This window comes from Herbaspirillum lusitanum (assembly GCF_046025995.1).
Taxonomy (GTDB): Bacteria; Pseudomonadota; Gammaproteobacteria; order Burkholderiales; family Burkholderiaceae_D; genus Herbaspirillum; species Herbaspirillum lusitanum_A.
This window is the reverse complement of sequence record NZ_JAQQFM010000011.1, coordinates 115,344-172,855: the sequence shown is the minus strand read 5'-3', so window position 1 is coordinate 172,855 and position 57,512 is coordinate 115,344. Positions and strand designations below refer to the sequence as shown.

The window sequence follows — 57,512 nt, the reverse complement described above, 5'->3', positions numbered from 1 at the left end:
GTGCGTGCCGTTGGATTGCCACCATTGCCAGTTCTTGCCCCAATCCCATTGCGCCGCAACGCGCGCCATTTGGGTGTTGTTGCCGGTGCCGTATTCCAGCGACATGCCGTCAACCGCGTAGCTGGAAGTCTGAAACGCCAAAACGCCAACGCCTGCCAATACCAGTTTTGCCGCCAGGCTCTTCAATTTAGTCATAGTTCGCTTTCGATTCGTGAAATGGATTTCTTGGTCTGTCTTTGAGTTACTGAATTTCTGCATGACACTTGCCTATCATGACTTGGCGAGTATTCTCTCACATTCGATGAAATTGCATATGCGATCCGTAAATTTACGAAAATGATTTACCTCGCCGTATTCCCGCATTCTGCATCAAAGTGCATTCTCTGATCTTCTGAGTTCATATGAAGTTGCATATGACTGCAGAACATTCATTTGGGACAAAATTAATCTTCATCGATTAACCAGCGTTGGGAGCGGCTGACTGCCTTATGCCACTTCGTCAGCAACTCCTTGCGCTGTTCATCGCTCCTACCCGGTTCAAAGCGGCGATCGGTTTGCCACAAAGCGACAATCTCCTGCTCCGACTCCCAGAACCCGACCGCCAGCCCCGCCAGATAGGCCGCGCCAAGCGCGGTGGTTTCAGTCACTTGCGGACGCACCACCGGCACGCCCAGCATATCCGCCTGGAATTGCATCAACAGATCATTACGCGATGCGCCGCCATCGACCCGCAATTCCTTGAGCGGTATGGACGCATCCTTCTGCATTGCGCTCAACACGTCGGCGGTCTGATACGCGATGCTTTCCAATGCGGCCCGCGCCAGATGCGCCTTGCTGGCGCCGCGCGTCAAACCGTGAATGCTGCCGCGTGCGTAAGGATCCCAATAAGGAGTGCCAAGTCCGGTAAACGCCGGGACGAAATAGACGCCGCCGTTGTCTTTGGCTTGTGCCGCAAGCGCTTCGATTTCATTGGAGTGCTGAATGATGCCGAGTCCGTCGCGCAGCCATTGCACCACGGCGCCGGCAACAAAGATGCTGCCCTCCAGCATGTAGCAGGTATGCCTTTCATCCTGCCGCTGCATGCTCCAGCCTATGGTGGTCAGCAATTTATTGTCAGAGACAAAGGCTTGCTCGCCGGTTTGCATCAGCATGAAGCAGCCGGTGCCATAAGTATTCTTGACCATGCCCTGCTGCAGGCAAGCCTGTCCGAAAGTCGCCGCCTGCTGGTCGCCGGCGATACCTGCAATCGGCAACGCTGCGCCAAACCAGCCGGCGTCGCATTGGGCTGCGATGCCGCTGCTGCACACCACCTCCGGCAGCAGCGCGGCGGGGATGTCGAGCAGCGCCAGCAATTCCGCATCCCATGTGCCTGCATGAATGTCGAACAGCAAACTGCGCGAAGCATTGCTGCTGTCGGTCACATGCGCGCCGCTGAGTTTGAAGATCAACCATGAGTCGACGGTGCCGAACGCCAGTTCGCCGCGTTCGGCTCGTGTGCGCGCATCCGGAATGTTGGTCAGAATCCAGTTCAGTTTGGTGCCGGAAAAATAGGCATCCAATACCAGCCCGGTCTTGCGGCGGAAGATGTCTTCCTTGCCCTCGGCGCGCAGGCGGTCGCATAACGCGGCAGTGCGGCGGTCTTGCCAGACGATGGCAGGGCAGATCGGTTCGCCGGTTTTTCGGTCCCAGACGACGGTGGTTTCGCGCTGGTTGGTGATGCCGACGGCGGCGATGTCGCCGGCCGTGATCGACTGCTTGCGCAAGAGCGTCTGAGCCACCTCAAGCTGCGATTGCCAGATGTCGTTGGCATCGTGTTCGACCCAGCCTGACTGCGGATAATGCTGGGGAAATTCCTTTTGCTCGATGCCGGCGATGCGGCCATTGCGGTCGAACAGGATCGCGCGTGAGCTGGTGGTCCCCTGATCGAGCGCAAGTATGAAACGGCTCATGCGCTATCTCCTGATGTGCTGATTCTTATGTTTTGGGTACTTCTGCTTTTGCTTTGCCGGACTTGGACCGGATCAATTAAGCATCAAGGGCGATAGGCATATTCATGCCGCCCAGCCACATCCACCTGTACCGACAGTACACAACCGGACAGCGGAAAGCGCGCCAGCTCATCCTCGCTGCGGCCGTTGCGGCCCGTGGTGATGAACAGCGTACGCAAATCGTCGCCGCCGAATGCGACCATGGTCGGGCACTTCGCCGGCAGTTTGATCTCACGCAGGATTTCACCCTCAGGCGACAGACGCAACACGCGGCCGCCTTCGAACATCGCGCACCAATAAGCGCCTTCGCTGTCGACTGCCGCGCCGTCGGGGCGGCCACCATAATCAGGCGCGCTCTTGTCAGCATCGAATTGTTTGAACAGGCGGCAATTGCTGGTCCCGCCCGTCGCCAGATCGTAGTCGTAGAGATTGATGCGATGGGCCGGCGTATTGGAGTGATACATGCGACGCTGATCCGGACTGAACGCGACGCCGTTGGAGGTCGTCACAGCGTGATGGGCGTCGCGCAAGGCATTGCGCTCGAAGCAATACAGCGTGCCCGACTCACGGTCGCGCGGCTCGTAAATGGTGCCGCACCAGAAGCGGCCCGAGGCATCGCAACGGCCGTCGTTGAAGCGAATGCGGCTGATGTCGTAAGGTGCTTCCAGCATCGGCGTCAGCGCGCCGTTTTGGGTATTCAGATGTGCCATGCCGGTCCGCAATGCGACTACCAGGCCGCCTTGCGCGTGGCGTACGATGGCGCCCGGTTCTTGCGGCATATTCCATGACTGATGCTGCTGGCTGGCCGGGTGCAGGCGATGCACCGCCTTGCCGGGAATATCGATCCAGTACAGCGCCGCTTCTTCGGCATGCCACAAAGGCGATTCACCCAGCAACATGGCTTGATCGAGGGCGGCGGTAACTTGTGTGAGGGGAGTGGAATCGGACATGGCGGCAAATGCTTGACTTGAAGAAATGCCATTATGCGCCGATGAACGAGTTTGACAAGTTGCTCACGGATGGCGGCCCTTGGCATCGTCATCGAACAACTGCGCACAATCGAAAAGCAAAACGGCATGCTCAACTACGCATGCCGTTCTTTGGAGGCCGCATCACCGATGCCGCCTCCGCCTGGTAAGATCAGACCGATCAGTTCGACCAGCCGCCGTCGATCATGTGGATGGAGCCGGTGGTGAAGTTCGATTCATCCGACGCCAGATACAGCGCCAGTGCGGCTACTTCTTCCGCCTTGCCGACGCGGCCCATGGGCTGACGTGCGACGAAGGCTGCGCGCACTTCGGCTTCGCTCTTGCCGGATTCCTTGGCTTGCGTCGAGATACGCTGGTTCAGCGAAGGCGACTCGATGGTGCCCGGGCAGATCGCATTGCAGCGTACGCCTTGCGCCACGAAGTCCGCCGCGACTGACTTGGTCAGGCCGACCACCGCCGCCTTGCTGGCGCCGTAGGCGAAACGGTTGGCCACGCCCTTGACGCTTGATGCTGCCGAAGCGATGTTGACGATGGAGCCGGACTTCTTCGCCAGCATGCCCGGCAGCACCGCGCGGATGGTGTGGAACATGGCCTTGGCGTTCAGGTTGAAGGAAAAGTCCCAGGACTTGTCGTCGCATTCCAGAATATTGCCGGCGGCGACGTAGCCCGCGCAGTTGAACAGCACATCGATGGTGCCGATTTCAGCCACCAGCTTCTTGATCGCAGCGTCATCGGTGACGTCGAGGATATGGGTTTCCACACCCTTGAGTTCATCCAGATGCTGTTTGCTGATATCGGTGGCGATCACGCGAGCGCCTTCCTTGGCGAACAGCTCGACCGACGCGCGGCCGATGCCCTGCGCCGCAGCGGTGATCAGAACGGTTTTGCCGGCGAGGCGGCCAGTTGCAGATGCCATGAGAATTCCTTTAGATGAGTTGTCGTTTTGCCAGATTCTTGAACAGCGCGGTCAGGCCGAAAGTCCATGGCGCCACCTTGTCGCTGAAGTTCACCGTGTTGACCAGCGCGCCCAGTTTCGGCGTCGAGATCGTCACGATGTCGGCGGCCTGGTGGGTGAAGCCCTGGCCCGGGCCGAAGCGATCCTGGGTCGGCGCGAACATGGTGCCGAGGAACAGCACCAGACCGTCGGGGTACTGGTGATTCGGGCCGATGGCGTGTTCCACCAGATTCAGCGGGTCGCGGCTGATCATCGACATCGAACTGCTGCCCTTGAGCGTGAAGCCTTCGGTACCGTCCACCCGCATTGTAAGTTCGGCGCGCCGTACATCGTCAATTGAAAAGTTTGCGTCGAACAGACGAATAAAAGGACCGACTGCGGACGAGGCGTTGTTGTCCTTGGCCTTGCCCAGCAGCAGCGCGCTGCGGCCTTCGAAGTCGCGCAGGTTGACATCGTTGCCGAGCGTGGCGCCGACCACTTTGCCGCGGCTGTTCACGGCCAGCACGATTTCCGGCTCGGGATTGTTCCACACCGATTTAGGATGAATGCCGACTTCGTCGCCCAGGCCGACTGATGACAGCGGCTGCGCCTTGGTAAAGATTTCCGCATCGGGACCGATGCCGACTTCCAGATATTGCGACCACACGCCTTGCGCCAGCAGCACGTCCTTCAGCTTGGCGGCCTCCGGCGAGCCCGGCACCACGCTCGACAGGTTGTCGCCGATGACGGCGGTGATCGCCTTGCGCACCTGCTCGGCCTTGCCCGCATCGCCGCGCGCCTGCTCTTCGATCACGCGCTCCAGCATGCTGGCGACGAAGGTCACGCCGCTGGCTTTTACCGCTTGCAGATCGATAGGCGCCAGCAGCCAGGGCTTGGTAGTGTCGCGCCCGGCGGCGTCGGCATTGGCCAGCAGATCGGCCAGGCTGGCCAGACGCGGCGCCTCGGCCTTGCGCACGGCGGCAGCCGGATCGTCCAGCTCCAGCAACTGGCTGGATGTGGCGGCGATGTTGCTCAGATCGTAGACGCCATCGGCATCGACCCTGACCAGCACCGGTCCGATGTTCGGCTGCCAGATGCGACCGACCAAAGTCGCCTGGGCATGGTCTTCAGGCAGATGTGTCTGAATCGTGAAAGCTTGTGCCATATTCTTACTCCATTATTGTGGGGCGGGACTGCATGCAGCAGACAATTCACAAAACGCCTGCCGCCGGATCAGGAAGGGCTTCGCTATCGTAATGAAAATCCGGATGGCGCGCTTTGTGGTGCGGCAGATCGGCAGCGTGTCAGGCAAAAAACGATTGCCGGTGATGCGAGTCGGCAAGCGCATGAACTTCGCCATTGCAAGGAAAAACTGCCGCTAGCATCGCAGACGCTAACGGCAGTGTTCAGACAAAACAGCGATCAGGTGTAGACGCCGATATGCCAGGGGACAAACTCATCCTGGCCGTAACCGTGCAGCTCACTCTTGGTCTTCTTGCCGGATGCCGTGTCCAGAATCATCTGGAAGAAGCGCGCGCCTATCTCTTGCGGCGTTGCCAGACCGTCGGCGATTTCCCCGCAGTTGATGTCCATGTCTTCTTCCTGACGCTGCCACAGCGCAGTGTTGGTCGCCAGCTTGAGCGAAGGCGAGGGTGCGCAGCCATAGGCCGAACCGCGGCCGGTGGTGAAGCAGATCATGTTGGCGCCGCCGGCCACCTGCCCGGTAGCGGAGATCGGATCGTAGCCCGGGGTATCCATGAACACGAAGCCCTTGGCCGTGACCGTCTCGGCATATTTGTAGACGTCCACCAGATTGGTGGTGCCGCCCTTGGCCACTGCGCCGAGCGACTTTTCGAGAATCGTGGTCAGTCCGCCCGCCTTGTTGCCGGCGGAAGGATTGTTGTTCATCTCGGCATCGTTCTTGGCGCAATACTCTTCCCACCAGGCGATGCGCGCCAGCAGCTTCTCGCCGACTTCCGGCGACACGGCGCGCCGCGTCAGCAAGTGTTCCGCGCCATAGATTTCCGGCGTTTCGGACAGGATCGCAGTGCCGCCATGGCGCACCAGCATATCGACCGCCGCACCGAGTGCAGGGTTGGCGGTAATGCCCGAGTAACCGTCCGAGCCGCCGCATTGCAGGCCCAGTGTCAGATGCTTGGCGGGTACCGGTTCGCGTACTACGGCATTCGCCGCAGGCAGCATCTTCTTGATCTTTTCAATGCCCAGCGCCACGGTCTTGGCGGTGCCGCCGGTGCTTTGAATGGTAAAGGTGTGGAAGTATTCGCCTTCCTTCAGATCGTGCGCTTCCATCAGGCCGGAAATCTGATTGGTCTCGCAACCCAGACCGACCACCAGCACCGCCGCAAAGTTGGGGTGCTTGGCGTAGCCGGCCAGCGTGCGGCGCAGCATCTGCAGCGGCTCGCCCAGCGAGTCCACCGCGCAGCCGAGGCCGTGCGTCAGCGCGACGATGCCGTCGACGTTGGGGAAGTCGGCCAGCGCTTCCGGATGGATGTCGCGGCGGAAGTAATCGGCAATGGCGCGTGCGGCAGTGGCCGAGCAGTTCACCGAGGTCAGCACGCCGATGTAATTGCGGGTCGCCACGCGGCCGTCCGGGCGCACGATGCCCATGAAGGTGGCCGGCGATTCGACGTAATCGACCGGTTTGAAGTCGGCGCCGAAGGTATGCGCGCGCGAAAATTCTGCCATCGCCAGATTGTGCGTATGCACGTGCTGACCTGGCTCAATGGCTTGGCTGGCGGTGCCGATGATCTGGCCATAGCGCTTCACCGGCTCGCCGGCTGCAATGGCGCGGGTCGCCATCTTGTGGCCGGCAGGAATCAGGCCGACGACCTTGAGGCCGCCTTCCTCTTCCAGCACGGTGCCGGAAATCAGCTGCCGGCGCGCAATGACGACATCATCGACAGGATTCAATCGAATGATGGGAGAAATAGGTTTCATGATGATCTCGGTAAGAACGTTGGATAACGATCAAAGGTGCTGCGAGTGATGTGGCAAGTGATAAGTGATGCGTCCCGGCCGCGCCGTGCTCTGTGGCTTTACTGTTTTCATGATCGGCAGATTGCACGTCAAGCATAGTGCGAATCTGAAGATCGTGTGCAAGCTGCATGAAAACTGCATCGACGCCACAGCGGCCGGGCTGCTTCTGCATTGCTGCAGTGAAGCGAAATTACTTGGGAGCAAACTGCGCCAGATCCGGCATCGGGCTGCCGACCCATTGCTGATAGATGTTGGCCAGACGGCCGTTCTTCAGGTTGGTGGCAATCCAGCCGTTCAGCCATTTTTGCAGTTCAGGTTCGTTCTGGCGGATGCCGATCGCGTAAGGGATGTCCTTGATCACGAACTTGGTTTCGATACCCTTGGCCGGATTTTGCTTCGATACGGCGGCCGCCAGCGAATTCGGTGTGCAGAAGGCATCGACCTGGCCCGACACGATGGCGGCAGTCACGGTGGCGTCGTCGTCAAAGCGAACGATGGTGGCGCCCTTGGGCGCCAGCGGCGTCAGCAGAGAATCCTGCATGTTGCCGCGCACCACCGCCACGCGCTTGCCGACCAGATCGTTCAGGCTTTTGATGTTTTCGCCCTTGGCCGCAGCAACCACGAATTGCGAAGCGCCGTAGGGGTTGGTGAAGGTCACCACCTTGGCGCGTTCCGGCGTGATGCTGAACGATGCGATCACCATGTCGGCCTTGCCGGTCATCAGGAACGGGATGCGGTTGGGGCCGGTGACTTGCACGATTTCCAGTTCAACGCCCAGATCCTTGGCCAGTGCACGCGCGGTTTCCACGTCCGAGCCTTGCGGTTCCAGCTTGGCGCTGGTCATGCCGAACGGCGGCGCGCCGAGGTCGATCGCCACCAGCACTTTTTTGCGGGCCTTGATGTCGGCCAGCGCATCTGCATGCGCGACTTGCGCGAAGCAGGCCAGACCGAGCACCACGGCAGCGGCTTTTTTGGTGATGTTCAAAAATTGGTTCATGTTGTCTCCTGAGGTCAATGAGTGTTGCTGAGTTGAACTTGGTTGTCGCCTGCTGCAAACATGCGGCCTGCAGCAGCGGCGCTTCTTTTTAAGGTTGCAATTGTGGCTTGAAATTACAGTTCGCTGCTGACGAACTTGGCCAGCTCGGCGGTCTTGGGATTGCTGAACAATTCATCCGGCGGGCCGACTTCCCATACCTTGCCCTGATGCATGAACACCAGCACGTCGGCCAGCTTGCGGGCAAACGCCATCTCATGCGTCACCAGCACCATGGTCATGCCTTGCTTGGCCAGATCTTCCATCACCTTCAGCACTTCCGAGGTCAGCTCCGGATCAAGCGCCGAGGTCACTTCGTCGAACAGCATCAGTTCCGGCGACATCGCCAGCGAGCGGGCAATCGCCACGCGCTGCTGCTGACCGCCTGAAAGCTGTTCCGGATAGGCTTCCTTCTTGTTTTCCAGGCCGACCAGTTGCAGCACGTTCTGAGCGATCTTCCTGGCTTCGTCGGACGACAACTTCTTGATGGTCGTCAGCGCCAGCGTGATGTTGCGTTCCACCGTCAGATGCGGAAACAGGTTGTAGCTCTGGAACACGATGCCGACCTGCTTGCGCAGCTCGCGCAGGTTGAGCTTGTCGGGATGATGGATGTCATGGCCGCAGACATTGATGTTGCCGGCATCCACTTTTTCCAGGCCGTTGAGGCAGCGCAGCAAGGTGCTCTTGCCGGAACCGCTGCGGCCGATGATGGCGACCATCTGGCCTTGCTGCACGTCGAGCGAGACGCCGTTGAGCACCTTGTTAGTGCCGAAGCTCTTGTGCAGATCCTTGATCTTAACGATTGCTGACATTCAATTTCCTTTCAAAGTGCTTGCTCAGCGCCGACAGCGGATAGCAGATGCAAAAATAGATGAGCGCGACGCAGCCGAACACGGTGAACGGCTGGAAGGTCGAGTTGTTGATGATCTGGCCGGCGCGCGACAGGTCGACGAAGCCGATGACCGATGCCAGCGAAGTGTTCTTCACGATCTGCACCATGAAGCCGACGGTCGGCGGCGTCGCGATCTTGACCGCCTGCGGCAGGATCACCTTGGTCAATTGTTCGAAACGATTGAAGCCCAGGCATTCCGACGCTTCCCACTGCGTCTTCGGCACCGCCTGAATGCAACCGCGCCAGATTTCACCGAGGAAGGCCGCGCAATAGATTGCGAACGAAATGCCGGCGGCCACCAGCGGCGACAGCTTGAAGCCGGCAATCGCCAGGCCGAAATAAGCCACGAACAGAATCACCAGCAGCGGAATCCCTTGCACGATCTGGATGTACCAGCTGGCGATGCCGCTCAGGATCTTGTTGGGCGACACGCGCCAAAGCGCGATGATGATGCCGGCCACGCCGCCGAACACAAAGGCCACCAGCGACAGGGTGATGGTCCAGAGCGCTGCCTGCAGCAGATACTCGAAATGTAAAAAACTGAATGAACTCACGCTGTCTCCTTACAGATTGGTGCCGAGCTTGCGCTTGCGCACAAACGCCGCCTTGCTGATCAGCCAGAACGCGCCGCGGAACAGGAAGGACAGCGCCAGATAGGCGACCGCGATCACTGCATACACCTCGAAGCTGCGGAAGGTTTCCGACTGCACCAGATTGGCGGTGGCGGTCAGTTCTTCCGCCGAGATCTGCGAGGTGATCGAGGAGGCCAGCATCAGCAGAATGAACTGGCTGGTCAGCGAGGGATAAACCCGTTCCACCGCCGGCAGCAGCACCACGTGCCAGTACACGTGCAGCTTGGACATGCCCAGGCATTCGGCGGCTTCGATCTGGCCCGGATGGATGGAGTTGATGCCGGCGCGCATGATTTCGGTGGTGTAGGCGCCGACGTTGACGGTCAGTGCGATCACCGCCGCCATTTCTGCGGTCAGCTTCCAGCCGATGCTGGCGAGGCCGAAGAACACCAGAAACACCTGCACCAGCAGCGGCGTGTTGCGGATCACCTCGACGTAGATCTTGATTACTGCATGCAGGAACATGTTATTGCTCTTGTAGCCGATGGCGCACAGCGTGCCGACCACGAAGCCGAGCACGATGGAGAGTGCCGAGAGTTGTACCGTCAACCAGGCGCCGACCAGCAGGCGATCCCAATTGGCGAACACACTCATGAAATCAAATGTGTAATTCATGAAGGCTCCGGCTCAGTGAAACGGCTGCGCGTGAATGCGGGAGGGGCGTGCGCCGGCCCGGAAACCGACGTTCGCGCCAGCGTTGCCGGTGCGCCGGTCATGCCCGGCATTCAGCCATGGATGGCTGAAGTTGCAGAAGAGTGTTGAGGTGAATAAATGGTCTTGCATGTGTTGCGTCTCCTTTCGTGTTGCCTGAAGGCTGCTGCTTCAGGATTGCATGCGGCGGCTGGAAAGGATCCGGCTGCCGGTGCAAGGCCTCTTTTCGGGCTTGTTGCCTGGTGGCTTTTTTAATCGGCGGCGACGGCATGGATGCACGTCGGTGGATGTCGCCCTGGTTTTTGCTGCTGTTGCGTTTGTTGCTGTTTCCTTGCATTCTGCGTGCCGGTCTGTTGCCGCCGCTGCAGATATTCTTCAAAGCATTTTCACGCCGCCTATGCCCACGCGCGACTGCGCCGCGCTGATGCCGTTGACCAGCGGCTCGCCGAATTCCGGCACGCTGATTTCAAAGCTGTCGCCGACGCGGGTGCGCACGCTGTAGGCGAACGACAAGTTGGCCGCGCCGAGGAAATACACGTGCACATCGCCCGGGCGCAAGAAGCGGTCGTACTTGAAGTGGTGGTATTCGAGATTCTCGATCTGGTGCGACATATTGTCCTGGCCGGACAGAAATTCCTGTTCCCAGATCACCCGGCCTTCGCGCCGGATGCGGCTCATGCCGACCAGATGCGAGGGCAGCGGGCCGATCAGCAGTTCCGGGCCGAAAGAGCAAGGGCGCAATTTGGAATGCGCCTGATACAGGTAATTCTTGCGCTCCATGACATGGTCGGAAAATTCGTTGCCGAGCGCGAAGCCGAGCCGATGCGGCACGCCGTCGTCGGCGATCACGTACAGACCTGCCAGCTCAGGTTCCTCGCCGCCGTCTTCGGCGAAATCGGGGGAGGGAAAAGCTTGCCCCGGCGCCACCACGCAGTCGCCGTCGCCCTTGTAGAACCATTCCGACTGCACGCCGACCTGGCCCGGACCCGGCCGGCCGCGGTCCAGACCCCACTGGAACAGATGCATGGTGTCGGTGCGCGCGCTCTCGCCGTTTTCCAGTTTCTGATGCATCTTGTCGCGTGTCGACGCGGCGCTCAGATGTGTCAGGCCGGCGCCGGCCACCAGGCAGTGCGCAGGATCCTCATGATCCAGCGGCGCCAGAATGCGTTGTTCTTTCAGGATGGCGGCGTAGTCTTCGCGTTGTTTGCCGTTCAGCAGCTGCGCCTGGCGCTCCAGCGAATTGCCCGAGCGGATCGCCAGCAAGGCCAGTTCGCGCATGCGCGACACTTGCTCCAGCACTTCGGCCTGCGCGCCATTTACAATAGCGACCTTGCGCGCGCCTTCACGATCTGTGAATTGAATCAGTCTCACTTTGTCTCCGTCTTCCAGCGTTCGAGTTCTTGCCCGAGGCGTTTTATGTGAGCTGTTGCGAAATGAATCTGATGGCCCTTTCTGAATGCGTCGCTGTTGCGGTGCACATGACGCGCAATCGAAACGAGGCCGCGCGGGCGTGAGCGAAATATCAGAGCGGCGATGGCGGCCTCATGAAAATGCTGCATTGCCAGATACTCAGATCCATTTCGCAAAAGTCTCCTGCTTTATTTCACATCTTCCGGGCTCTGTGAGCAGAGCTCCGAAAATAGATGCGTTAGCATTGTGGTTTTTGCAGAACCGAATATAAGAGGCTTCCCAAGCGATGTCTAATGACCTTAATTCATCGGGTGATAACCAACTCAAAAATGCGGGCACCGAGCTGCCGTCGGTGGGCTCCATTGTCAGCCGGCTGCGCTTTCGCCAGGTGGCTTTGCTGACCGCATTGGATGAGCAGGGCTCGCTGCATAAGGCCGCCGAAGTGATGCACATGACGCAGCCGGCCGCCACCAAGGCCCTGCATGAAATGGAAGATGCGCTGGGCGTGACGCTGTTCGACCGCTCGCCGCGCGGCATCGAAGCGACCGAACTGGGCCGCTGCGTGATCCGTTATGCGCGTCTGATCCAGAACGACATCGGCAATCTGCGCGACGAGCTGCAAGGCATGCTCAATGGCCAGGGCGGGCGTTTGTCCATCGGCGCCATCATGGGCGCGGCGCCGCTGGTCACGCGGGCGCTGACGCGGCTGCGCGAGATGCAGCCGGAAGTCTCGGTCGAAATCACCGAAGACACCAGCGCGCGCCAGTTGCTGTTGCTCGATCAGGGCCGCATCGATCTGATGATCGGTCGTTCCTCGGTCAGCTCGCAGCCCAATCTATACAACTATGAAATGCTGCGCGGCGAGCCGATGTGCATCGTCTGCGGCATCGATCATCCGCTGGCGACTGCGCAAAAGGTGCGTTTGCCTGAGCTCAGTACAGCTTCATGGATCCTGTATTCCAGCAACATGCCCATGCGCATCTGGATCGAGCATGAGTTCAAGCTGGAAGGCATGAAGGTGCCGGGTAATGTGATCGAAACCGCCTCGCCCTTTGTTACCGTGACGTTGCTGGCGCAATCCGACATGGTGGCCGTGATGCCGCTGGACATCGCGCATTTCTTCGCCGCCAAGCAAATGCTGGGCATCTTGCCGGTGGCGCTGAAGACCCGTATCGAGCACTACGGCATCGTGACCCGCAAGAACTCCACGCTGTCGTCCATCGCCAAGATGTTCATCCAGATCCTGCGCCAGCAGAATTGATTTGCCGTCGTTTTCCTGTCTTGTTCCGGGCTATTGAGGGTTGCCGGGCGTGCTCTGATGCATACTCCGGTTTCATTTCCACTTCGCTCGGCCCAGCCCGCACTTCATGAAATTTCGTCCTGCTGCGCAATTCATGCGCTTTGCTCATGCTTCAACTCCGTCCGGTTTTGCCGGCCTGCTGGTTTTTTGTGCGCTGGCGTTGACTGGATGCGCCGGGCAGGCGCCGACCGCGGCGCTGGCCGTCAAGGCGGAAAATCAGGCGAAACAGGCCAGACTGGATCAGGCGCTGGCCTTGTTCTCGACCAACGCGGCCGGCGGCTTACCGGCGCAATGGGCGCCGCTGGCGCTGACGCGCAAGAAGAAGCCGACTGAATACCGGTTGGTCGAGGATGCCGGCAAGGTCGTGCTGCGCGCGTATGCCGATCAGGCTTCCTCGGGTTTGCGCCATGAAGTGAATATCGACGTCGCCAAAAAGCCCTGGCTGAGCTGGCGCTGGAAGACATCTTCGCTGATCGCCGGCGCCGACAACACGCGCCGCGAGACCGAAGATTCGCCGGTGCGCATCGTGTTGGCTTTCGACGGCGATCACGACAAGCTGTCGCTGATGGACACCATTCTGTTCGATACCGCCAAGTTGCTGACTGGCTATGAACTGCCGTATGCCACCCTGATGTATGTGTGGGAAAACCAGGCGCCGGTCGGCACCGTGATCGCCAATACACGCACCGGCCGGATTCAGATGATCGTGGCCGAAAGCGGCGGCGCAAATGTCGGAAAATGGATGGAGTACAAGCGCAATATTGCGCTTGATTACGAAAAGGCCTTCGGCGAAAAACCGGGCCGCCTGCTGGCGGTGGGCGTGCTGAGCGACACCGACAACACCGGCGAAAAGGTCGAAGCCTGGTATGGCGATATCCGCTTGCTGCGCCAGGAAAACGAGCTGCTGAGCAGCGCCAGCGATTGATTCGCCGCCAGCGCTGTGCGTGTCAGAACAGATTTATCCCAGGCTCAGCAGCACCAGCAAGGTAATCAGCGCCGGCAGGCCCTGAATCACCAATATCGATTTCTTGGCGGTGAGACCGCCGTAGATGCCGGCGATCAGCACGCAGACCACGAAGAACAACTGAACCGGCCGTTCGCCGGACAGCGCGCCCCAGGCCAGGCCGGCCGCCAGAAACCCGTTGTACAAGCCCTGATTGGCGGCCAGCACGCGCGAAGCTTCGGCGGCTTCGCGCGACTGACGGAAAGTCTTGAGGCCTAGCGGTTTGGTCCACAGGAACATTTCCAGCACCAGAATCCAGACATGTTCGAGGGCCATCAGAATCAGCAGAGCAGTGGCGAGCAAGGTCAAGGCGGTTCTCCGTTTATTGGTGTTATGGGTATAAATGCTGCAGCCGGCCGATGATGCCCGAAAGCCGGCCGCAAGCCAATGGGGGATTCTTGAGGCGACTCAGTTGTCATTCATGCAGCATGTCGTGCGGATGCCGCAGCTTGCTTGGCAAAATGCAGCGCATGCGTTTAGAATTCGCGACGGGCGCGGCAGGGCGCCCGCTCTCGCGAAAGCCGATGCACCTGCCGTCAGTCCGAAGCCTTCACGAAGTCTTCACTTCAACATTACCCTGACGTTTAACCTTGATGCCGCAGCGAGAACGGCGCATGAAAGGAACGTTATGTGGTCTACCCGTTTTCCCTCCAGCCCCAATATCGACAGCAGTTTCGCACCGGGACTCGCCCACGGCGATTTTCTGCGACGCTACGCCCGTCGTCTGCTGCGTCAGGTGCGCTCCAGCCAAAGCAGTGCGGCCTTGCCGGTGCTCAGGCGCATGGTTGCCATGCGCATCACGCCGGAAATCAGTGTGGCCGAATTGTTCCCGCTGCGCGCCAGCCTGCAGCTCAAGCATGTGCTGCACATGCTGGCGCGCGAGCTGGACTACCCGGCCTGGGAAGTGTGCGCCCGTGAAATCGATGCACGTGATTCCGCGCTGCTGGACCGCTATCGTCTGGAGCTAGGCATGTTCCGCGACTTCCAGACCAACTGGTTTGCCGACATGGCGAGCGCACGCAACTGGCAGCGCGGCCACGGCGGTTATCTGGTGGCTTACGGCAAGCAGGCGGTAGCGATTCTGGCCGATTAGCCTGGGCAGTGGCATGACAAAAAACGGCGGCGAAGCCTCAAGCTTCGCCGCCGTTTTTTCATGCGGGCTGACTGGATGGATTACTTTGTGATCACTGGGCAGACAGGAATTTTTCCGCCAGCCTTACCCAATAGGTGGCGCCGATGGGCAGCAGATCGTCATTGAAATCGTAGCTGGGATTATGCAGATTGCAGGGCCCCAGGCCATGGCCGTGATCGCGATGACCGCCTTCGCCGTTGCCGAGGAAGACGTAGCAGCCGGGTTTGGCCAGCAGCATGAAGGCGAAATCTTCTGCGCCCATGGTCGGCTCCGTATGGGCATCGACGCCGTCCTGGCCGAACTGCTCCCGCAGCACTTCGACCGCGAATGCGGTTTCCTTTTCGTGATTGATCAGCGGCGGATAATTGCGCTGGAAGCTGAAATCGACGCTGGCGTCGAAAGCGGCCGCAGTATGTTGCGCGATCTCTTGCATGCGGCGTTCGATCAGGTCCAGCACCGGCACGCTGAAGGTGCGCACGGTGCCGATCAGCGTCGCGGTATCGGGGATCACGTTGGTGGCGCTGCCGGCGTGAATCTGGGTGATCGAGAGCACCGCCGAGTCGTTGGGATTGGCATTGCGCGAGACGATGGTCTGCCAGCTCTGCGCAATCTGCACCGCAGTCATGACCGGATCGATCGCCTTGTGCGGTTGCGCTGCGTGCGAACCCTTGCCCTTGACGGTGACCTCGAACTCGTTGCTGGAAGCCATCATCGGGCCCGCCGTGACGCCGAAGCGGCCGGTCGGGATGCCCGGCCAGTTGTGCATGCCGAACACCGCGTCCATGGGGTATTTCTCGAACAGGCCATCCTGAATCATGCGCTCGGCGCCGCGGCCGCCTTCTTCCGCCGGCTGGAAAATGACATACACCGTGCCATCGAAATCGCGGTGCTGCGACAGATAATGCGCCGCGCCGAGCAGCATGGTGGTGTGGCCGTCATGGCCGCAGGCATGCATCTTCCCTTCGTGCCTGGAGGCGTGCGGGAAGGTGTTGAGCTCAGGCATCGGCAGCGCATCCATGTCGGCGCGCAAGCCGATGGCGCGCGGGCTGCTGCCATTCTTGATGATGCCGACCACGCCGGTGACGCCGAGCCCGCGCACTACCGGAATACCCCATTCAGTCAGTTTCTGCGCGACCACGTCGGAGGTGCGCTGTTCTTCGTAGCTCAGTTCGGGATGGGCGTGAATGTCGCGGCGGATTTTTTGCAGTTCCGAATGGAATTGCACGATAGGTTCGATCAGGTTCATGGCATGTAATCTGGCTGTGATGCGGTTGTATGCGGGGGCATATCAAACCGAAGCGGCTGAAGAAAAGCCCTATCTTACCGCCGAAGCCTGCATCGCGCCTTGCTGCCGTGAGGTGGCGGATCCGCAATTTTCTTCAATACAGCCCGCGCAGCAGCGCCTAGCATGAGCGCCTTTCTGATCTGAGGTGAGGCGATGTCATTGTTCGATGGGATGCACGCGAACGAATTTCTGCTGCTGGCCGGCGCCCATTTTCTGGCCTTGCTCAGCCCCGGCCCGGATTTCCTGCTGCTGGTGCGCAATGCGCTGCGGTATGGTCGCTGGAACGGCATCGGCGTCAGCGCCGGCATCGCCAGCGCCAATGGCGCCTATATTCTCGCCGCCATTGCCGGTTTCAGTCTGGTCCAGCAGGGCGGGCTGCTGTTGAACGTGCTCAAGTGGCTGGCTTGCCTGTATCTGGCGTACATCGGCTGGTGCTTTCTGCAATCGGCGCGTACGCCGTTGCCGGAATTGTGTGGCGATCGGGTTGCGCGAGCGAACGGTCGCAGCGTCGAGCCCGCCCAGGGTTTCATGCCCGGCTTCGCTGCAGGTTTTCTGTCCGGCGGATTGAATCCGAAAAACGGCATCTTTTATTTCGGCCTGTTCACGCTGATGGTCGGCGCCGATACCGGCCCTTTGCTCAAGTCGCTTTACGGGGTGTGGATGTTCGGCGCGGTGCTGCTGTGGGATGCCGCCTTGGTGCTGGCGGTCTCGCATGCGCGCGTGGTGCGCTGGATGGCGCGTTATCTGCCGGCGGTCGAGCGCAGCGCCGGCATCTTGCTATTGGGCGCTGCCGCAGCGGGCGCCTGGATGTTGCTGCCCTGGTAGCGCCGGAGCATCGTGCGAAAACTCAGGCCGCGGTGCGATATTGCGCCGGTGTGGCCGCCACGCGTGACTTGAAGGCGCGATGAAAATGGCTCTGATCGGCGAAGCCGGTGCAATGCGCCACCTCGGCCGGCGGCAAGCCTTGCTGCAGCAGTGTGCGGGCGCGATGAATGCGCCAGTCCAGTTGCAGCGCGTGCGGCGTCAGGCCGAAATGGCGGCTGAACTGGCGAATCAACTGATACGGGCCGAGGCCGGCCAGTTGCGCCAGCGTATCAATCGTCACGCGTTCGCAGCAATGGTGCTGCAGATGTTCACGCGCACGCAGCAGGCCGCCTATCTTTGCGGCGGGCGGTGCGTTGGCGCTGTCGGCCTGATGCTCAGCTTGCTCTGCTTGGCGTCTTGCCGGCGCAGCATGTGTCAGGCAGATTTCCACCAAGCGATGCAGGCAGGCGATGATTTCGCTTTCCTTTTGCAAGGGCTCGCAGTCGGCGTCCAGCGTCGCAGTCAGGCGGTCCAGCACATCAGCCGCAGCCGGTAGCCGCAGCACCTGGGAGCGCAGGCGCACCGGCTTCGACTGATCCGCGCCGGAAAATTCTGCGGCAAGCCCCTGCATCCATGCCTGCTCGAGATGAAACATCCGGTAGCTCCAGCTCTGCAGTTCCTGCGGATTGCAGCTATGCACCTCGCCCGCGTCGACCAGCACCACGTCGCCCGGCTGCAACGAGATGGTTTGCTGGGACTGTCCCTTGCCAAACGAAAACACGCTGTGGCCGGCATCGACGATACCGATCGAGAAGGTCGGATGGGTATGCGGCGCATAGCAGCTGAGGCTGCCGGTGGCACGCCGGCCCTCGAAAAACGGCAGGGCCGGATCGCGCCAGAAATGAACGATGCCGTCCGCCGCTTGGCTTGTTGGGAGGCTTGAGTCGCGGATGGCGGCTTGGCGCATGGCGGGCGAGGTTCGAAAAGTGGTTTTGAGGCAAGCAATTGAGCGAGACAGTCGCGACGCATTGCATGAATCGTGTTGCGCGCCTGAGCTGAGGCCGTGCGACGATTTCGGAGACGCCATTTTAAGATAAAGTAGTGTCTTTGCTGCGAGCGGCCTGGCACGTTCAGTCGGGCTCGGGCGCAAGCCCGCGTCGCGGTCTGATGTTTCCGCCAGCCAGCCTTTATTTCCGTTCAAGATTTCATTCATGTCAACTACCGTTGTCCGCGCCGCCTGCCCCCACGATTGCCCCGATACCTGCGCCCTGCTGGTGACCGTCAAGGACGGCGTCGCCACCGAAGTGCGCGGCGACCCGGATCATCCGCCGACCTCGGGCGTGCTGTGTACCAAGGTTGCCCGCTATCCGGAGCGGACCTATCACAAGGACCGGCTGCTGTATCCGATGCGTCGCGTCGGCAAGAAGGGCGAAGGCAAGTTCGAGCGCATCAGCTGGGATGAAGCCATCAATACCATCGCCGAGCGGCTGGCCGCCATTGCGCTGCGCGACCCGCAGGCGATTCTGCCGTACAGCTTTGCCGGCACCATGGGGCTGGTGCAGGGCGAGTCGATGTCGATGCGTTTCTTCAATCGCATCGGCGCCTCGCAGCTGGAGCGCACCATCTGTTCCTCGGCCGGTTCGGTCGGTTATCGCTATACTGTGGGCGCGCGCATCGGCACCGATCTGGAGCAGGTGCAAAATGCCAAACTGATCGTGATCTGGGGCGGCAATCCGATTGCCTCCAATCTGCATCTGTGGACGCGCGTGCAGGCGGCCAAACGGAATGGCGCGCGCTTGATCGTGATCGACCCCTATCGTTCGCTGACGGCGGAAAAGAGCAATCAGCACATCGCCTTGCTGCCCGGCACCGATGCCGCGCTGGCGCTGGGCCTGATGCATGTACTGATCAACGAGAACCTGCTGGATCACGATTACATCGAAAAATACACACTGGGTTTTGCGCAATTGCGCGAAGCGGTGCAAGCCTGGACGCCCGAGCGCGTGGCGCAGGAATGCGGCATCAGCGCCGAAGAGGTGGTGCAACTGGCGCGCGATTACGGCACGGCGGCGCTGGCCGGCGAGCCGGTCATGATCCGCGCCAATTACGGTCTGCAACGCTCGCGCAGCGGCGGCATGGCCGTGCGCAATATCGCTTGCCTGCCGGCGCTGGTCGGCGCCTGGCGCCATGCTGCAGGCGGCATGCAGATTTCGGTGTCGGATTCCTTCCCCAAGAACATGGCGGCCTTGCAGCATCCGGAATTGCAGAAGCGCCATGGTGCAGCTGCGCGCGTGATCAACATGAGCACCATCGGCGACGATCTGTTGCGCCCGGCGTCGGCCGGGTTCGGGCCGAAGATCGAGGCCATGATCGTGTACAACGCCAATCCGGTCGCGGTGGCGCCGGAGTCGGCCAAGGTGGTCAAAGGCTTCCAGCGCGAAGATCTGTTCACGGTGGTGCTGGAGCATTTCCAGACCGATAGCGCCGACTACGCCGACATTCTGCTGCCGGCCACCACGCAGCTGGAGCACGTCGATGTGCATCCGTCCTACGGCCACGTCTACATGATGGCCAACAACGCCGCCATCACGCCCATGGGCGAGGCCAAGCCGAATACGGAAATCTTCCGTCTGCTGGCGGCGCGCATGGGCTTCGGCGAAGACTGTTTCGGCGAAAGCGATGACCAGATCGCGGCGCAGGCTTTCCGCCGCGATCATCCGCGCAGCGCGCATTACGACTGGGAAGAGGCCAAGGCCAAGGGCTGGCAGCGCCTGCAGATGCCGGTCGCGCCGCTGGCCGAAGGCGGCTTTGAAACACCCTCCGGCAAGTGCGAATTTTATTCCGAGGCCATGCTCAAGGCCGGGCTCGATCCGCTGCCCTCCTATACGCGCCCGTATGAATCGGTGCTCAGCGATCCGCAACTGGCGAGCCGCTATCCGCTGGCGATGATTTCGCCGCCGGCGCGCAACTTCCTCAACTCTTCTTTCGTCAACGTGCAGAGCCTGCGCGACACGGAAGGCGAACCGCATCTGGACATGCATCCGGACGACGCCGCCACGCGCAACATCGCCAGCGGCGACATGGTGCGCATCTTCAATGACCGCGGCAGCATGCAAGCCAAAGTCCGCGTGACCAGCAAGGCGCGCACCGGCCTGGTGGTGGGTTTGTCGATCTGGTGGAAGAAGTTTGCCGCCGACGGCAAGAACGCCAATGAAGTCACCAGCCAGCGCCTGACCGACATGGGCAACGCGCCGACTTTCTATGACGTGCTGGTGGAAGTCGAGAAGCTCGCGCTAACGGCAGATGTGGCGCCGGTCGCCGGTTGAACCAAGGCGCGCTGCCGGCGCTCATACAGAGGCTGCCATCATTTTCAACCCCTGGCGATGGCGTCGCGACGGAGCACAAGCATGATCGATTCGATTCAAGTCAGCGCTGCAGACAATGCCTCCCGCTTTCTGCAGCGCGGCCGCCGGCAGCTCAGGCTGGCGGCTTTGTCGCTGATGCTGCCGCTGGCCGCATTGCTGTCCGGCTGCACTTCCGTGGCGTATTACGCGCAGGCCGCGCACGGCCAGTTTTCGCTGCTGGCGCAGGCCCGGCCCATCGACGACTGGCTGGCCGATCCCGAGGCCAGGCCGGCCATCAAGGCCAAGCTGGAAACAGTGCGCCAGATACGCCGCTTCGCCGTCAGCGAACTGGGTCTGCCCGATAACGGCAGCTACAAAACCTACGCCCAGTTGTCGCGGCCCTTCGTGCTGTGGAATGTGGTGGCGGCGCCCGAGCTGTCGCTCAAGGCGCGTCAATGGTGTTTCCCGATTGCCGGTTGCGTCGACTATCGCGGCTACTACAGCCAGCAGGACGCGCAGGAGTACGGCGAGCAGATGCGCAAGCAAGGCTACGACGTGCAGGTGCTGGGCGTGCCGGCCTATTCGACGCTGGGCTGGTTCAACGATCCGGTGATCTCCACCTTTATCAACTATCCCGACGGCGAACTGGCGCGCCTGATTTTCCATGAACTGGCGCATCAGACCGTTTATGCGCGCGACGATACGCCGTTCAACGAAGGCTTCGCCACGGCGGTCGAGGAAATCGGGGTGGATCGCTGGCTGGCGGCGCAGCACAATGAAAAGATGACGCAGGCTTATCGCGAATACACGGCGCGCAAGAAAGACTTTCTGGCGCTGCTGGATCGCTGCCGCGACAAGCTGGAAGCGAATTACGACAGTGATGCCAGCGACGCCGACAAGCTGCAAGGCAAGCAAAGGATCTTTGCCGAACTGCGCAGCGAATACGAACAGACGAAGCAACAGCGCTGGGGCGGTTATGCCGGTTATGACCGCTGGTTTGCGATGCCGCTGTCGAATGCCCATCTGGCGCTGATCGGCGCGTATCACGATCTGGTGCCGGCGTTCAAGGCGCTGTTCGATCGCAGCAGGGACTTTGCCGATTTCTACCGGCAGGTGCAGCGCCTGGCCAATGAGGACAAGGCGGCGCGTCACATCGAACTCGGCGATCCGCTGCCCGACAATGGCGCCGGGCCGAAGACCAAGAAGGATCGCAAGTCCGAACGGGCGCCGGCGATCTGAGTTTGAGATTGGCCGCAGCAGTTACCAGAAATCCCGATTGCGGCACTGCAGCGCCGCGAACGCGGCGCGCGCGGTATCATGTCCCGCCGGCAATGTTGTTCAATCGTTTGCGGCATTTTTACGCAAAAATTACCGCAAAACGCTTGCCCAAGTTTCGAATGCTGGATAGCATCCGTACTAAATAAAAAAACACTCGTGCTTTTTTCTGTGCGTGCCAAAGCAATGACATAAGATCAACGCTCAGCCCAGCGCTAGTTCTGACCGGAGACAAAGGTAAACAACATGGATAAATTCTGGCTTGCTTCTTATCCCGCAGGCGTTCCCGCCGACATCGATCCGAACCGCTATGGTTCGCTGGTAGAGATGATCGACGAAGCCTTCGCCAAATATGCCGACCGCAAGGCCTATGTCTGCATGGGCAAATACATGACTTACGCCGAACTGGATCGCCAGTCCGCGACACTGGGCGCCTATCTGCAAGGCATCGGCCTGCAGAAGGGCGCGCGCGTGGCGATCATGATGCCGAATGTGCTGCAGTACCCGATTGCGATTGCCGCGATCCTGCGCGCCGGCTTTACGGTGGTCAACGTCAATCCGCTCTACACGCCGCGCGAGCTGGAACATCAGTTGAAGGATTCCGGCGCGGAAGCCATCTTCGTGCTGGAGAATTTCGCCTGCACGCTGCAGAAGGTGATCGCCCAGACCAGGGTCAAGCACGTCGTGGTGGCCAGCATGGGTGAGATGCTGGGCACGCTCAAGGGCGCCATCGTCAATCTGGTGGTGCGCCACGTGAAGAAACTGGTGCCGGCGTTTTCGCTGCCGGGCTCGGTGAGCTTCCGTCAGGCGTTGCAGCAGGGCGCGAACAAAAGCCTCAAGCGCGTGCAACTCGGCCATGATGACGTCGCCTTCCTGCAATACACCGGCGGCACCACCGGCGTCGCCAAGGGCGCGGTGCTGACGCATCGCAATCTGGTCGCCAATGTGTTGCAGGCCGAAGAATGGCTGGCGGCCGGTCTGAACGAGGGGCCGAAGATCGATCAGTTGGTGTTCGTCTGTGCGCTGCCGCTGTATCACATCTTCGCGCTGACGGTGTGCAACATGCTGGGCACTCGCAAGGGGGCGCTCAACCTGCTGATTCCGAATCCGCGCGACATCCCCGGTTTTATCAAGGAGCTGGCAAAGTACAAGGTCAATACTTTCCCCGCAGTCAATACGCTGTACAACGCGCTGCTCAACAATGCCGAATTCGCCAAGCTGGATTTCTCCGGCTACCGCTGCTGCGTGGGCGGCGGCATGGCCGTCCAGAAGGCGGTGGCCGAGAAGTGGAAGAAGCTGACCGGTTGCCCTATCATCGAAGGCTATGGCCTCTCGGAGACCTCGCCCATCGCCAGCGCCAATTCTTGCACTGCACCTGAATTCACCGGCACCATCGGTCTGCCGCTGCCGTCCACCGACATCGCCATCCTCGACGATGACGGCAAGCCGGTGGCGCTGGGCCAGCCGGGTGAAATCGCCATTCGCGGACCGCAGGTGATGGCCGGCTACTGGCAGCGTCCGGATGAAACCGCCAAGGTCATGACTGCCGACGGTTTCTTCAAGACCGGCGACATCGGCGTGATGGACGAACGTGGCTACACCAAGATCGTCGATCGCAAGAAGGACATGATTCTGGTGTCGGGCTTCAACGTCTATCCGAACGAAATCGAAGGCGTGGTGGCGCAGCATCCCGGCGTGCTGGAGTGCGCCTGTGTCGGCATTCCGGACGAGCACACCGGCGAAGCGGTCAAGCTGTTCGTGGTGCGCAAGGACAAGTCGCTGACTGCCGAGCAACTGATGGCGTATTGCAAGGAGCAGTTCACCGGCTACAAGAAGCCGAAGCAGATCGAGTTCCGCGATGAATTGCCGAAGACCAATGTCGGCAAGATTCTGCGTCGCGAATTGCGTGATGAAAAGAAGCCGGAAGCGGCTGAAAAGAAAGCCGCCTGAGGCCGCTGGCTTGGCATGCGATGAGGCTCTTGCTCCATCGCGCTGCATACAGCGAACAGTAAAAAAAGGAGCCGCAAGGCTCCTTTTTCGTTGCAGCGGGGGAGGGCGGGCTATTGCTCCGCGTAGCAGCTCTTCAGCCCGGATTCACCGCATTCAGCGCCGCCACAAACGCACGCGCATTCGCACCCACCTGTTCGGCGCTCATGCCGGGTTTGTACAAGGCCGAGCCGAGACCAAACGCCGAGGCGCCTGCCTTGGCAAACGCCGCGATGCTGTCCGGCGTGATGCCGCCGACCGGCACCAGCATCACGCTGGCGGGCACCACCGCGCGCCAGGCTTTGACCACCACCGGACCCAATTGCTCGGCCGGGAACATCTTCAGGATGTCGGCGCCCGCCGCCAGTGCCGCGAAGGCTTCCGTCACGGTGGCGACGCCGGGTGCGCTGGCCAGACCGGCTGCGGTGGCGGCGCGGATCAGTTCAGGATCGCTGTGCGGCATCACGATCAGTTCGCCGCCGGCATCCTTCACCTGCTGCACCTGCGCCGGCGTCATGACGGTGCCGGCGCCTATCATGCAGTTGGCGGGCAGGGCGCTGCGCAGGAGACGGATGCTCTGCAACGGTTCAGGGGAGTTCAGCGGCACTTCGATGATACGAAATCCGGCGTCATACAGCGCCTTGCCGATGGCCTCCACTTCGTCGGGACGCACGCCGCGCAGGATCGCGATCAGTCCGCATTGTTTCAGGGCTTCTTTCAACATGGGGTTTCCAATTCAATTTCTTTCGGGGGCAGGGCGGTCAGGTCAGCAGACCCGCCTGCTGCGCAATCTTCCACAGGCCGCGTTCGGTGGCTTGGGCCGCGATCACGGCATTGTCCAGTCCCTGCAATTCCAGCGCCTGACGATAGCGTGCGCACAGACTTTCATCGCCGATCAGCACGATGCGCGGATTCGGCGCCAGGCCCTGTTGCGCGCGGCTGGCGCGCAGTGCGGCAATCTCGTGGCCGATCAGCAGGCCGGACAGATAGTCGGCTTGCGCCGCACCGTCCAGCTCGCCGGTCAGGCCCAGCGTGCGGCTGCTGAAGATGGTCGACAGCGGCCCATTGATGCCCGCGCTGCTGAGCGCGACACCGGCGCCGCGCGCAAAAGACTCTGCATTGAACGGGGCGCCGCGCTGCATGGTGCGGCCCAGTATGGTGTGTGCCGACAGCGCGGCATACACTTCGCCGGTCATGAAGGTATCGAAATGGGCGATGCGGTTTTGCTGCACGCGCACCCATTTGCTGTGGGTGCCGGGCAGACCGATCAGTACATCGTCGGCATCCCTTGCACTCATGCCGGCCAGCGCGCCGACCACCTGCGTTTCTTCACCGCGCATCACATTCGGCAGGCCGGCGCGTTGCAGCAGACCCGGCACGATGTGCAGTGTGGCCCCGCTTCTGGTGGCGATGGTGGCCAGACCCTGGCCGATGCCGGCAACCGGCAAAGGCACTTCCAGATAGGCCGCCTCACGCCAGCCTTGCGCGCTGCCGACCATGCCGGCGGCGATGACGGGCAGCGGCGTGGAGCCGGCTGCTGCCAGCCAGTCGCCGCAGGCTTCCTTGAAGGCTTGTTCAAAACCGTAGGAGCGATCGCCAGCTGCGATTTCCGGCAGATTCATGATGCCCCAGGGCAGCTGGCGCTTGTCGAGTACCGCGCCGGCTTCGCCGAGCAGGTAGGCGCGCAGCGAAGAGGTACCCCAGTCGAGCGCGATCAGGCGGGCTGAATTTTGCATGACGGTCTCAGGGCTCAGCACTTATTGCGGCACCGGCGTCAGCACCGGCTTGCCGCTGAAATGCGCTTGCAGATTGTTGAAGGCCAGGTCCGCCATCGCGGTGCGTGTGATCAGCGTGCCGCTGGCCATGTGCGGCGTCAGCACCACGTTGTCCAGCGCGGCCAGTTCTGCCGGAATATGGGGTTCATGCTCGAACACGTCGAGGCCGGCGCCGGCGATCTTGCCTTGCTGCAGCGCTGAAATCAGCGCTGCTTCATCGACCACGCTGCCGCGCGCGACATTGATCAGAAAGCTCTTTGGTCCCAGCGCTTCCAGCACTTCTTCGCCGATCAGCGCCTTGGTGTTGGCGCCGCCGGGCGTGGCCAGCACCAGGAAGTCGACTTCCGTCGCCAGCGTCTTCAGATCCGCCACATAGCGATAGGAAACGTCGCTGCGCGGCGAGCGGTTGTGATACGAAATGTCCATGTCGAAACCGGCGGCGCGCTGCGCAATTGCCTTACCGATACGGCCGAGACCGACGATGCCGATTTTCGAGCCGCTGACCTTGGTGGTGAACGGGAAGGGGCCGCTTTTCCATTCGCCGCTGCGCGCGAAGCGATCTGCGCGCACCACATTGCGCGCGGTGGCGAACAGAAGGGTCATGGCGAAATCGGCGACGTCGTCGGTCAGCACGTCCGGCGTATGCGTGACATGTATGCCGCGCTCGCGTGCAGCGGCCACATCCACACCGTCGTAGCCGACGCCGAACACCGAGATCACTTCCAGCGCCGGGAAGCGTGCGATGAAGTCGCGCGGCACCTTGGATTCGCCGTTGGCGGAGATGGCGCGAATCTTCGGCGCCAGCTCAGTCAGTTGCTGTTCGGTCAGTCCGTCCGGCAGACTGTGGCAGGTGAAATTCTTGTGCAGCAGATCATTGAGATGCTGCGGCAGGCGGGCAACGATCAATACGTCAGGGCGGTTTGAAGCGGTCATGGAGTCTCGGTTGATGTAGTTATTCGAAGGTGAAGGCGAAAATGAAGGCGCGTCTGCAGTCAATCAGACGGCGTGCCAGCCGCCGCCCAGTTCCTGCAGATTGCTCAGTGCCTCGACCTGATCTTCCGGTGCCAGCGGCGGCAGCGCGCGCGGTTTGCGGCTGTCGTCGGTGGCGACGTAGGTCAGCGTGGCTTCGGTGACTTTGACGATCTCGGTCTGCAGCCGGTTGCGCTCGGCATAGACCTCGACGTTGACGGTGATCGAGGTATTGCCGACCTTGACGATGTCGGCGTAGAAGGACAGCAGATCGCCGACGAACACCGGATGCTTGAACAGAAACGAATTGACGGCGATGGTGGCGACACGGCCGTTGGCGCGGCGCGTGGCCGGCAGCGAACCGGCGATGTCGACCTGGGCCATGATCCAGCCGCCGAACACGTCGCCGTGAATATTGGCGTCGGCCGGCATCGGCATCACCCGCAGTTGCGGGAACTTGCCCGGAGGCAGTTGGGCATTGTTGGATTGCGGCATTACTTCTCCCTGTTGAAAGCATGAAGTCCTGCGGACTCTTATAATTCGGGGCTGCGCGTGAGGCAGTGTTCGCTTGACGGCCGGCAGCGCCGTTCAGGCGATTGCCGTCTCCGGTGGCTGAAACGGATTTGCCGGTCGCCCTGCACTGTTCTGCAGGCTTGCAAGTCCGGCAACATTTTCCCGGAAAACGTCTGCGCCGACGCTGCAGTGCAAGCAGCTAGTTTATCGGATGTTGCCTTGCTTGCGTTTGCCGCGCCGGATTCTGAAGACCGGCTTGCGCCACGCCGCACCGCTCATGCCGGAAACGCTCATACTGTGGCGTTTTGCAGAGCCGTCGCAGCGGTTCATGTTCTGCCAGCCCTGCATTCCGGATTTCACGATTGCCGTTTTTTTACCGTTTCGATTTTTACTGTCCCGTTCCGATGCGTCGATATCCAAGCAATTCCCAAGTGCCGCAGTCCGGCCAAACTCAGCCGGTCAAGGGCGACTGGGCGACCGTACTGACCCTGCTGCCTTATCTGTGGACCTACAAATGGCGCGTGATGCTGGCGCTGGGGTTTCTGATCGGCGCCAAGGTGGCCAACATCGGCGTGCCCATGCTGCTCAAGAAACTGGTGGATGAAATGACCATCAGCGCCGGCCATCCGCAGGCGCTGCTGGTGCTGCCGCTGGGTTTGCTGGTAGCTTACGGCGCGCTGCGGCTGGCCAATACCGCTTTCACCGAACTGCGCGAATTCGTGTTCGTGCGCGTCACCCAGCGCGCGGTGCGCACCATCGCGCTCAAGGTGTTCCGCCATCTGCATGCGCTGTCGCTGCGCTTTCATCTGAATCGCCAGACCGGCGGCATGACGCGCGATATCGAACGCGGCACGCGCGGTGTATCCACGCTGGTGTCGTACACCCTGTTCAGCATCTTGCCGACCTTCATCGAGATCCTGCTGGTGCTGGTGTATCTGGCGCTGCATTACGACATCTGGTTCACCATCATCACCGGCGGGGCGCTGCTGCTGTATGTGGTGTTCACGATCGTGGTGACCGAGTGGCGCACGCATTTCCGGCGCACCATGAACGATCTGGATTCGCGCGCCAACACCAAGGCCATCGATTCATTGCTGAATTACGAGACCGTCAAATACTTCGGCAATGAAGACTTCGAAGCGCAGCGCTACGACGAAGGCTTGCAGCGCTACGAGCAGGCGGCGGTGAAGTCGCAGAGCTCGCTGTCGCTGCTCAACACCGGGCAGTCGGCCATCATCGCGGTGGCGGTGACGCTGATTCTGTGGCGCGCCACGGCCGGCGTGATCGACGGCAGCATGACGCTGGGCGACATGGTGCTGGTCAATGCCTTCATGATTCAGCTCTACATCCCGCTCAATTTTCTCGGCGTGCTGTATCGCGAAATCAAGCAGAGTCTGGCCGATATGGAGCGCCTGTTTTCGCTGATGGAGCAGAATCGCGAAGTGGCCGATAGCGCCGGCGCCCAGCCCTTGAAAATTGGCGGCGCGGCATTGAAGTTTTCGCATGTGGATTTCAGCTACGAACCCAAGCGGCAGATTCTGTTCGACGTCGATTTCGATATCGCCGCCGGCACCACCACGGCGGTGGTCGGGCACAGCGGCTCCGGTAAATCGACGCTGTCGCGACTGCTGTATCGCTTCTACGATGTCGACCATGGCGGCATCAGCATCGACGGCCAGGACCTGCGGCAAGTCACGCAAGCCTCGCTGCGGCAGGCGATCGGTATCGTGCCGCAGGACACCGTGCTGTTCAATGACAGCATCGAGTACAACATCGCTTACGGCAAACCGGGCAGCAGCAAGGAGCAGATCGTCGCGGCGGCCAAGGCTGCCTACATTCACGATTTCATCGAATCTCTGCCGGATGGCTACGCGACGGCTGTCGGCGAACGCGGCCTCAAACTTTCAGGCGGTGAAAAGCAGCGTGTTGCCATCGCGCGCACTTTGCTGAAAGACCCGGCGATCCTGATTTTCGACGAGGCGACATCGGCGCTGGATTCGCGCGCCGAGCAGGCGATCCAGCAGCAATTGCAGGAAATCGCACGCGAGCGGACCAGCCTGGTGATTGCGCATCGGCTGTCGACGGTGGTCGATGCCGATCAGATTCTGGTAATGGATCAGGGCCGCATCATCGAGCGCGGTACGCACATGCAACTGCTGGCGGCCGATGGCTTGTACACCCAGATGTGGATGCGGCAGCAGGCGCGCGATGAGGATGAGGTGGCGACCGAGCAGGTGGCCGATCCGGCTTCCCTGCAATTGATTCCCTAGCACTCGTTTCACTCTGGATGACTTCTTACGCTGGCTTCGCCCGCGCCGCAGAGTTAGGATAGCGGGCGTTGCAGCCGGCGTTGACGTACCTTAATTGCCGCTTGCCAGCAGGGACACAGAAGATCAGGCAGATAACAACAAAGAGAGCGGTGGATGGAAAGCAAATGGCTGGAAGATTTCATTTCGTTGGCGGAAACGCGCAGTTTCAGCCGTTCGGCTGAATTGCGGCATGTCACGCAACCAGCGTTTTCGCGACGGATTCAGTCGCTCGAAGCCTGGCTGGCGATCGACCTGATCGACCGTACCTCTTATCCCACGCGGCTGACCGCTGCCGGCGAAGTGTTCTACGAGCAAGCGGTAGAAATGCTGGGCCAGATCAACAATACCCGCGCACTGCTGCGCGGCAAGCGGCCGACGGCGCAGACCACCATCGATTTTGCGGTGCCGCACACGCTCTCGCTGACTTATATGCCGAAGTGGCTGAGTTCGCTGGAATCGGGCTTCGGCGCCATCAATACGCGTCTGATCGCGCTCAATGTGCACGATGCGGTAATGACCATCGTTGAAGGCGGCTGCGATCTGCTGCTGTGCTATCACCATCCGCGCCAGCCGGTGCAGCTCGACTCCAGCCGCTACGACATGCTCACCATGGGCAAGGAAACCCTGCGCCCCTATGCGCGCTGCGACCGCAACGGCAAGCCTGACTACGTGTTTCCAGGCAGTTCCAAGAATCCCTTGCCGTTTCTGTCGTACACCAGCAATGCCTATCTGGGGCGCATGGTGGAGTTGATGATGTCGGACGTCAAACGCCCGCTGCATCTGGAAAAACACTATGAAACCGACATGTCGGAAAGCCTCAAGATGATGGCGCTGGAAGGCCACGGCGTGGCTTTTTTGCCGGAATCTTCAGTTATCCGCGAAACCCGCAATCGTCAACTGGCGCGCGCCGACGGCCCGGCCGGCGACTGGGAGGTGGAAATGGAGATTCGTTTGTATCGTGAAAGGCCGACCGCGCAGCGCGTCGGCAAGGCGCTGGTAGCGCGCCTGTGGGAGTATCTGGTGGAAATGGATGCAGCTCGCACCGCGCGCCTCAAAGGCGCCACGCAGGCGGCCAAGGCCGCTGCGGCAAAAGCCGGCAAGGGGGCCTGAGCAGCTCCGCTTACTGTGCCAACACTCGCATTTTGGCCAGGGCTGATCCCTGCAATCGCTTTACAATCGTGGCTTTGGGATGGTTATGCACGATTTGCATAGTTGCATGCGAACAAAGCATTAGCAAAGGTGCATGACGTTGACTACGATGGGCGTCGCTGATTGAGGCAAGAATAATTTCTCTGATTTCTAGCTGTTTTTCGAGCGCGCCCTGGCGTGTTTTCGATGCCGCCTACGCGCCTCTGCGCGGGCGACATCGTCAGAGACAGCGGTAAAGCATGAGATCCCGGTGGCGGCGCTGGCAGGGGCTTACAGGAGTAAGTCTCGGTAAGTAGTACCATGCAGTCTGAAAGTACCGGTAGTTTGCAGCAACTTGGTCAGCACGAATATCTCAAGGAGCGATTGCATCATGTCGAACGTACCTAAGCACGAAGTCCCTTCCTATCTTGTCCCGCACGGCATCGGTCCGTGGGGCGACTATCTTGAACAAATCGACCGCGTGACGCCCTATCTGGGCTCGCTGGCGCGCTGGGTGGAAACCCTGAAGCGTCCCAAGCGCATGCTGGTGGTCGATGTTCCCATCGAACGCGACGACGGCACCATCGCCCACTTCGAGGGCTATCGCGTGCAGCACAATACGTCGCGCGGCCCGGGCAAGGGCGGCGTGCGTTTCCACCAGGATGTGACGCTGTCGGAAGTGATGGCCCTGTCGGCCTGGATGACGGTCAAGAACGCTGCGGTGAACGTGCCTTACGGCGGCGCCAAGGGCGGTATCCGTGTCGATCCCAAGACTTTGTCACGCGGTGAATTGCAGCGCATGACACGTCGCTACACCAGTGAAATCGGCATCATCATCGGCCCCAACAAGGATATTCCGGCGCCGGACGTCAACACCGATTCGCAGATCATGGCCTGGATGATGGATACCTATTCCATGAATCAGGGCAGCACGGCTTCGGGCGTGGTGACGGGTAAACCAATTTCGCTGGGCGGCAGTCTCGGCCGTCATGAAGCAACCGGTCGCGGGGTGTTTGTCGTGGGCTGTGAAGCCGCTGCAAAACGCAATCTGGACATCAAGGATGCGCGCGTCGCGGTGCAGGGTTTTGGTAATGTCGGCGGCATTGCTGCGCGTCTGTTCGCCGACGCCGGCGCCAAAGTGGTGGCCGTGCAGGATCACATCACTACCGTCTTCAACGCCGGTGGTCTGGATGTCGTCGCACTGCAGACATACGTGGCGCAAAACGGCAGCGTGAAGGGTTTTGCCGGCGCCGATGAGATCACCGACCGCGCGCAATTCTGGAGCGTCGACTGCGATATTCTGGTGCCTGCTGCACTCGAACAGCAGATCACCGTGGCGAATGCGCACAGCATCAAGGCCAAGATCATTCTGGAAGGCGCCAATGGCCCGACCACACCGGCGGCCGACGATATTCTGACCGACAAGGGCGTGCTCATCGTGCCCGATGTGATCGCCAATGCCGGCGGCGTGACCGTCAGCTATTTCGAATGGGTGCAAGATTTCTCCAGTTTCTTCTGGACCGAAGATGAGATCAATCTGCGTCTGACGCGCATCATGCGCGAAGCCTTCACCGCAGTCTGGCAGTTGGCTGAAGAAAAGAAAGTCACCCTGCGCACCGCCGCCTTTATCGTGGCGTGCACCCGTGTGCTGCAGGCGCGCGAAATGCGAGGTTTGTACCCGTAACCGGGTTTTGTTCTCGCAATAGACAGCTAAGACGACACCTTAAGATCGTCAGCTCAAAAAAGCAAGACTGGGAGGAGTTCCATGAGCGCGTATCCACGCACCGGCGGCCGTTCGGCCGTCTGGCGTCTGGCCTTGATATGGGCGGCTTTGGCACATCTGTGCCTGGCTGCAGGCTACGCGCGCGCGGAAGATACGCTGTCCAAGATTCGCCGTACCCAGACTGTCGTCATCGCCTACGCCAATCATCAGATGCCTTTTGTCGATGACAATCCGGACGGGCAGGTTTACGGTTACTCCATCGATATCTGCAACAAGATCGTCGAGGCGCTGCGGCTTGAATTGAAACTGCCGCAGATCAAGACCCGCTTCATCCGCGTCGACAGCGTCGGCCGCTTTGATTCGCTGCTCAAAGGTGAATCCGATATCGAATGCGGCGCTTCGACCAACAACGCCAGTCGCCGTCAGCAGGTGGCGTTCACCATTCCTCATTTTTTCACTACCACGCGCATGCTCGTGCGCAAGGATTCCACCATTCACGACTGGGGCGACCTGCGCGAAAAGCGCGTGGCGCTGGTGCGCGGCAACGCGGTATTTGCCTACGCCAAATCGCGCAACGAAGCGCGCATGCTCGATATCAAATGGACTGAAGTCGCCAGCGAAGCAGAGGCCATGAAGCTGGTCGAGGCAGGTTCAGTCGATGCTTATGTGGAAGATGACGTGCTGCTGTTCAGCTATCGCACCGAAATGAAGAGTCCGGAACAATTTGCGATCGTTGGTGAAGCGTTGTCGGTCGATCCCTACGCCATGATGATGCGAAAAAACGATGCGCCATTCAAAGCGGTCGTCGATCGTGAAATGGTGCGCATGATTACGCAAAAAGAAATCTATCAATTCTACGATCGCTGGTTCATGCGGCCGCTTGGCATCAACCGGGCGGCCCTGAATTTGCCCATGAGTTATCTGCTGCGCGATTCACTCCGTTTTCCTACGGACAAGGTTGCGGATTGATTGTCTGGCATGGTTATTGCTGACGATTGTGGAAGGAAACTGTCTGCGAAATACGGCGACGTCCACCACGTGCGGATGTGATGCGTGTGAGGTGTGAGGCGGGCTGGATTGAAAGAAATGTGCGAGCGGATCTTCAAAAGCATGTTGCCGATGAAAATCAAATGTTTACTCGATGAGTTTCGTGGTGATGTGGAGAGTTGCAAATACGGCTTTAAGCAGGGATAGATTTTTCGAGATTTGTGACGTTCAACGCGGGAGTCCTCCAAGCTAGTCAGCCGGTCCGGATATGGATTTGGTCTTATATCGTGTAAGATCAACTCCTACTTCTGAGTTGGGTGATTGCTATGTGTGAGCACATTGTAGTGACCGGAAAACGATGGTCGGGCCGGTGTTTGAACGCAGCTTGGGTTCATGTGTTTCAGCGTTCGGGCAAGTTTTTGGCGTCTGCTTTGTCTGCGATTTTCTGTATAACGCCAGGTGCGCAGGCCGACAGCGACACGCTCGGCAAGATACGCAAGAACCAGACGCTGGTGATTGCTTTTGTCGGTGTGGTGTCGAACGGCCGCTCGCCGTTTGCCCGGATTGCTGAAGACGGCAAAGTCGAAGGTTATGCCATCGATATCTGCACACGGATCGCCGAGGGCATCAAGCGAGATTTGAAGTTGCCGGCGCTGAAGATCGAGTTCTTGCCGGTCAACGCGCAATCGCGTTTCGATGCGGTAATCGAGAATAAAGCGGATCTGGAGTGCAGCGTGACCACCAATAACGCGGAGCGCAGGGAAAAAGTGGCATTCACCGTGCCGCATTTTTTTACCAGCGTGCGCATGTTGGTAAGGAAGAATTCGGGGATACGGGATTGGCCGGATCTGCGGGACCGTAAAGCGGCCACGACGCGCGGTACCGCGATCGTCAAGATCATCAACGCGAGAAATGATGCGCGTGCGCTCAATGTCCGCATCGATGAATCCGGCAGTGATGCCGAGGCGGCCTGGGCGCTTGAAAAAGGGCGGGTCGATGCCTTTGTGATGGATGAAGTGCTGCTGATTTCATCGCTCGGTTTTATGGAGCACCCGGAAGATTTTGAAATTGTCGGAGCGCCGCTTTCGGTCGAGCCTTACTGCATCATGATGCGCAAGGACGATCCGGCCTTCCGGCAATTGGTTGGCCGCGAAATGGCAAAAATGGCGCATGATGGCGAAATCCGGCGCTTGTACCAGAAATGGTTCATGCGGCCGATAGGCTCGCGACAGGTTTCCATGGATGTCCCGATGAACTATTTGCTGCGGGACTCCTTGCTTTATCCCTCGGATAAAGTGTTGAATTGATACTTCGTTGCCGGATGGCGGCGGACATAGCCAGCGAAGACGTGGTTTTAATAATAAAGAGGCAATAGCAGGGAGCCGGAAGCGCGAGTCTCCAGGCAGCTAAAGACTGTTGCAGGATTAGTGCTTTTGGTACACTACACAGAAATTTTTCCAGGAGGTCACATGAAGTTATTGAAGCTAGCAGGGGTATTGGTAGGGGCGACTGTATTGATGGGTTCGGCTCACGCTGAAGAGTTCACCGGTACATTGAAAAAAATCAAGGACACCGGCACGCTGACACTGGGCGTACGCGATTCGTCGATTCCTTTCTCCTATCTGGACGACAAGCAATCGTATCAAGGTTACTCGATCGACCTGTGCCTGAAGGCTGCTACTGCCATTCAAAAGAAGCTGGGTCTGACTTCGCTGAATGTGAAGATGGTGCCAGTGACATCGGCAACCCGTATTCCGCTGATCGCTAACGGTACAACCGATATCTCCTGCGATTCCGCAACCAACAACATGGAACGTCAGAAGCAGGTCGCTTTCTCGGTGACCGAATTCGTGACGGCCAACAAGTTCCTGGCCAAGAAGTCGGCGAACCTGAAGACTCTGGACGACCTGAAGGGCAAGACCGTCGTGTCGACCTCCGGTACTTCCAATCTGAAGCAAATCACCACTCTGAACACTGAGCGTAACCTGGGCCTGAACATTCTGGCCGCCAAGGATCACGCAGAAGCCTTCCTGATGGTGGAAACCGGCCGTGCTGCAGCCTTCGTGATGGATGACATTCTGCTGTCCTCGCTGGCTGCCAATTCCAAGGCTCCAGGCGACTACACCGTGTCGGCGGAAGCGCTGTCGGTTGAGCCATACGGCCTGATCCTGCGCCGCGACGACGCACCGTTCAAGAAGGTGGTTGACGATGCGCTGACCGTGGTTTACAAGGGCGACGACATCAAGAAGATCTATGCGAAGTGGTTCCAGTCGCCGATCCCTCCTAAGGGCGTCAACCTGAACGTGCCGATGAGCGCGCAGCTGCAAGCTGTGCTGGCCAAGCCAACTGACTCCGGTGAACCATCTGCTTACGCAGCGGTTCCTGAAGCACAGAAGAACCAAGGCAAGAAGAAGTAATTCACTGATTGCCACTGCGCAAAAAAGTGTTGAAACGGGGGCGTGTCCCCCGTTTTGTTTAATCAGCTGTGCAACAACAATTACCGTATCGCAACCGATGATGGCTGGTCTCATCGGGTTACAAGGGACGGGGCATTGGACTGGTGCCTGCGCTTGATACATTGACTCGATAAAAAGACGAGGCTATTTATGCATTACAACTGGAACTGGGGAATTTTCTGGGAGATGTCTCCCGACGGAATTTCCTATTTTGATACGCTGCTGGCCGGCCTGAAATGGACGCTCGCCACTGCTATCCTGGCCTGGATCATGGCACTGGTTCTGGGCACCATTGCCGGCACCATCCGTACAACAGATAAACCTTGGGCGGTCCGCCTTGCCAATGGTTACGTTGAACTGTTCCGTAACATCCCATTGCTGGTGCAGATGTTTCTCTGGTATTTCGTCGTACCTGAGCTGCTGCCCAGTGCGATTGGCGACTGGCTCAAGAGCCTGCCGAATGCCTCTTTCGTAACTGCTTTCCTGGCGCTGGGTTTCTTTACTTCGTCGCGGGTTGCCGTGCAGGTTACGACCGGTATCCAGGCTTTGCCGCGCGGTCAGCGCATGGCAGGTTCGGCACTGGGTCTGACGCCTACGCAGACTTACCGCTACGTGCTGCTGCCGATGGCTTTTCGCATCATCATTCCGTCGTTGACCAATGAATTTGCTGCGATCATCAAGAACAGCTCGGTGGCGCTGACCATCGGTCTGGTGGAACTGACTGCCGCCACATACTCGATGCGCGAATTCACGTTCCAGACCTTCGAGTCTCTGACCGGCGCGACCATCATCTACATCATCATTTCGGTGATCGCACTGTTCATGGCGCGATTCCTGGAAAAAGTCACCGCTGTCCCGGGCTATATCACGACCGGTAGCGCCAGCGGCGGAGGGCACTAATCCATGTTTAGCAATTTCGACTTCGACGTCATTGAACGTTCGTGGTACTACCTGTTCACCACCGGCCTGAAGTTCACGCTGGTGCTGACTTTCTCGGCCATGGCCGGCGGTATCATCATCGGCACCCTGCTGGCGATGATGCGCCTGTCCAGCAACAAGCCCTTGTCGTTCATCGCGACCACCTATGTGAATCTGATCCGCTCGATTCCGCTGGTGCTGGTGATTTTCTGGTTCTACTTCCTGGTGCCGTATATCGGCGCCTGGATCATTGGCGCCAACGAACCGATCCAGGTAGGAGCATTTTCCTCGGCGCTGATTACCTTCATCCTGTTTGAAGCGGCTTACTATTGCGAAATCATGCGTTCCGGCATTCAGTCGATCCCGCGCGGCCAGGTGTTTGCCGGCTACGCAATCGGCATGAATTACTGGCAGATGATGGGCAATGTGGTATTGCCTCAGGCCTTCCGCAACATGACGCCCATTCTGCTGACCCAGACCATCGTTCTGTTCCAGGACGTGTCGCTGGTCTACGTGCTGGGCTCGGTGCCGGACTTCGTCACCAGCGCATCGAAGATCGCGCAGCGTGACGGCCGTCTGGTGGAAATGTACCTGTTTGTCGCCGTGGTCTATTTCGTGCTCAGCTTTGCGCTGTCTAAGCTGGTCAAGCAATTCCAGAGCCGCATCGCCATTATTCGCTAACTTATGACAGCGGCCGCCGCCGGTCGGCGCGCCGCCCAACGTATTCAGGATTCAGGAGAAATAAATGATTGAACTCAACAACGTCAGCAAGTGGTATGGCAGCTTTCAGGTGCTGACCGATTGCACAACCAGCGTTGCCAAGGGCGATGTGGTGGTGGTGTGCGGCCCGTCCGGTTCCGGTAAGTCGACGCTGATCAAGACTGTCAACGGCCTGGAACCATTCCAGAAGGGCACGATTACTGTTGACGGCGTCTCGGTCGGCGATCCGAAAACCAATCTGTCGAAGCTGCGCGCACGCATTGGCATGGTGTTTCAGAACTTCGAACTGTTCCCGCATCTGTCGATTCGCGAGAATCTGACCATCGGTCAGATCAAGGTGCTGGGCCGCGGCAAGGATGAGGCGACCGAAAAGGGTCTGAAGTATCTGGACCGCGTGGGCCTGCTGGCGCACAAGGATAAATTCCCGGGGCAACTGTCCGGCGGTCAGCAGCAGCGCGTGGCGATTGCCCGTGCCTTGTCGATGGATCCTATCGCAATGCTGTTCGATGAGCCGACCTCGGCGCTCGACCCGGAAATGATCAATGAAGTGCTGGACGTGATGGTCGGCCTGGCGCAAGAAGGCATGACCATGATGGTGGTGACCCACGAAATGGGCTTCGCCCGTAAAGTGGCCAACCGCGTGGTGTTCATGGACAAGGGCCTGGTGGTGGAAGATTGCGCCAAGGACGAGTTCTTCGCCGCGCCGCGTTCGGAGCGTGCACGCGACTTTTTGGCCAAGATCATCACGCACTGATCTCTGCTTGCCTGTAGTGCCGCAGTTCACAAGGCCGTTCCGGAATGTCGGGACGGCTTTTTGTTTATCTCCTCAATTTTTCTTTTCTTCTGGTCTCTTTGTCTGGTCGGCCCTTGTTTGTTTCAAATCAAGGTGGCCCGTCAGGTAGGACGCCAGCATCGTGGCCTGCGGTAAAATAGCGGCCTTGATGATTTTGCTTGCAGCGCATGGCAAGCGCCGCCGCCCGGTGCCACCACGGCAGCGAGATCAACACCTCCCAATCTACTCAGCAATTTACCGAAGACCACAGCGATGAGCGATGTACTGACGATTACGCGGCCGGACGACTGGCACCTGCACCTGCGCGACGGCGCGACCATGGCGGATGTTTTGCCGCATACGGCACGCCAGTTTGCGCGCGCCATCATCATGCCGAATCTGCGGCCGCCGGTGACCACCACCGAGCAGGCAGCGGCTTATCGCGACCGTATTCTGAAGGCACTGCCGGCCGGCATGCAGTTCGAGCCGCTGATGGTGCTGTATCTGACCAACAATACCCCGCCCGATGAAATCCGTCGTGCCAAGGACAGCGGTTTCGTGCACGCCGTGAAGCTGTATCCGGCCGGCGCCACCACCAATTCGGACGCCGGCGTGACTGATCTGGGCAAGTGCTACAAGACGCTGGAAGTCATGCAGGAGCTGAACATGCCGTTCCTGGTGCACGGCGAAGTCACCGATCCTGCGATCGATCTGTTCGACCGCGAAGCCGTGTTCATCGACCGCATCATGCTGCCGCTGCGCAAGGTCATGCCGGAGCTGAAAGTGGTGTTCGAACACATCACCACCAAGGAAGCCGCCGATTTTGTGATGAGCGATGCCGGTCCGACTGCGGCCACGATTACCGCACATCACTTGCTGTTCAACCGCAACGAGATTTTCAAGGGCGGCATTCGCCCGCATTACTACTGCCTGCCTGTGCTGAAGCGCGAAACGCATCGCCAGGCGCTGGTGGCGGCCGCGATTTCCGGTAGCGATCGCTTCTTCCTCGGCACCGATTCGGCGCCGCACGCCAAGGGTTTGAAAGAACATGCCTGTGGTTGCGCCGGCTGCTACACGGCGCTGCACGCGCTGGAGTTGTACGCCCAAGCCTTCGATCAGGCCGGTGCGCTGGACAAGTTCGAAGCCTTTGCCAGCTTCAACGGCCCGGCGTTTTATGACTTGCCGCGCAATGCGGGCACTGTCACATTGCGTCGCGAAAGCTGGACTATCCCGTCCGAATTGCCGATGGGAGATACGACCGTGGTACCGCTGAGCGCAGGTGAACAGATCAACTGGAAAATGGCTTAAGGCCGTTATTCGCTGTCTGTCGGCGGCCGCGCTCGCAGTCAATCGGTTTCAGAGGGCGGGCGCGAAGTGTGGGTGGCCTGTTGTTGCACGTGTTTCAACCGATTTCTTACTCTTTGAACGGAAGCGCCTATGCGATTTTTCGACCAACTGATTACCGATATGGACAAGGCGCTGCGCGTAGTGAGCGGCGTAGTCAAGGCAAGCCGGCCAAATCCTGCAGCGGGATTGGCTGATGGCGTGATGGATGATGCCGAAAAGCGTCACAGCGCCGGTCTGATGCGGATCAATCATGTGGGCGAAGTCTGCGCTCAGGCCTTGTACGACGCGCAAGGGCGCTTCGCCCAGGCGCGCGCGCTGAAGCAGCAGTTCGCGCATGCCGGCATCGAGGAAGAGGATCATCTGGCCTGGACTGCCGAACGTCTGCGTGAACTCGGCTCGCGCACCAGTCTCCTCAATCCGCTGTGGTATGCCGGTTCCTATGTGTTGGGGACGATCGCAGCGCGGGTCGGCGATGCCCGCAATCTGGGTTTCGTGGCGGAGACCGAGCGTCAGGTTGAATTGCATCTGATGAGCCATCTGGAACAACTGCCGGCGCAGGACAACAAGTCGCGCGCCATCGTCGATCAGATGCGCATTGATGAAATCGAGCACGGCGAGGCGGCCAAAGCGCTCGGCGCGGCGGAAATGCCGGAACCGATTCGCGGCGCGATGAAGGCCATGTCCAAGGTCATGACTTCGGTCGCCTATTACGTTTGAGGGCGGCGTCTGTGGACGCTCAAAGAAAAAGGCGGCCGCGGCCGCCTTTTTTCATGATGCAGGCTGATGCAGCTTGCCTTCCGTTATATCAGAGCTGCCCTGCCGGCGGCTCTGTCAGATCGTCGATGATCTCAAACGAGTGCGTAATCTCGGCAGTCTTTTCCAGCATGATTGAGGCCGAGCAGTATTTGTCGTGGGACAGCTTGATCGCGCGTTCCACCACGTTCTGCTTGAGATTGCGGCCGCGCACGGTAAAGTGGAAATGGATCTGGGTGAATACCTTGGGATCCTGCTCCGCGCGCACCGATTTCAGGGTGACGTCGCAACCGCGTACATCCTGGCCGCTCTTGCGCAAGATCACCACCACGTCATACGCCGTGCAGCCGCCGGTGCCGGCCAGGACCACTTCCATCGGTCGCGGCGCCAGGTTGCGGCCACCGCCATCGGGCGCACCGTCCATTGTGATCAGATGCCCCGATCCTGTTTCAGCCATGAAGGTCATGCCGGACAGACCGGTCCAGCGTACTGTGCATTCCATCTGTAGAGCCCACTTGGTTAAGTTGAAGGCGCATATTGTAGCTTTTGTCGGGCGGACCATGGAGGTCAGGCTGCAAAGTGCCTTTTGAGTAATATTTTGCACTGCGGAAAAATTGAGTCTTTGCTATCGCCAGCTGCCATTGCTGAGTGGCGAAAAACCCACGGTATAGCCATCAGGAAATGCCTGATACGAAATTTGAAAATAGATATTGCGTCGCACAATCCGCTTTGCTATATTGAATTCAACGGAAGTTTTTGCAGCACTGAATTCAGTACGTACCATGTCTCCTCCACCCTCCTCATTGGTGTGGATTAAGCCCGGAACCACAGTGTCCGGGTTTTTTTTGTCCCTCGCTTTTGTGAATTGTCTTTTTGTTACGTTTTTGGCGTTTATTGCACTGACCACTGTCACGCGGCCACCTCTTTCTTTCCATCCAGCATCCCACCTTCTTTTTCTGCCGTTTCGTTGCAATTTGCGGCGCCGAATCGACCGCAGGCCGCGAAAACGCTGGAAACCTTTGACGCTAAGTCCTTGAAAACGCTATAATTGCCAGCTTTCCTATTCGCTCGGGAAGATAAAAGGATGAGTCCGTAGTCGTTTTTGCAGCTGCGGAACCGCCACTTTGAGCGTTATTTTTAATTTAGAAAGTCAAACATGAAGACCTTTTCCGCTAAAGCACATGAAGTGCAGCGCGACTGGTTCGTGGTTGACGCGACAGATAAGGTTCTCGGACGTGTTGCCAGCGAAGTGGCACTCCGACTGCGCGGCAAACACAAACCTGAATTTACTCCTCACGTCGACACTGGCGATTTCATCGTCGTGATCAATGCAGGCAAGCTGCGCGTTACCGGCACCAAGGCAACTGAAAAGACGTACTACCGTCACAGCGGCTATCCAGGCGGCATCTACGAAACCAATTTCCTGAAAATGCAACAGCGTTTTCCAGGTCGTGCGCTGGAAAAAGCGGTCAAGGGCATGCTGCCTAAGGGCCCGCTTGGCTACGCCATGATCAAAAAGCTGAAGGTCTATGCAGATGGCAGCCATCCGCATTCGGCACAGCAACCGCAACCACTCGAACTCTAAGGAATAGACATGATCGGTAACTACAATTACGGAACCGGCCGTCGCAAGAGTGCAGTGGCTCGCGTGTTCATCAAGTCGGGTTCGGGCAACATCGTTGTTAACGGCAAGCCGGCCGCCGAGTACTTCTCGCGCGAAACCGGTCTGATGGTGATTCGTCAGCCGCTGGAACTGACTGGTAACGTCGAGCGTTTCGACATCATGATCAACGTGCACGGCGGCGGCGAGTCCGGCCAGGCTGGCGCAGTTCGTCACGGTATCACCCGCGCTCTGATCGACTACGACGCAACTCTGAAGCCAGAGCTGTCGAAGGCAGGCTTCGTGACGCGTGATGCGCGTGAAGTCGAACGTAAGAAGGTTGGTCTGCGCAAAGCTCGTCGCGCAAAGCAATTCTCGAAGCGTTAATCGTCTTTCGGAAGTACGAAAAGCCGCCGGCATTGCGTCTGGCGGCTTTTTGCTTTTGGGCGGCCTTGCCGCATGCTGCACTTCGGGGCTGGACAGAGGCGGTGCTCGACGGGTTTCGCCGCTGTATGTCTTTTGTATGGCATGCGATTTGCTGCAGTTTTTATCGCCTGGCAGGCCAGCGCATCCGACTTTCTTCCTCATTGGAAACGTGTCGGAAATATTCTCCTGCTAAAATTAAAAACTTTTGAAAAAGCTCGCTGAACGACGCTGTCGTTCAGCTTAATTCCGCTTTATTTGGCAAGGACAAAACATGATTAAGGTAGGCATCGTCGGCGGCACTGGTTACACGGGCGTGGAACTGTTGCGCTTGTTTGCGCATCATCCGGATGTGAAATTGCAGGCCGTGACTTCGCGCAAGGAAGACGGCATGCCGGTCGCCGAAATGTATCCGTCGTTGCGCGGCCGTGTAGACATCGCGTTTTCCTCGCCGGAGAAGGCCAAGCTGACCGAATGCGACGTTGTATTCTTCGCCACTCCCCACGGTGTTGCGATGGCGCAGGCGCCGGAGCTGCTGGCGGCAGGCGTCAAGATCATCGATCTGGCAGCAGACTTCCGCATGCAGGATGTGGCTGCGTTCGAGAAATGGTACAAGCTGCCGCACAGCTGTACCGATCTGCTGAAGGAAGCGGCTTACGGTCTGGTCGAGCTGAATCGCGAGGCGATCCGCAAGGCGCGCATCGTCGGCAATCCGGGCTGCTATCCGACCACCATGCAGCTGGGCTTCGCGCCTTTGCTGAAGGCCGGCGTGATCGACGCTTCGCATCTGATCGCCGATTGCAAATCAGGCGTGTCCGGCGCCGGACGCAAGGCTGAGCTGAGCCTGCTGTTGTCGGAAGCTTCCGACAACTTCAAGGCCTACGGCGTCTCCGGCCATCGTCACTCGCCGGAAACAGTCGAGCGTCTGAGCACCTTGACCAAGGAGAAGGTCGGTCTGCTCTTCACGCCGCATCTGGTGCCGATGATTCGCGGCATGCATTCGACGCTGTACGCGCGTCTGAGCAAAGACATCGACAACGCCGCGCTGCAGGCGCTGTTCGAAGATGCATACAAGGATGAGCCTTTCGTCGACGTCATGCCTTTCGGTTCGCATCCCGAAACCCGTACGACACGCGCATCCAACATGCTGCGCATAGCGGTGCATCGCCCTGACAACGGCGACACCGTGGTGGTGCTGGTGGTGCAGGATAATCTGGTCAAGGGCGCATCCGGCCAGGCGGTTCAGTGTATGAATCTGATGTTTGGCCTGGAGGAAACCACCGGCCTGCTGCACGTTCCTGTCTTGCCGTGAAGTACAAGTTATGGCGTCGGCGCATGTCGATTGCTGCGCCCAAGATGACCATCAAGCGCCATCTGCCCTGGCCGCTGCTCGCGGTGTTCTGGGCCGTGGTGCTGGGTTTGGGCGGCGCCATTGCGGCCTGGACCTATGAGCTGGGCAAGAACAATCTGCCCGGCCTGCATGGCGATGCGCGCGAGCAGGTTGAAACGCTGAGTGAGCAGGTCAAGAAACTGACGCAGGAAAAAGATCAGTTGATGAGCTCCACCAATTCCTCCGGCAGCGAACTTAGCATCGCACAGTCCGCGCAGACGCAATTGGCTGCCCAGGTCAAGGCACTGGCTTCGGAAAATGCCAAGCTCAAGGAAGACTTGGCGTTCTTCGACAGCCTGTTGCCCAGCAATCTCGGGCAGGGCATTACGATACAGCGCATGAGCGCCGAATTGCTGGCGCCGAATCAGGTGCGTTATCGCTTGCTGGTGATGCAGGGTGGGGCCGGCACCAATCAATTTACGGGTAATTTACAGCTTAGTGTCACGCTTTCGCAGTCGGGCAAAAGTGCTATCCTGAATTTTCCCGAGTCGAGCGCGACAGATCTGACGCGTTACCGGCTCGCGTTCAAGTATTACCAGCGGGTCGAAGGCGTGCTGACTTTGCCCGAGGGTGCGACTGCCAAGGCAGTAGCTGCTCGTGTTCTGGACAGAGGGCAGGTGCGCGCTCAGCAGTCAGTCAATTTGTGAGGTGATTTCATGTTGGGACGTAAAACCAAGAGCACGATCGATAGTTTGATCGGTGTGACGGCTCAGATTAATGGCGACGTCATTTTCAAGGGCGGTTTGCGTATCGATGGGCAGATTCGCGGCAACATCAACGCAGAAGCAGGGCAGCCCAGTGTTCTGGTGATTTCCGAACATGCCAGGATCATCGGCGAGGTACGCGCAGCGCATCTGATCGTCAATGGTGAAATTACCGGCGACGTGCATTCGGCTGATTTGCTTGAATTGCAGCCGAAAGCCCGCATAACTGGCAATGTGTATTACAAAGCGCTCGAAATGCACGGTGGGGCTCTGGTCTCCGGCAAGCTCAGCCACGACCAGATCGAAGAAGTCCCGGTTCTGAAGCTGGCAGCCTCGAGCGATGCATGAATTTTGAGCAGGGCTTATAATGGCCCCATTGAATACCTTGACCGTGAGTCCATCGTCCGCACAAGCAGGAGCCTGATATGAACGCCGTAGCCGAAATCACCGAAACAGCCATGCCATCCCCGATCAACTTCAGCGACAGCGCCGCCAGCAAAGTGGCGCAGCTGATCGAAGAAGAGGGCAATCCAGACCTGAAACTGCGCGTATTCGTGCAAGGCGGCGGTTGCTCAGGCTTCCAGTATGGTTTCACCTTTGACGAAATCGTCAACGATGACGACACCACCATGAGCAAGAACGGCGTTCAGCTGCTGATCGATTCGATGAGCTACCAATATCTGGTCGGCGCAGAAATCGATTACAAGGATGACCTGGAAGGTGCGCAATTCGTGATCAAGAATCCGAACGCCACCACCACTTGCGGTTGCGGTTCTTCGTTCTCGGCTTAAGATTCACGCCGAAAAGTAGGAAACCCGCAACATGCGGTGAGGCAACACATCATTTGCCGGTTTCTGATTGGCAATAAAAAAGGACGCTCAGGCGTCCTTTTTTATTACTTGCTGCTTTTCATCACTCGCGCAGGCATCTGTTGTTCAAGCCGTAAGATGCCTGCCGGATCCTGCCTCAGACTGCAAACGCCTCGCGCGCAGCCGCAACAGTCTGTTCGATGATGGCGTCGTCATGCTGGGCCGATACAAAGCCCGCTTCGAAGGCTGATGGCGCCAGGTACACGCCGGCGTCCAGCATCTTGTGGAAGAACACATTGAAGCGGGCTTTGTCGCCGGTCATGACTGCGGCATAGCTGGCCGGAATCTGGTCGGCAAAGTACAGGCCGAACATGCCACCCACCGAGTCACCGCAGAACTTGACGCCGGCGCTCTTGGCCGCTGCGCTCAGGCCCTGCACCAGCTTCTTGGTCTGGGCTCCCAGCTTTTCATAGAAACCGGCTTGCTGGATGATCTTCAGCGTCGCCAGACCGGCTGCCACGGTTACCGGGTTGCCTGACAGGGTTCCGGCCTGATACACGCCGCCCAGCGGCGCCAGATGCTTCATGATATCGGCACGACCACCAAAGGCCGCCACCGGCAAGCCGCCACCGATGACCTTGCCCAATGCGGTCAGATCCGGCGTGATGCCGAACAGCGCCTGTGCGCCGCCGAGGGCGACGCGAAAGCCCGACATCACTTCGTCGAAAATCAGGATGGCGCCGTATTGGGTGCACAGGCGGCGCATGGCTTGCAGGAACTCGGGGGTGGCGCGCACCAGATTCATGTTGCCGGCCACCGGCTCCACGATCACGCAGGCGATTTCATCGCCGGCCGCCTTGAAAGCTTCTTCCAGTTGTTCAATGTTGTTGTAATCCAGCACCAGCGTGTGCTTGGCGAAATCTTCCGGCACGCCCGCCGAGGTCGGATTACCGAACGTCAGCAGGCCGCTGCCGGCCTTGACCAGCAAGGAGTCGGCGTGGCCGTGGTAACAGCCTTCGAACTTGATGATCTTGTCGCGGCCGGTGGCGCCGCGCGCCAGGCGCAATGCGCTCATGGTGGCTTCGGTGCCGCTCGACACCAGACGGATCTGCTCGATCGACGGTACCAGCTTGATGATTTCTTCGGCCATCACGATTTCGGCTTCAGTAGGCGCGCCGAAGCTGAGACCGTTTTCGGCTGCGAGCTGCACCGCCTTCACCACATCCGGATGGGCGTGGCCGACGATGGCCGGGCCCCAGGAGCCGATGTAATCGATATAGCGCTTGTCTTCCGCGTCCCAGAAATAGGGGCCTTGCGCACGGGTGATGAAGCGCGGCGTGCCGCCCACCGAGCGGAAGGCGCGTACAGGGGAGTTGACGCCGCCCGGCGTAGTTTGCTGGGCGCGTGCGAACAGGGATTCGTTACTGGTTTGCATAATCTTTTGCGGAAAATTTAACGTGGGGGTGTAGGGTCTTCGGCTTCGCGCGCCCAGAAATAACGATCCGGGATCAGCTTGCCCATGCCCAGCCGCTGCGCGCTGCCAAGTGCTGCCAGCGTGAACTCCTGAGCCTCGGACACCGCTTCCGGGATCTCAAGGCCGTTGGCCAGCATGGCGGCAATCGCCGCCGACAGCGTGGAGCCGGCGCCGCTGAAGGAACCGGGAATACGCTGCCAGCCATCCTGGCGCAGCATGCCCGACTCGTCGAACAAGGTATTGGAGACGCCTTGCACATCGGTCTGGGTATTGGTGACGAACAGATATTCGCAACCCATTTCGATGATGCGCATGGCGTCCAGCATCAGCATGTCGGCCGGCACCGGTTCGCGCCAGGTCTCGGCCAGCCGCGCCAGCTCGACGGCAGAGGCCAGCATCAGCGTGGTCTGCGGAATCAGCAACTCGCGAATCGCGATCAGGCGATCGTCTTCGTCGTCCTGATTCGACAGCATCGAAATGAAGGGATCCAGGATCAGCGGCACATCCGGGTAATCGGATACGATCTCGGCGATCGCCGAAATGTTCTCGATGCTGCCGACCGCGCCGACCTTGAAGGCGGCGACCGGCATGTCTTCCAGAATCACGCGGGCCTGATCGGCGACCCAGTCGACGTCGATGATCTGCACGTCTTCGACTCGCGCGGTGTCGCTGATGAGGATGGAAGTAACTACCGACAGCCCATGACAGCCCATTGCGGCGAATGTGGCCAGGTCAGCCTGAATGCCGGTTGCCCCGACCGGATCGGCAGCGCCGAAGGTCAGGATGAGGGGAGAAGTTTGGTTTTGCACGTCGAGTAGATTAAGATATCTGGTTTACCATTTTACTTGATTGATTTGAGGGATAGTCAGCCGTGAGCAATAGCCAAACTGAATTCAAGACCTGGATGTGCCTTATCTGTGGTTGGATCTACGACGAGGAGGCAGGCCTGCCGGAAGAGGACATCGCTCCCGGAACCCGCTGGGAAGACGTGCCCATGAACTGGACCTGTCCGGAATGCGGGGCCCGCAAGGAAGACTTTGAAATGGTGCAAATCTGATCCTTGCCGATCGGTTTTGCCTGCCAAACGGCGTCTTTCCGGGCGCCGTTTGATTTGCATCAAACCTTCTTGCACTATTTTTGAGGCGAGCCGAAGGTGCCGCTCGCTGCTTGTTGTAAGCCTGTTTCAGACCTCTGAATTCCGCATGCCAGCTGACCTGGCGCGCGTTCGCCCCTTCTTTTGAGATTCCTCTGCGCAGCGTTTTGCACACTGGATTTCTGCCTTTGCGCAGCTCATCTCCAGCGCCATTGACACGACGCTCCTCCATGCCATCCTCTGCAGCGGCGCAGTTCATCTGATGCACGTCCGCACATTGTCATCGAGCAATATTTCTCTGTTTTTACTTTACTTATGTTGATATTTGGTTAATTCTTTGGGCGGCCGAAATGGAAATCCTTTCGCCCAATTACGCAGGGAAGCTGTGCCTATTCAAGTTCTGCCGCCTGGCAAATTTTGCTACAGTGACCTGATCCCCGACCAGCCTGGATCTCGACTCAGCGAAAAAGCATGACGAATCAAGACGATGCCGCATTGCACATTCTTGTGGTGGACGACAGCAACACGATACGCCGATCGGCGGATTTGTTTCTGACGCAGGCCGGTTATCAGGTCACGCTGGCGGAAGATGGTTTCGATGCCTTGTCGAAGATCGCGGCACAGACGCCCGGACTGATTTTTTGCGACATTCTGATGCCGCGCATTGACGGCTATCAGCTGTGCGCGCTGCTCAAGCAAAACGAACGCTATCGGGATATCCCGATTGTGATGCTTTCATCCAAAGACAGCCTGTTCGACCGAGCGCGCGCGTCGCTGGTCGGCGCGGATGAATATCTGACCAAGCCTTTCAGCAAGGAGAGCTTGCTGCAAACCGTCAGCGCGCAGATCAACGCGGGCCATCCGGGGAAGGACTGACCGATGATGGATCTCATGATTTTCTCTATGCCAAGGTATGGGAGCGCATGAGTGAGAATAAAGAAGATATTGGTGGTCGATGACTCGCCGACTGACCGTTACGTACTGAGCGGCATTCTTGAAAAGAATGGTTTTTCGGTCGACACGGCAACCAACGGCGACGACGCGATCGAAAAAATCCGGGCCGACCGTCCGCAACTGGTGCTGCTCGATGTGGTCATGCCCGGCAAGAACGGTTATCAGGTCACGCGCCAGATCGCACGCGATCCGGAATTGCGCGACTTGCAGATCATGATGTGCAGCGTCAAGAGCCAGGAGACCGATCGCATCTGGGCCTTGTGTCAGGGCGCCTGCGAATACATCGTCAAGCCGGTCGATGAGCAGGAGTTGCTGTCCAAGATTGATGCCATCGATTGAAACAGGCTTGCATTGAAGCGATTTCACCCGATGACTATGTCGAGCGCCCGTTCACAGGCGCTTTCCCAGTAAAGAACTAGCCACGATGATGTCCGACTCATCCGACCCACAGTCACAGAGAGCACCCGAGGCGCACCAGGGCAGTCTGCCCGGCATCCGCACGCGCCTCGGCTTGCAGGAATTTCAGGCGCGTCTCCTGCAGCGCATGGAGGCGGCACGCGACGAGACCATGCAAGTGCGCCGGCTGGGCGCAATGATAGGCGGCATCAACTGTCTGATCGATTTGTCCGAAGCCGGTGAAATCATTCCGATGATGCCGCTGATGCCGCTGACGCGTGTACCTCTGACGCGCGACTGGTATCTCGGTCTGGCCAATATTCGCGGCAATCTGGTCGGCATCGTCGATCTGCAGCGCTTTCAGGGCGGCAACTCGCAAGTCATCGGCAAGGAAAGCCGGCTGCTGACGCTTTCGGCCTCGCTCTCCCCCAATTGCGGATTGCTGCTGACGCAGGTGCTGGGTTTGCGTCACATCAGCGAAATGATGTTGCAGCCGGGCGCCAGCGCATCCTTTGCAAGACTGCCCGGCGTGCGTCAGCATTATCGCGACAAGCAGGGCGTGGAGTGGACCGAAATCGGCCTCACAGCTTTATTGAGCGATCCTGATTTTCTGCGTATTGGTTTATAGGGCTTTTAGGCTTGATAGGATTGACGCTTTATAAGCCGCTTGAGATCAGCAAAATATGCAGAAGATGAAGGCCGGCCGCGCGCCAACAAGAATTCGAATGAGGAGTCTCAGTCATGGCATTCCAATTGCCGCGCCTGTCGAATAGGAAAAATCCAGCCGCTGTGCCGCCGACATCGAAGGCCGCAGCGGCGTCGGCTATGCCTGCCGCTGCGGCCGGCGGCCGCATGAGCGATGTGGAAGAAATCATGCAAAGGTATAGAAACACCCGCCTGCCTTTCATCAGCAAGCAATCTTTGCGCAGCCAGACGCGCATCCTGTTGTTGCTGCTCGGCTTGTCGCTGATCCTGACCTTCTTCATGCTGTGGCTGGGTTCCCAAAACTACATCCACGCCACATTGCAGACCCACATTACCGCCGATCTGGTGATGCACTCGCAGCGCATCGGCAAGGCCGTGCCCAATGCCATCCAGGGCAACAAGGAAGCCTTCAACCAGCTGAGCGAAAGCCGTCGCGAATTCAATCGCGGCCTGACCCTGTTGTCGCAGGGCGGCAGCTATGAAAGTTACAGTATTTTGCCGCCGGAGCCGGCGATGCGTCCGGTACTCAACGACGTCAGAAAAATCTGGGATCACACCGACAAGGCTTCCGCCACCATTCTCAATCTGGAAAAGGAACTGACCGGCTTCGGTGCCACGCTGAAGCGGCTCAATACCTTGTTGCCGACCCTGCTTGATCTGAGCGAGCAGATATCCATGCTGCAATCGCAGGCCAACAGCTCGCCGCGCGAAGTCGCCGCCGCCGGACAGCTGGTCTTGCTGACCTTGCGGCTGGGGCGCAGCGCCAACGAGTTTCTGACCTCGGAAGGGGTCAATCCCGAGACCGCATTTCTGCTGGGCAAGGATGTCAATACCTTTCACGACATCATCGACGGCTTCCTCAACGGCAGCGAGCTGCTGCGCCTGAATGCGGTCAAGGACAAGGACCTGCATGACAAGCTCGAAGAGCTGCGCAAGGTGTTCGGCGAGTATCAGCCCATGGTCGCCAACATCCTCGGCAATCTGCAGAATTTCATCGCCGCCAAGCAATCCGAGCAGCTGGTGTTTCTTGAAAATGAAATGCTGAAGAAGCATCTCACGGTGCTGCAAAACGATTATCGGGTAGCGCAGGAGTCGCGCTCCTGGACCTTCTGGCTGATGTTGCTGGGCATGGCGTTCGCGCTGTTGTGCGGCATCGGCATCGCCTGGGTGCAATTGCAGAGCAGCCGGCGCAATGCCGCCGACGCCGAGTTGCGGCGGCAGGAAGCAGAGGCCCAGCGTCTGCAGGCGCAGCAACAGGAAGAGCGAGCGATCCGCACCAACGCCAGCAATCAGGCGGCAATTTTGCGGCTCATGAACGAGTTGCAAAAGGTGGCCGATGGCGACCTCACCGTGCACACCACGGTGTCGGAAGACATCACCGGCGCCATCGCCGACTCGGTCAATTACACGGTGGAAGCGCTGCGCGGATTGGTGGGACAGGTGACGCAAACCGCTTCCAAGGTGGCCGCCACCTCCGACCACGTCAAAAAGACCACCACCGAGCTGACCATGGCCGGCCAGAAGCAGGCGCGGCGGATTCAGGAGACCGGACAATCGATGCTGGAGATGTCGATCCAGATTACCGAAGTCTCCATCTCCGCCAATGAATCGGCCGACGTCGCGCGCCACTCGGTGGTGGTGGCCGAACGCGGCGCGCGGGCGGTGGAAGATGCGGTTAAGGGCATGAACGAGATCCGCGAGCAGATACAGGAAACCTCCAAACGCATCAAGCGCCTGGGCGAATCCTCGCAGGAAATCGGCGAGATCACCGAGCTGATTTCCGACATCACCGAACAGACCAATGTGCTGGCGCTGAACGCGGCGATTCAGGCGGCATCGGCCGGTGAAGCCGGGCGCGGATTTTCGGTGGTGGCGGAAGAAGTGCAGCGACTGGCGGAGCGTTCAAGCGCCGCCACGCGCCAGATAGGCGCGCTGGTGCGCATGATTCAGAGCGACACCAACGACGCCGTCGGCGCAATGGAAAAATCGACCAGCGAAGTGGTGGCGGGCACCAAGTTGTCGGACGCCGCCGGCGCCGCCTTGTCCGATATTCGCAGCGTGTCCAACCAACTGGCCGAGCTGATTCAGGGCATGTCCTCGTCCACCGGACATCAGGCGATTTCGGCCAACAGCGTGGCGCAGAACATCCAGAACATCCTGACCGAAAATGAGATCATCGAGCAAAGCCGCGAGCAGGTGCTGTCGCTGTTCAACGAATTGTGGGATTCCGCCGAGCAGTTGAAGAACTCGGTGGCGCGCTTCCGCGTGACGATTTCCTGACGCCGTACCGGAACCTGGAACCTGCAATGACCCGCACCACCACCGACGCCACAAGCAATGAGCCGCGCGGCAATGCGCGTGCATCCTCCCATTCCGGAAACGCCGGCGACGCAAGCAAAGTGGCGGTCAAACATTCGAGCGCGGCATCTTCCCGGACTGCGGTCGATGATGCCTTGCTGATCCTGCATCCAGCTCTGTCTGCGTTGTATTCCCATTTGCGAGATCGCAGCGAGCAGTTGATGGCCGCCGCTGCCGAGCAGGGCGAAGCTGCAGATCAAGTCCAGCGCTCCGCCTGGCGCAAGCTCTGCGCCGAATTGGCACAAGCCTGCGCCGCCTTGCAGATCGCCGGCGCCCATGCCGAGCACAAGGTACTGGCTTGTGTAACGCAAGCCTTGCACAGCACAGACCTGCCGCTTGAACCTGCTGAACCGGATGCTCGGTTTGCACCGGCAGCGCAGCCGGAGCCGCGCCTGCATCTCTTGCCCATGCTGCTCAGCCTGCTGCACAGCTTGCAGCACATGCTGGACGAGCTGCGTGAAGGGCGGGCGATGAGCGTACTGCAACTGTTTCCGCTGTATCGCAAGATGAAAGACTTGCTGGGCGACGCCGCCCCGCATCCGGCCCAGTTCTTCCCTGAATATCGGGCCGATACGCCGGCCGTAGCATCGCTGCATGGGGCGCGTGGCCCCGCTGAAGTCGCGATTGACCTGAGCGCGCGCCGCCGCGAATTCGAACACGCCTTGCTGCACCATCTGCATGAGCAGAACCGCAGCCTGGCCTTCACCCATCTGCAGATCTTGCGTAGCATCGTCAGTGAAGTTGCGCGCTCGGGGCCGGTGCATGCAGATCCTGCGCTGGCACAGATGTGGACGCTGCTGGCAGGCTGTCTGCACGGTATCGCGGATGCTGACTTCTTCATCGACCTGTATGCCAAACAATTACTCGGTAATGTGAACCGGCAACTGCGCAAGCTGGTGCAGAACGAAGCGGTCGCGGATCAAAAGCTGGTGCGTGAAGCGCGCTTTCTGCTGGAGATGTATGCAGGTGATGGCGCACATTTGCATCTGTCTGAAGCGGATCGTCAGCAATATCTGCACCATGTCAGAGCCGTGCCCGAGATGCGTACGCTTCAGGATGCCGGTGCGGCGGGGGGGGCTGTCGTCATCCGGCAGGGTTTGCTGATACAGACCCTGCAGCAACTCATGCAGGTACAGGATGCCTGGATCCGCCTGCCCGGCGCCGATGCCGATCACTCCACCGCCTATGAGCAAGACATGGCGCGGCTTACCGAGTGCGGGATTCAGTTGGGACTCATGCCCTTGTCCGAATTATTGACGGCACTCGACTCGATGACGCCGGAACTCGCGCAGGCCGCGCACCGCACCGAGGTGAGTCTGCAATTCGGTTATTGCCTGTTGTTCATCGAGCATTGTCTGAATCGTTTGGATACCTTCGGCGACCTGCAGGCTGAGCAGCTGTCGGTCGAAGTGAATCAGATGGTGCAGCAACTGATCTCGGTCTTGTTCGGTGCCGAGCGTGCCTGTCCGCCCCGCAGCCTTGAACAGCACGTGGCTGACAGCAGCCGGCACGATGCCGAGCGCGTTGCGGCGGAACAGGCCTTGTCCGTGCTTGATGCCGTCCAGCAAAAACTGGACGGACACTGGAGCGACATGCCTGCCCCGGCGAATGCTGTCGCCGCTGATGAGCAAAACAGCGGCGCCACGCTGTATGGCGCCAGCGCGCATTCATTGAGGCAGATCGCCGCCGTGCTGGAGGTCGCCGCGCTGCATCCGGCCTGGAAGCTGGCACAGCAGATACAGCAGGCCTTGCAGCGTTTGCAGGAACTCGGCAGCGAGCAAGCGGCAGAAAATAAGGCCAAGCTGACATCGCTGCGGCCAACCTTGATACGCGATCTGCTCCTGCTGGAACGCAGCCTGGTGCGATGGCAACGCAATCCTGCGAGCGCAGGTGTGCGTTGCTTCGATGCTGCCGCCTACGCCGTGGCGTCGCCGGGGCCGAAGTCGGTTACACAGGTGCTCTCGCCAACGCAGGCCGCTGAAACGAATCAAGCAGACCAAGCAGACCAAGCAGATCAAGTCCATCTTGAGGATGAGGCAAACCATCCAGACGTCTTTGCCTTCACTGACGAGCCTGAAGCCGCAAGCACAGAACCTGAGCAAACCATTGCGGCCGAAGAGGTCGATTTCGAATTGCTGGATGTGTTCCTGATCGAGGCTGACGAGATTCTCGGCCAGATGAATGCGGTGCTGGACCAGCTGCATGCTCTGGCCGCAGGCGACGGCATGCCGCTGATCAAAGAGCTGCGCCGTCAATTTCATACGCTCAAAGGCAGCGGCCGCATGGTCGGATTGAATGCGCTGGGCAGCGCCGCTGCCGCAGTGGAGCGTGTGCTGAATCAGCGACTCGGCGACAGCCGCAAGCCTGAGCCCGAACTGCTTGCGCTGCTGGATCTGGCGGCGGCGCGCATGCAGGCCTGGGTCAAGGATCTGCACCAGCAGAAATTCGGCACCTGCGATCCGAAAGCCTTGGTTGCGGTAGCAGAGGGATTGCTTGGCGCGACGCGCGATGAAGAAGCCGAGGGCTTCTCGCCAATGGACGCGCCTGCGCTTGCCGGCGGCACAAAGGCTGCCGAGGTAGATGAGTCTGAGCCCATCGCCGGCGCGAAGGAACAATCCGGCCACGATCCTGTAGCCGATAAGGAAACTGAACTCGCGGCCGAGTCGCCTGCCATCAACCTGTTGCAGATAGGCGAGCTGCAACTGCCGCGTGTGCTGTTCGAGATCTACACCGAAGAGGCCACGCGCCTGTTGCAGAGTCTGTGGCAAAGCTTTTCGGCCTGGCGCGCAGCAGGGGCATCGCCCGAGCTGCCGGACGCCATGTGGCGCACCGTGCACACGCTCAAGAGCAATGCTGCAGCAGTGCGTCTGCTGCCCGTGCTGAAGATCGTGGAAAGGCTGAATCTGCTGCTGCATCAACTGCAGCGGCAACCGCGTCAGTTGACGACTGTGCAGCTCGATGTTCTGTCCGACGCCATTCAGGCGACGCGGCAAATGTTGCAGCAGTTTTCAGCGGCGCAAATGCCGGCCGTGCGTCAGGATATGGCGCAGGCGCTGGACGATTTGATCCTCGGCCTGAGTAAGGTGGCGGACGCCGAGGATGCTGTCACCAATGCCGCTGCAGACGCGCCCGCACACGGCAGTGCGGATGATCCGGCTGCCGCTATCCCCGGCGTCACTGACGATATCGTCGATGACATCGATGGGGAGCTGTTGCCGGTGTTCCTGGAAGAAGGGCGCGATCTGTTCCCTCCCATCGGCGAAGCGCTGCAGAAGTTGCGGGCAACACCCGGCGACAAGACCTTGATCGCTTCCATGCTGCGTCCGCTGCACACGGTCAAGGGCAGTGCCCGCATGGCCGGGGCGATGCGGCTGGGGCAACAGATGCATGAGCTGGAAAGCCGTATCGAAGCGCTGGAACGCAGCGCGAGCGGAGTCGCCGCCAGCGTTGAAGAGATCGACGCCTTGCTGGCGCACTACGATGCCGGCTTGCACATGTTCGAACGCTTGCAGAGTCCGGCGGCGGGCGCCGGTATTGATAGCAGGACCGCAGCCGCCGCTTCGCCGGCCGCAGCGCCTGTCGCGCAGTCCAATGCCGGCGACACGGGCGGGACTCAGGTGAAGGCGCCGACCTCGCTCTTCTCCAGCATCACCAGCAGTGAAACGCGCCGCAGCCGCAATCGCGGCGATGAGGCACATGCCGGGCGGCCCGACGCCGATATCAAAACCCCGGTGCCGCTGGTGCGGATTCGCGCCAGTGTGCTGGATCAGTTGCTGAATCAGGCCGGCGAAATTTCCATCTCGCGTTCGCATCTGGAAACTGAAACCGAGCTGCTGCGCCAATGCGCGGCCGAATTGGCTGACAACATCTCCAAGCTGAGCACGCAGATGCGCGAGGTCGAGATTCAGGCCGAGATCCGCATCGCCGCCTCGGATCGTTCGCAGCTCGACAGCACCCAGTTCGATCCGCTGGAGCTGGATCGTTTCACGCATCTGCAGGAACTGACGCGCATGATGGCCGAGAGTCTGAACGACGCCTTGTCGCTGCAGAAGACCTTGATCGGCGCGGTCGATAAAACCCAGAGCGGCCTGACGCGTCAGGCGCGTCTTACACGCGATCTGCAGCGTGAACTGATGCACGCGCGCATGGTGCAGTTCAACAGTCTGGAAGAGCGTCTGCACCGGCTGGTGCGGCAAATGGCCAAGGAGACCGGGAAGGAGCTGGAGCTGGAAGTGATCGGTTCCGGTGTTGAACTGGATCGCAGCATTCTGGAAAAAATGATAGGCCCTTTCGAGCATCTGCTGCGCAACTCGGCGGTACACGGCATCGAGAGCGTCGATCAGCGCGTGCGCGCCGGCAAACCGGTATCCGGCCGCCTGCGCTTGCAGGTCCGGCAAGAGGGCAACGAAGTCATGATGCGCATGTCGGACGACGGCCAGGGACTGGATTTGCCGCGCATTCGTGCCAAGGCAATACAGCAAAAGCTGCTGGCGGCGGATCAGCAGATCGGCGATGCGCAATTGATGGACGTCATTTTCGAACCGGGCTTTTCCACCAGCGGCGACGTCACTGCGCTGGCCGGGCGCGGCGTCGGCATGGATGTGGTGCGCTCGGAAGTGACCGCACTCGGCGGTCGTATCTCCATCGATTCGCAAGCCGGGCAGGGTACCCGTTTCACCATGCATCTGCCGCTGACGCTGGCGGTGACGCAGGTCACTTTGCTCAGCCTGGGGCGGCAGATTTACGCGATTCCCACGGTGCTGGTCGAAAAGGTGCTGCAACTGCGCGACGCCGCGCTGGAGCAGGCGTTGCAGAACAACGTGGTGGAGCACAAGGGCCGCAAGGTCTCGCTGCATGAATTGTCGGGTTTGCTGGGCGAGGCCGACATCGGCCTGGCGCGCGAGCAGTCGCTGCCGGTGATCTTCGTCAAGAGCGGCAACGATCTGGTGGCCATCATGGCCGATCGCGTGATCGGCAATCGCGAAGTGGTGACCAAGCACATCGGGCCGCAGTTGTCGCACATGGTCGGCATCGTCGGCGCCACCATTCTCGGCGGCGGCGAGATCGTACTGATCCTCAACCCGGTGTTGCTGGCGCAGCGCAACGGCTATCGCGAAGCGCTGCTGCGGCCGCGTGCACCGGTGGTGGCCGATCAGCGCAAGCTGGTGATGGTGGTGGACGACTCGCTGACGGTGCGCAAGGTGACCCAGCGCCTGCTGCAGCGTGCCGGGTATCGCGTGCTGCTGGCCAGCGATGGACTGGACGCGGTGCAGCAGTTGCAGCAGGTGGTGCCCGACATCTTCCTGGTGGATATCGAAATGCCGCGCATGGATGGCTTTGCGCTGGTGCGCCATTTGCGCGATCACAGCGCCACCGCCGCCTTGCCCATCGTCATGATTACCTCGCGCGCCGCCGCCAAGCATCGCGCGCGCGCCATGGCGCTGGGCGTCAACGAATATCTGGGCAAGCCGTATCAGGATCAGGTCTTGCTGAAGCTGATCCGGCAGTTCACGCAGGATCAGCCCGCCGCGGCGGAACCCGAGGCCGAAGCGCTGAGCCTGCCGGATGAAGGCGAATGAGC

General features: G+C 59.7%; 53 protein-coding genes and 1 pseudogene. 30 read left to right on the top strand and 24 right to left on the bottom strand.

What is annotated here, in order from left to right:
* The 12 genes and pseudogenes from PQR62_RS22440 to araD1 all read right to left on the bottom strand — a co-directional run.
* A pseudogene (locus PQR62_RS22440) lies at positions 1 to 195 on the bottom strand (acyloxyacyl hydrolase); the annotation flags it as partial.
* Between the two features lie 248 nt (positions 196 to 443).
* Positions 444 to 1,949 (bottom strand): glycerol kinase GlpK, encoded by a 1,506-nt coding sequence (glpK, locus tag PQR62_RS22435; RefSeq protein ID WP_408160268.1) that lies wholly within the window; start codon positions 1,947 to 1,949, stop codon positions 444 to 446.
* A gap of 83 nt (positions 1,950 to 2,032) precedes the next feature.
* Positions 2,033 to 2,938, bottom strand: coding sequence for an SMP-30/gluconolactonase/LRE family protein (locus PQR62_RS22430; RefSeq protein ID WP_408160267.1), 906 nt, complete (start codon positions 2,936 to 2,938; stop codon positions 2,033 to 2,035).
* A 199-nt stretch (positions 2,939 to 3,137) separates the two neighbouring features.
* The gene (locus PQR62_RS22425; RefSeq protein ID WP_408160266.1) at positions 3,138 to 3,893 is read right to left on the bottom strand and encodes an SDR family oxidoreductase; all 756 of its coding nucleotides are present in this window, start codon (positions 3,891 to 3,893) and stop codon (positions 3,138 to 3,140) included.
* A gap of 10 nt (positions 3,894 to 3,903) precedes the next feature.
* A complete protein-coding gene (locus PQR62_RS22420; protein WP_408160265.1) occupies positions 3,904 to 5,076 on the bottom strand; it encodes a fumarylacetoacetate hydrolase family protein in 1,173 nt (390 codons plus the stop codon).
* Positions 5,077 to 5,333: 257 nt separating this feature from the next.
* Complete coding sequence (locus PQR62_RS22415) at positions 5,334 to 6,869, bottom strand: UxaA family hydrolase (RefSeq protein WP_408160264.1); 1,536 nt, start codon at positions 6,867 to 6,869, stop codon at positions 5,334 to 5,336.
* 229 nt (positions 6,870 to 7,098) lie between these two features.
* Positions 7,099 to 7,905 carry a transporter substrate-binding domain-containing protein gene (locus tag PQR62_RS22410; protein ID WP_408160263.1) on the bottom strand — a complete coding sequence of 269 codons (807 nt, stop codon included), beginning with the start codon at positions 7,903 to 7,905 and terminating at the stop codon, positions 7,099 to 7,101.
* A 113-nt stretch (positions 7,906 to 8,018) separates the two neighbouring features.
* A complete protein-coding gene (locus PQR62_RS22405) occupies positions 8,019 to 8,753 on the bottom strand; it encodes an amino acid ABC transporter ATP-binding protein (protein ID WP_408160262.1) in 735 nt (244 codons plus the stop codon).
* Positions 8,737 to 9,387, bottom strand: a complete 651-nt coding sequence (locus PQR62_RS22400; protein WP_408160261.1) for an amino acid ABC transporter permease — start codon at positions 9,385 to 9,387, stop codon at positions 8,737 to 8,739. The genes PQR62_RS22405 and PQR62_RS22400 overlap by 17 nt, the downstream gene beginning before the upstream one ends.
* Positions 9,388 to 9,396: 9 nt before the next feature.
* On the bottom strand, positions 9,397 to 10,080 hold the full coding sequence (locus PQR62_RS22395) for an amino acid ABC transporter permease (protein ID WP_408160260.1): 684 nt from the start codon (positions 10,078 to 10,080) through the stop codon (positions 9,397 to 9,399).
* 97 nt (positions 10,081 to 10,177) lie between these two features.
* Positions 10,178 to 10,453, bottom strand: coding sequence for a hypothetical protein (locus PQR62_RS22390; RefSeq protein ID WP_408160259.1), 276 nt, complete (start codon positions 10,451 to 10,453; stop codon positions 10,178 to 10,180).
* A 38-nt stretch (positions 10,454 to 10,491) separates the two neighbouring features.
* Positions 10,492 to 11,487: an AraD1 family protein gene (gene araD1 / locus PQR62_RS22385; protein ID WP_408160258.1), complete on the bottom strand. Its 996-nt coding sequence runs from the start codon at positions 11,485 to 11,487 to the stop codon at positions 10,492 to 10,494.
* Between the two features lie 325 nt (positions 11,488 to 11,812).
* Here araD1 and PQR62_RS22380 point away from each other — a divergent pair, with 325 nt between their 5' ends.
* Together PQR62_RS22380 and PQR62_RS22375 are read left to right on the top strand one after the other, a co-directional pair.
* Positions 11,813 to 12,787: a LysR family transcriptional regulator gene (locus PQR62_RS22380; RefSeq protein WP_408160257.1), complete on the top strand. Its 975-nt coding sequence runs from the start codon at positions 11,813 to 11,815 to the stop codon at positions 12,785 to 12,787.
* A 106-nt stretch (positions 12,788 to 12,893) separates the two neighbouring features.
* A complete protein-coding gene (locus PQR62_RS22375) occupies positions 12,894 to 13,751 on the top strand; it encodes a DUF3047 domain-containing protein (protein ID WP_408160256.1) in 858 nt (285 codons plus the stop codon).
* A gap of 33 nt (positions 13,752 to 13,784) precedes the next feature.
* On the opposite strand, the gene PQR62_RS22370 is transcribed toward PQR62_RS22375, so the two are convergent.
* Entirely contained in the window at positions 13,785 to 14,138 is a 354-nt protein-coding gene (locus PQR62_RS22370) for a DUF1304 domain-containing protein (RefSeq protein ID WP_408160255.1), read from the bottom strand.
* Between the two features lie 319 nt (positions 14,139 to 14,457).
* Here PQR62_RS22370 and PQR62_RS22365 point away from each other — a divergent pair, with 319 nt between their 5' ends.
* Positions 14,458 to 14,922 (top strand): hypothetical protein, encoded by a 465-nt coding sequence (locus PQR62_RS22365; protein WP_408160254.1) that lies wholly within the window; start codon positions 14,458 to 14,460, stop codon positions 14,920 to 14,922.
* A 91-nt stretch (positions 14,923 to 15,013) separates the two neighbouring features.
* Here PQR62_RS22365 and PQR62_RS22360 read toward each other — a convergent pair whose 3' ends face one another.
* The gene (locus PQR62_RS22360) at positions 15,014 to 16,207 is read right to left on the bottom strand and encodes a M20 aminoacylase family protein (protein WP_408160253.1); all 1,194 of its coding nucleotides are present in this window, start codon (positions 16,205 to 16,207) and stop codon (positions 15,014 to 15,016) included.
* A gap of 192 nt (positions 16,208 to 16,399) precedes the next feature.
* Between PQR62_RS22360 and PQR62_RS22355 the strand changes: the two genes are divergently transcribed.
* A complete protein-coding gene (locus PQR62_RS22355) occupies positions 16,400 to 17,071 on the top strand; it encodes a LysE family translocator (RefSeq protein ID WP_408160252.1) in 672 nt (223 codons plus the stop codon).
* A gap of 22 nt (positions 17,072 to 17,093) precedes the next feature.
* Here PQR62_RS22355 and PQR62_RS22350 read toward each other — a convergent pair whose 3' ends face one another.
* Positions 17,094 to 18,335 carry an AraC family transcriptional regulator gene (locus PQR62_RS22350; RefSeq protein ID WP_408160251.1) on the bottom strand — a complete coding sequence of 414 codons (1,242 nt, stop codon included), beginning with the start codon at positions 18,333 to 18,335 and terminating at the stop codon, positions 17,094 to 17,096.
* Here PQR62_RS22350 and PQR62_RS22345 point away from each other — a divergent pair.
* The 3 genes from PQR62_RS22345 (at position 18,262) to PQR62_RS22335 (ending at position 23,619) form a co-directional block, all read left to right on the top strand.
* Complete coding sequence (locus PQR62_RS22345; protein ID WP_408160250.1) at positions 18,262 to 20,376, top strand: molybdopterin-containing oxidoreductase family protein; 2,115 nt, start codon at positions 18,262 to 18,264, stop codon at positions 20,374 to 20,376. The genes PQR62_RS22350 and PQR62_RS22345 overlap by 74 nt on opposite strands.
* Positions 20,377 to 20,457: 81 nt before the next feature.
* Entirely contained in the window at positions 20,458 to 21,633 is a 1,176-nt protein-coding gene (locus tag PQR62_RS22340; protein WP_408160249.1) for an aminopeptidase, read from the top strand.
* A 282-nt stretch (positions 21,634 to 21,915) separates the two neighbouring features.
* Positions 21,916 to 23,619, top strand: a complete 1,704-nt coding sequence (locus PQR62_RS22335; RefSeq protein WP_408160248.1) for a long-chain fatty acid--CoA ligase — start codon at positions 21,916 to 21,918, stop codon at positions 23,617 to 23,619.
* Positions 23,620 to 23,752: 133 nt separating this feature from the next.
* On the opposite strand, the gene PQR62_RS22330 is transcribed toward PQR62_RS22335, so the two are convergent.
* From PQR62_RS22330 to PQR62_RS22310, 5 genes are all read right to left on the bottom strand, one after another.
* Entirely contained in the window at positions 23,753 to 24,379 is a 627-nt protein-coding gene (locus PQR62_RS22330) for a 2-dehydro-3-deoxy-6-phosphogalactonate aldolase (protein WP_408160247.1), read from the bottom strand.
* A gap of 37 nt (positions 24,380 to 24,416) precedes the next feature.
* Positions 24,417 to 25,391, bottom strand: coding sequence for a 2-dehydro-3-deoxygalactonokinase (locus PQR62_RS22325; protein ID WP_408160246.1), 975 nt, complete (start codon positions 25,389 to 25,391; stop codon positions 24,417 to 24,419).
* A gap of 21 nt (positions 25,392 to 25,412) precedes the next feature.
* Positions 25,413 to 26,363, bottom strand: coding sequence for a 2-hydroxyacid dehydrogenase (locus PQR62_RS22320; RefSeq protein ID WP_408160245.1), 951 nt, complete (start codon positions 26,361 to 26,363; stop codon positions 25,413 to 25,415).
* A gap of 63 nt (positions 26,364 to 26,426) precedes the next feature.
* A complete protein-coding gene (locus tag PQR62_RS22315) occupies positions 26,427 to 26,894 on the bottom strand; it encodes an acyl-CoA thioesterase (protein WP_408160244.1) in 468 nt (155 codons plus the stop codon).
* A gap of 222 nt (positions 26,895 to 27,116) precedes the next feature.
* Positions 27,117 to 27,332 (bottom strand): hypothetical protein, encoded by a 216-nt coding sequence (locus PQR62_RS22310; protein ID WP_408160243.1) that lies wholly within the window; start codon positions 27,330 to 27,332, stop codon positions 27,117 to 27,119.
* On the opposite strand from PQR62_RS22310, the gene PQR62_RS22305 reads away from it, so the two are divergent.
* From PQR62_RS22305 to coq7, 11 genes are all read left to right on the top strand, one after another.
* On the top strand, positions 27,317 to 29,182 hold the full coding sequence (locus PQR62_RS22305) for an ABCB family ABC transporter ATP-binding protein/permease (protein ID WP_408160242.1): 1,866 nt from the start codon (positions 27,317 to 27,319) through the stop codon (positions 29,180 to 29,182). The genes PQR62_RS22310 and PQR62_RS22305 overlap by 16 nt on opposite strands.
* Positions 29,183 to 29,335: 153 nt before the next feature.
* Entirely contained in the window at positions 29,336 to 30,331 is a 996-nt protein-coding gene (locus PQR62_RS22300) for a LysR family transcriptional regulator (RefSeq protein ID WP_408160241.1), read from the top strand.
* Positions 30,332 to 30,740: 409 nt separating this feature from the next.
* Positions 30,741 to 32,033, top strand: a complete 1,293-nt coding sequence (locus tag PQR62_RS22295) for a Glu/Leu/Phe/Val family dehydrogenase (protein WP_408160240.1) — start codon at positions 30,741 to 30,743, stop codon at positions 32,031 to 32,033.
* 81 nt (positions 32,034 to 32,114) lie between these two features.
* On the top strand, positions 32,115 to 33,041 hold the full coding sequence (locus tag PQR62_RS22290) for an amino acid ABC transporter substrate-binding protein (RefSeq protein WP_408160239.1): 927 nt from the start codon (positions 32,115 to 32,117) through the stop codon (positions 33,039 to 33,041).
* A gap of 392 nt (positions 33,042 to 33,433) precedes the next feature.
* Positions 33,434 to 34,366, top strand: a complete 933-nt coding sequence (locus PQR62_RS22285; RefSeq protein ID WP_408160238.1) for an amino acid ABC transporter substrate-binding protein — start codon at positions 33,434 to 33,436, stop codon at positions 34,364 to 34,366.
* A 162-nt stretch (positions 34,367 to 34,528) separates the two neighbouring features.
* On the top strand, positions 34,529 to 35,476 hold the full coding sequence (locus PQR62_RS22280; protein ID WP_408160237.1) for an amino acid ABC transporter substrate-binding protein: 948 nt from the start codon (positions 34,529 to 34,531) through the stop codon (positions 35,474 to 35,476).
* Positions 35,477 to 35,665: 189 nt separating this feature from the next.
* Complete coding sequence (locus tag PQR62_RS22275) at positions 35,666 to 36,415, top strand: amino acid ABC transporter permease (RefSeq protein ID WP_408160236.1); 750 nt, start codon at positions 35,666 to 35,668, stop codon at positions 36,413 to 36,415.
* A 3-nt stretch (positions 36,416 to 36,418) separates the two neighbouring features.
* Complete coding sequence (locus PQR62_RS22270) at positions 36,419 to 37,114, top strand: amino acid ABC transporter permease (RefSeq protein ID WP_408160235.1); 696 nt, start codon at positions 36,419 to 36,421, stop codon at positions 37,112 to 37,114.
* Positions 37,115 to 37,178: 64 nt separating this feature from the next.
* A complete protein-coding gene (locus PQR62_RS22265) occupies positions 37,179 to 37,907 on the top strand; it encodes an amino acid ABC transporter ATP-binding protein (protein WP_408160234.1) in 729 nt (242 codons plus the stop codon).
* Positions 37,908 to 38,198: 291 nt separating this feature from the next.
* Positions 38,199 to 39,233, top strand: a complete 1,035-nt coding sequence (gene pyrC, locus PQR62_RS22260) for a dihydroorotase (RefSeq protein ID WP_408160233.1) — start codon at positions 38,199 to 38,201, stop codon at positions 39,231 to 39,233.
* 129 nt (positions 39,234 to 39,362) lie between these two features.
* Positions 39,363 to 39,989, top strand: coding sequence for a 2-polyprenyl-3-methyl-6-methoxy-1,4-benzoquinone monooxygenase (gene coq7, locus PQR62_RS22255; RefSeq protein WP_408160232.1), 627 nt, complete (start codon positions 39,363 to 39,365; stop codon positions 39,987 to 39,989).
* Positions 39,990 to 40,077: 88 nt separating this feature from the next.
* Here coq7 and PQR62_RS22250 read toward each other — a convergent pair whose 3' ends face one another.
* Together PQR62_RS22250 and PQR62_RS22245 are read right to left on the bottom strand one after the other, a co-directional pair.
* Positions 40,078 to 40,527: an OsmC family protein gene (locus PQR62_RS22250; RefSeq protein WP_408160231.1), complete on the bottom strand. Its 450-nt coding sequence runs from the start codon at positions 40,525 to 40,527 to the stop codon at positions 40,078 to 40,080.
* Positions 40,528 to 40,650: 123 nt separating this feature from the next.
* Positions 40,651 to 40,998, bottom strand: a complete 348-nt coding sequence (locus tag PQR62_RS22245; RefSeq protein WP_408160230.1) for a hypothetical protein — start codon at positions 40,996 to 40,998, stop codon at positions 40,651 to 40,653.
* A gap of 183 nt (positions 40,999 to 41,181) precedes the next feature.
* Here PQR62_RS22245 and rplM point away from each other — a divergent pair, with 183 nt between their 5' ends.
* The 6 genes from rplM (at position 41,182) to erpA (ending at position 44,933) form a co-directional block, all read left to right on the top strand.
* Positions 41,182 to 41,610, top strand: a complete 429-nt coding sequence (gene rplM / locus PQR62_RS22240) for a 50S ribosomal protein L13 (RefSeq protein ID WP_408160229.1) — start codon at positions 41,182 to 41,184, stop codon at positions 41,608 to 41,610.
* A gap of 9 nt (positions 41,611 to 41,619) precedes the next feature.
* The gene (rpsI, locus tag PQR62_RS22235) at positions 41,620 to 42,012 is read left to right on the top strand and encodes a 30S ribosomal protein S9 (RefSeq protein ID WP_408160228.1); all 393 of its coding nucleotides are present in this window, start codon (positions 41,620 to 41,622) and stop codon (positions 42,010 to 42,012) included.
* Between the two features lie 310 nt (positions 42,013 to 42,322).
* A complete protein-coding gene (gene argC, locus PQR62_RS22230; RefSeq protein ID WP_408160227.1) occupies positions 42,323 to 43,360 on the top strand; it encodes an N-acetyl-gamma-glutamyl-phosphate reductase in 1,038 nt (345 codons plus the stop codon).
* A 23-nt stretch (positions 43,361 to 43,383) separates the two neighbouring features.
* Positions 43,384 to 44,085 (top strand): DUF6776 family protein, encoded by a 702-nt coding sequence (locus PQR62_RS22225; RefSeq protein ID WP_408160226.1) that lies wholly within the window; start codon positions 43,384 to 43,386, stop codon positions 44,083 to 44,085.
* Positions 44,086 to 44,094: 9 nt separating this feature from the next.
* The gene (locus PQR62_RS22220; protein ID WP_408160225.1) at positions 44,095 to 44,490 is read left to right on the top strand and encodes a bactofilin family protein; all 396 of its coding nucleotides are present in this window, start codon (positions 44,095 to 44,097) and stop codon (positions 44,488 to 44,490) included.
* A 77-nt stretch (positions 44,491 to 44,567) separates the two neighbouring features.
* Complete coding sequence (gene erpA / locus PQR62_RS22215; RefSeq protein ID WP_408160224.1) at positions 44,568 to 44,933, top strand: iron-sulfur cluster insertion protein ErpA; 366 nt, start codon at positions 44,568 to 44,570, stop codon at positions 44,931 to 44,933.
* Between the two features lie 175 nt (positions 44,934 to 45,108).
* Here the strand turns inward: erpA and hemL are convergent, their stop codons facing one another.
* Positions 45,109 to 46,386: a glutamate-1-semialdehyde 2,1-aminomutase gene (gene hemL, locus PQR62_RS22210; RefSeq protein WP_408160223.1), complete on the bottom strand. Its 1,278-nt coding sequence runs from the start codon at positions 46,384 to 46,386 to the stop codon at positions 45,109 to 45,111.
* 17 nt (positions 46,387 to 46,403) lie between these two features.
* Positions 46,404 to 47,234, bottom strand: coding sequence for a bifunctional hydroxymethylpyrimidine kinase/phosphomethylpyrimidine kinase (gene thiD, locus PQR62_RS22205; RefSeq protein WP_408160222.1), 831 nt, complete (start codon positions 47,232 to 47,234; stop codon positions 46,404 to 46,406).
* Positions 47,235 to 47,329: 95 nt separating this feature from the next.
* On the opposite strand from thiD, the gene PQR62_RS22200 reads away from it, so the two are divergent.
* The 6 genes from PQR62_RS22200 to PQR62_RS22175 all read left to right on the top strand — a co-directional run bounded on the left by PQR62_RS22200 (position 47,330) and on the right by PQR62_RS22175 (position 57,510).
* Positions 47,330 to 47,482 (top strand): rubredoxin, encoded by a 153-nt coding sequence (locus PQR62_RS22200; protein WP_408160272.1) that lies wholly within the window; start codon positions 47,330 to 47,332, stop codon positions 47,480 to 47,482.
* Positions 47,483 to 47,989: 507 nt separating this feature from the next.
* The gene (locus PQR62_RS22195) at positions 47,990 to 48,394 is read left to right on the top strand and encodes a response regulator (protein WP_408160221.1); all 405 of its coding nucleotides are present in this window, start codon (positions 47,990 to 47,992) and stop codon (positions 48,392 to 48,394) included.
* Positions 48,395 to 48,445: 51 nt separating this feature from the next.
* Positions 48,446 to 48,811, top strand: a complete 366-nt coding sequence (locus PQR62_RS22190; RefSeq protein ID WP_408160220.1) for a response regulator — start codon at positions 48,446 to 48,448, stop codon at positions 48,809 to 48,811.
* An 85-nt stretch (positions 48,812 to 48,896) separates the two neighbouring features.
* Positions 48,897 to 49,496: a chemotaxis protein CheW gene (locus tag PQR62_RS22185; RefSeq protein WP_408160219.1), complete on the top strand. Its 600-nt coding sequence runs from the start codon at positions 48,897 to 48,899 to the stop codon at positions 49,494 to 49,496.
* 113 nt (positions 49,497 to 49,609) lie between these two features.
* Positions 49,610 to 51,853 carry a methyl-accepting chemotaxis protein gene (locus tag PQR62_RS22180; protein WP_408160218.1) on the top strand — a complete coding sequence of 748 codons (2,244 nt, stop codon included), beginning with the start codon at positions 49,610 to 49,612 and terminating at the stop codon, positions 51,851 to 51,853.
* 26 nt (positions 51,854 to 51,879) lie between these two features.
* Complete coding sequence (locus PQR62_RS22175; RefSeq protein ID WP_408160217.1) at positions 51,880 to 57,510, top strand: hybrid sensor histidine kinase/response regulator; 5,631 nt, start codon at positions 51,880 to 51,882, stop codon at positions 57,508 to 57,510.
* Positions 57,511 to 57,512: the final 2 nt, after the last annotated feature.

Coding starts and splice junctions, on each gene's coding strand:
- PQR62_RS22275 (WP_408160236.1), top strand. CDS start 35,666: ATGCATTACAACTGGAACTGGGGAATTTTCTGGGAGATGTCTCCCGAC.
- PQR62_RS22430 (WP_408160267.1), bottom strand. CDS start 2,938: ATGTCCGATTCCACTCCCCTCACACAAGTTACCGCCGCCCTCGATCAA.
- PQR62_RS22300 (WP_408160241.1), top strand. CDS start 29,336: ATGGAAAGCAAATGGCTGGAAGATTTCATTTCGTTGGCGGAAACGCGC.
- PQR62_RS22330 (WP_408160247.1), bottom strand. CDS start 24,379: ATGTTGAAAGAAGCCCTGAAACAATGCGGACTGATCGCGATCCTGCGC.
- PQR62_RS22415 (WP_408160264.1), bottom strand. CDS start 6,869: ATGAAACCTATTTCTCCCATCATTCGATTGAATCCTGTCGATGATGTC.
- PQR62_RS22410 (WP_408160263.1), bottom strand. CDS start 7,905: ATGAACCAATTTTTGAACATCACCAAAAAAGCCGCTGCCGTGGTGCTC.
- erpA (WP_408160224.1), top strand. CDS start 44,568: ATGAACGCCGTAGCCGAAATCACCGAAACAGCCATGCCATCCCCGATC.
- PQR62_RS22345 (WP_408160250.1), top strand. CDS start 18,262: ATGTCAACTACCGTTGTCCGCGCCGCCTGCCCCCACGATTGCCCCGAT.
- PQR62_RS22420 (WP_408160265.1), bottom strand. CDS start 5,076: ATGGCACAAGCTTTCACGATTCAGACACATCTGCCTGAAGACCATGCC.
- argC (WP_408160227.1), top strand. CDS start 42,323: ATGATTAAGGTAGGCATCGTCGGCGGCACTGGTTACACGGGCGTGGAA.
- PQR62_RS22180 (WP_408160218.1), top strand. CDS start 49,610: ATGGCATTCCAATTGCCGCGCCTGTCGAATAGGAAAAATCCAGCCGCT.
- PQR62_RS22320 (WP_408160245.1), bottom strand. CDS start 26,363: ATGACCGCTTCAAACCGCCCTGACGTATTGATCGTTGCCCGCCTGCCG.
- PQR62_RS22220 (WP_408160225.1), top strand. CDS start 44,095: ATGTTGGGACGTAAAACCAAGAGCACGATCGATAGTTTGATCGGTGTG.
- PQR62_RS22375 (WP_408160256.1), top strand. CDS start 12,894: ATGAAATTTCGTCCTGCTGCGCAATTCATGCGCTTTGCTCATGCTTCA.
- PQR62_RS22315 (WP_408160244.1), bottom strand. CDS start 26,894: ATGCCGCAATCCAACAATGCCCAACTGCCTCCGGGCAAGTTCCCGCAA.
- PQR62_RS22200 (WP_408160272.1), top strand. CDS start 47,330: ATGTGCCTTATCTGTGGTTGGATCTACGACGAGGAGGCAGGCCTGCCG.
- hemL (WP_408160223.1), bottom strand. CDS start 46,386: ATGCAAACCAGTAACGAATCCCTGTTCGCACGCGCCCAGCAAACTACG.
- PQR62_RS22305 (WP_408160242.1), top strand. CDS start 27,317: ATGCGTCGATATCCAAGCAATTCCCAAGTGCCGCAGTCCGGCCAAACT.
- PQR62_RS22265 (WP_408160234.1), top strand. CDS start 37,179: ATGATTGAACTCAACAACGTCAGCAAGTGGTATGGCAGCTTTCAGGTG.
- PQR62_RS22365 (WP_408160254.1), top strand. CDS start 14,458: ATGTGGTCTACCCGTTTTCCCTCCAGCCCCAATATCGACAGCAGTTTC.
- PQR62_RS22175 (WP_408160217.1), top strand. CDS start 51,880: ATGACCCGCACCACCACCGACGCCACAAGCAATGAGCCGCGCGGCAAT.
- PQR62_RS22335 (WP_408160248.1), top strand. CDS start 21,916: ATGGATAAATTCTGGCTTGCTTCTTATCCCGCAGGCGTTCCCGCCGAC.
- PQR62_RS22270 (WP_408160235.1), top strand. CDS start 36,419: ATGTTTAGCAATTTCGACTTCGACGTCATTGAACGTTCGTGGTACTAC.
- PQR62_RS22395 (WP_408160260.1), bottom strand. CDS start 10,080: ATGAATTACACATTTGATTTCATGAGTGTGTTCGCCAATTGGGATCGC.
- coq7 (WP_408160232.1), top strand. CDS start 39,363: ATGCGATTTTTCGACCAACTGATTACCGATATGGACAAGGCGCTGCGC.
- PQR62_RS22225 (WP_408160226.1), top strand. CDS start 43,384: ATGTCGATTGCTGCGCCCAAGATGACCATCAAGCGCCATCTGCCCTGG.
- PQR62_RS22355 (WP_408160252.1), top strand. CDS start 16,400: ATGTCATTGTTCGATGGGATGCACGCGAACGAATTTCTGCTGCTGGCC.
- PQR62_RS22340 (WP_408160249.1), top strand. CDS start 20,458: ATGATCGATTCGATTCAAGTCAGCGCTGCAGACAATGCCTCCCGCTTT.
- PQR62_RS22425 (WP_408160266.1), bottom strand. CDS start 3,893: ATGGCATCTGCAACTGGCCGCCTCGCCGGCAAAACCGTTCTGATCACC.
- PQR62_RS22250 (WP_408160231.1), bottom strand. CDS start 40,527: ATGGAATGCACAGTACGCTGGACCGGTCTGTCCGGCATGACCTTCATG.
- rplM (WP_408160229.1), top strand. CDS start 41,182: ATGAAGACCTTTTCCGCTAAAGCACATGAAGTGCAGCGCGACTGGTTC.
- PQR62_RS22280 (WP_408160237.1), top strand. CDS start 34,529: ATGAAGTTATTGAAGCTAGCAGGGGTATTGGTAGGGGCGACTGTATTG.
- PQR62_RS22195 (WP_408160221.1), top strand. CDS start 47,990: ATGACGAATCAAGACGATGCCGCATTGCACATTCTTGTGGTGGACGAC.
- glpK (WP_408160268.1), bottom strand. CDS start 1,949: ATGAGCCGTTTCATACTTGCGCTCGATCAGGGGACCACCAGCTCACGC.
- PQR62_RS22290 (WP_408160239.1), top strand. CDS start 32,115: ATGAGCGCGTATCCACGCACCGGCGGCCGTTCGGCCGTCTGGCGTCTG.
- PQR62_RS22405 (WP_408160262.1), bottom strand. CDS start 8,753: ATGTCAGCAATCGTTAAGATCAAGGATCTGCACAAGAGCTTCGGCACT.
- PQR62_RS22390 (WP_408160259.1), bottom strand. CDS start 10,453: ATGCAAGGAAACAGCAACAAACGCAACAGCAGCAAAAACCAGGGCGAC.
- PQR62_RS22360 (WP_408160253.1), bottom strand. CDS start 16,207: ATGAACCTGATCGAACCTATCGTGCAATTCCATTCGGAACTGCAAAAA.
- PQR62_RS22325 (WP_408160246.1), bottom strand. CDS start 25,391: ATGCAAAATTCAGCCCGCCTGATCGCGCTCGACTGGGGTACCTCTTCG.
- PQR62_RS22380 (WP_408160257.1), top strand. CDS start 11,813: ATGTCTAATGACCTTAATTCATCGGGTGATAACCAACTCAAAAATGCG.
- rpsI (WP_408160228.1), top strand. CDS start 41,620: ATGATCGGTAACTACAATTACGGAACCGGCCGTCGCAAGAGTGCAGTG.
- PQR62_RS22185 (WP_408160219.1), top strand. CDS start 48,897: ATGATGTCCGACTCATCCGACCCACAGTCACAGAGAGCACCCGAGGCG.
- pyrC (WP_408160233.1), top strand. CDS start 38,199: ATGAGCGATGTACTGACGATTACGCGGCCGGACGACTGGCACCTGCAC.
- PQR62_RS22295 (WP_408160240.1), top strand. CDS start 30,741: ATGTCGAACGTACCTAAGCACGAAGTCCCTTCCTATCTTGTCCCGCAC.